The following is a 57,671-nucleotide window of genomic DNA, read 5'->3' as shown; positions in this document are numbered from 1 at the left end:
ATAGTGCGGCAGTGGGATAGTGGGAGAGTGGCAAAGCCGGAGATGTGGAAAATCTTCCTTCTTCCTTCTTCCTTCTTCCTTCTTCCTTCTTCCTTCTTCCTTCTTCCTTCTACTTTTTCATCGAATGAGCTTTGTAGAAAGTTTCTAGACTTTGCTTGTCGCCCACAAACCGCCAGTGCCAAGGCTCGTAACTGACGCCTTGGCGGTTGTTTTTGGGGAACGACATTTCAAAGCTGAAAGCGACGGCGTTGGCTTCTAACCACTTAAATGCTTGGGTATTTTCAAAACTGGGACTGAGGTTGTTTTCCGGGGCGCTGCCGTCGCCGATGTCGATCGCGTAACCGGTGTGGTGTTCGCTGTAACCTGGAGGGGCGCTGACTTCGGCTCGCTTGCTGGCGTTTTGCCTGCGTTCGGCTTTCACGTCAAAAAATACGTGTTGTTGGTCTTCGAGGGAGCGAAAGCCGGATATGGGAGCGAAGTAAATGCCTGAGGCCGCTGCGGCGTTGGCCATTTCCTGATATTTTGCTGCTGCTGAAGTGCGGAGTGTGACGTTACCGTCGGGGGTGACACCTACCAAGTCTTTGGCTGGTGCTTCTGCGTACGGCAAGTGTCCCAGCAGGTTGTCTGGGGTTGCGGTGGCTTTTGGGTTGGTAGCTGGACTCGCGACCGACCCAGACGCGGAACTCACCGGTGCTGGGTTTTGTTGAGTTTGCTCTGCCTGACTGGTGGCTGGGAACAAGTTAAAGTTGAGGTGCAGCCAGATGCTGACCCCACAGGCTAATGCGGCCAACCCTAGCAGTTTCCAAATCAGCCCTTTTTTCTTAGACTGACTCTGCCCTGCTTCTGGGTATGGGTGGTCTCGCACTGCTTCTGGAATTTCGTCGGCGACAAGCTCCGAGGCTTGCGGGGGTTTTCTTGACAGACTAGCGTTATCCAAGCCAGCTCCACTCCTGCACTTCAATAAGGCTCAACGTTAAAAATTGTAGACCGATATGGGCGATCGAACAGCTACAATTGCCGCTGAGAATATATCATCTCTTTCTGACTTCGCCCCTTCCCATCCGCCAACTCTCGCATCTGTTGCTTGGGCCCACAGTCGATCGTCCCTGCGAGGTCGCACTGGTTGGCGCTGGTAGCACTGGTTTATTTTAAGTGTAATTTGTTACTGTTCGACAAAATCCAACAATTCTTCGATCGACACATCAAACGTCCGCACCAATTTTAGCAGAGCACCGATGCCAGCCATTGCCATACCGGGCGCTCGGGCATAACTTTTAACAGTATTGTAGGATAGCCCAGAGCGATCGGCTACTTCCTTTAGCGATCGGCATCCGAGCGCCGTCAAGGTCTAATTAGTAGCTTAAAGCTCGATCGACCCAAATCAAACATTACCAACCTCCACCAACTCAGCACCAGCAACAGAACTTTCCTCTTCCCCTTCATCCTCTTGAGCCACCGCAACTGTTAACTTCAATCCCAGAGCATTCAGCCAATTAGCTAAAGCATAAATTGTAGCCATTCCATTCTGCGACAACAAAATATCTAATTTTTCTCGATGCAATTTAGCATCATCAGCAGACATATTTGGCTCTCTAAGAGCCTCAAATACATTGTTAAATGTGAGTTCGAGCAAACCGGGTTCAGGTTCTTTATCTTCCAAATGCGCCGTTAGATAAGCAGCAGCGTGTATTTTATCCTTGAGGGCTTCAATCAAATAGTCCTGGTAACTATCGCTAGTTGGCATTTTCGCGTTCTCCATATTCTTTCCAATACTCCTTAGCTTTGCGAATATCTTGTTCTTGGCTGCTTTTATCCCCACCGCAGAGAAGAAGAACAATTGTTGACCCCAATTGTCCGAAGTACACGCGATACCCCGGCCCAAAATCAATTTTTAATTCGCAGACTCCTGCCCCAACAGACTTGCTGTTTCCTAAATTCCCCAAGCGAACTCGGTCAAGCCTTTGCTCAATTTTAACTACCGCATTCAAATCTCGCAGGGAACTAAGCCACTCTGCGAAAGGATTTCTACCGTCTGGGGTAATATAACGTCTAATTTCCCACGGTTGTACTTCCATAAGGTCGATCGTACTTGCACCCTCATCTTAATACCGACGATCGCCCTATCAAAGCTTCTTCACTTGGGCCAACTCAAAATCACCCATCGAAAGGAACTCTGCCATCAGGCGTGGTGTAACACTTAATTTCCCTCGGTTGCGCTTTCATAATCTTGATTCTAGCCACGGAGAACTCGAATCTTGCAGCCCGCCCGATCGCCCCTTGACTTAATGCGCTACAATTATTAAGAAATCTTTAGTTAAATCCGTTTAACGTCCCAGACGCATTATGAGTCTTCCCATTCGCAACGTCGCTATCATTGCTCACGTCGATCACGGCAAAACCACCCTTGTGGACGCTCTTCTCAGACAGTCCGGGGTCTTCCGCGAAGGGGAAGAAATCCCAGATTGCGTTATGGACTCCAATGATATCGAGCGCGAGCGTGGCATCACAATTCTTTCCAAAAATACCGCCGTCAGGTACGGAGAAACCCTGATCAACATCGTCGATACCCCCGGACACGCGGACTTCGGCGGTGAAGTCGAACGAGTTCTCGGCATGGTAGACGGTTGTTTGCTGATCGTAGACGCCAACGAAGGCCCGATGCCGCAAACCCGCTTCGTGCTCAAAAAAGCCCTAGAAAAAGGACTGCGCCCGATCGTCTTTGTCAACAAGATCGATCGCGATCGAGCCGACCCCCACAAAGCCGTCGATAAAGTTTTGGATCTGTTCCTAGAACTAGGTGCTGACGACGATCAGTGCGAATTTCCCTACCTCTTCGGTTCCGGCTTAAGCGGTTACGCCAAAAAACACCTCGAAGACGAAGGGGTAGATATGAAGCCCCTCTTTGAAGAAATCCTCGACCACGTACCGCCCCCCGTAGGCGACCCCAACAAGCCGCTGCAACTGCAAGTAACAACCTTAGATTACTCAGAATACGTCGGTCGCATCGTCATCGGCCGCATCCACAACGGTACAATTAGAGTCGGCCAACAAGCAGTCTTAATCACCGAAAGCGGCGCGCTTGTCAAATCAAAAATTAGTAAATTGATGGGCTTTGAAGGCTTGAAGCGGATTGATATCCCAGAATCTTCTGCTGGTAATCTTGTCGCCGTTGCTGGTTTTGCTGATGCGTATATTGGCGAGACAATTACCTGCCCCAACGACCCGCAAGCGCTGCCTTTAATCAAAGTAGACGAACCAACTTTGCAGATGACCTTCTCGGTCAACGATTCGCCGTTCTGCGGTCAAGAAGGTAGTTTGGTAACATCTCGGCAAATTCGCGATCGACTGATGCGAGAACTCCAAACCAACGTCGCCTTGCGCGTCGAAGAAACCGACTCTCCCGACAAATTTCTCGTATCCGGCCGCGGCGAACTCCACCTCGGAATCCTGATCGAAAATATGCGTCGCGAAGGATACGAATTCCAAGTATCCCAGCCGCAAGTAATCTTCCGCGAAGTCGGCGGTCGTCCCTGCGAACCCTTTGAATGTTTGGTCTTAGACGTACCCGAAGAAGCAGTCGGCGGCTGCATCGAACGCCTCGGTCAGCGGAAAGCAGAAATGCAAGATATGCACGTCAGCAGCACCGGCCGCACCCAAATAGAATTTTCAGTCCCCGCTCGCGGTTTGATTGGATTCCGAGGCGAGTTTATGCGCTTGACTCGCGGCGCTGGAATTATGAATCACAGCTTCCTCGACTATCGCCCCCTCGGTGGAGAAATTGTCGCCCGTCGCAACGGAGTATTGATTTCCTTTGAAGAAGGAGTTGCAACTACTTATTCACTGAAAAATGCTGAAGACCGCGGCGTGTTTTTCATTACCCCCGGAACCAAGGTTTACAGAGGGATGATTATCGGAGAAAACAACCGAGATGAAGACATGGAGCTGAATATTTGCAAGTCGAAGCAGTTGACAAACCACCGCGCATCTGGCGGTGAAGAATTGGCACAATTGCAAGCGCCAGTCGATATGAGTTTGGAGCGTGCTTTGGAGTACATCGGCCAGGATGAATTGGTGGAAGTAACGCCAAAATCAATTCGCCTGCGGAAGGTTTCTAAGAAGTTGGTCAAACGCTAAAACAAAGGTAGGGTGCACAATGTGCACCTTACGTTTTATCGGCAGTAACAACCTGCCATAACTTAAAAAATTATATATTAGCCAATTGTGCTTTGGTTATTTTACTTAATTATCTAAGAAATTGATATTTATCAGTAGATGTTTCCCTCAAAGCCTTTAAACAGTATGCAAATAAGGGTCTCCGAAAACAACAAGTATTCCGATTAGATAAAACCTTTTCAAGATTAAGTCGATCGAGAATTTGATCGCCGTTTTCCTTTTCGTTAAATCCAGAATATATTTGTTTTAGTTCACCTTTGGGATGGCTAATAGTTTGATTTTATTATTTATTTCTATATCATAGTCTGCCTTTTCTGTCAATCGACACATCGGGCTTCTCATGGCCGATCGCGCGATCGACTAACCGCCACAATATGTTTTAATTTATATTTGAGCAAAATCCAAGCAAAACCAGCCATGAGTCCTAAATCAATAGCCGTAATCAACTTCAAAGGCGGTGTCGGAAAGACCACCGTCACTTGGAGTCTGGGAAATATTATATCCCAAGGAACCGACTTAGAAGTCTTGATGTTAGACTTAGATCCGCAAATGTCGCTCACAGAGGCGATCGGACTTAACGAAAATACCGGTCATTTAGATGACAAGTTTGGTAAGTGGTACGAACAATCTCTCAAGCACAGACTTACCATTTACGACGCTCTAGAAGTCTTTAAAAAAGCCGGACAAAACTTTAAATTTCCCGTTGGTTTCGACACCATTTATCAGATTGACGAACAGTTGCATTTTGTTCCTTCAGTTGAAGAATTGTATTGGTTGGATATCGATGGTTTTGAGGGAAAAAGTGTTAAAGACTTCATCCGCAGATTCATCGGCAAAATCGCCAACTCTGCCAATCTCCCCAAATACGACTTGATGCTTTTTGACTGTTCGCCTTCCTTCAGTCTCCTCACCTACAGCGTACTCTCTTGCTGCGACTTAATATTGATTCCCGTCAATCCCGATTATTTTGGTTCTAGGGGATTGAGTTTAGTTTTAAACTCGCTTCAGAAACGGATTGAGCCTTATCCGTTTCCTAAGATAGCAGTCTTTATGAATAAAGCTAAAACCTATGGAGGATTGCTGACAAATGAAGTTCAGTTTTACATGAGAGAAGTAAAGAGACTTTGCGATGAGATATCAAAAGATAATAACATAGAAGTTAGATTTTTAGAATCGACGATTCGCGAAAGCGTCGGGCTAAAACGGGCAATTAATGAGGGAGAACTGCCGCGAGAATTAGTTAGAGAATTTGAAAAACTATGGCGCGAGTGTGAGGAGTATCTGAAATGATTAAAAAAGAAATTTTGGCTGCTTCCGAACAAGAAAGCGGGGGGTTAGTTAAGGAAATTGGCGAACTTAAGGAAATCTTGCGGGACGTTTCTAGAAAATTAACTAGGCTTGAAACTCAAGTCAAGCGGGGAGGGCTTTCTGCTGAGTCAAAAACTTCGGATATTTCCACTGGTGCTGATGTTAATAAACCAGCTAATTTATCGGCGAGAAATGTTCTAGAAGTTTATGAAGAACTGCGTTTACAAGCTAAGAATGGTAATGAAGAAGAGGTGAGGCAAAAATTGTTGGCAATGAGTGCAAGTGACTTGAACTTGATGTGTTGCGAGTTAGGGATGCCGCCCAGCAGCAAGAATCCGTCTCGCAAAAAAATGTTTGAGCTAATTATTGGCAGAATTAAACAGAGTTTGAGGCTGTCGAGACATATCGATAGACAAACACTTTAAAAATTAGCAGATGAATCGATAAAATGCGCTTTAACTTGGATTTCCCCCTGGGATATGGAACAGGCAAGATTCCCGTTCTATAAAAGCCTGTTACACAAAAGTTTAAGTGGAGTGTGGGGTGGGGCTCTTGCCCGCGTCTGAAAAGCTTGTGGCAAATTCTGCAACTTTTCAGCTTCAATAAATTATGGTCGATAAGTGCGATCGCCCTTATCTCCCTAACACTCTTAATCAGCTTGTTTTTGAGCCTTCACAGCCCCGGAACACCCGCAGCCCTAAAACCAAGGATACTAGCGTTTACAGCCCTCTAGATGCGCGGCAGCGAGAACAGATCCCCTTTATTTGCGGTCAATGCTACCAGTTCCGCTCGCCACGAACTTACACCTAATATAGATGTTATCGCTCCCCTAATGTGGTCGCCCAACGGCCAGCGACTGGCTTTCGTTGGCGGATACAGCGACATCTATAGAACCCATTTTGGATCTTTTCTTAAAAAATAAGGCGGACAAAGCAGCCGTCTCACATAACTCAATAGCCACAAGACGAGAAATCATGGGGCAATGGCGGCCAAAGATTTGAAATCCCAATGGCACAAGGCTTACGGTTATAACAACAGATCTCAAATGGGTCCTATAGAGGTTCTGCGTCCGAGAACGTCAAATTGGGGTAGAGGCAAGAATTTTTTTATCCTTTAATTCCTGGTGAATTTGCAAATCATTTGACTCAAGTTCCTGGTGTTTTTCATCCTGCACCTGTTTGTCAATTTTGGGCAACTTTAAAATAGCCCCAGCTAAAACCCAATAATACACGGACACTGGATCTACATCCAGCGGATAGTATTGAGTATTGATCGTAATAAATCCAACAAACACCCAAAAACTAGCTCCGTAACTCCGCAAACTTTTGTCCTTGACCGATCGGTAAGCTCGAAACGTTAGAAAAGCTAAGTGTAAAAGCATGACCTGAAAAGCAATCATTCCCGGATAACCGAGTTCGTAGATCAACTTAGGTTGGAAAGTTTCAATTAGCTGCGTGGTACCAAAGATCCGCGTTGAATTAGTTGCTCGTCCCACACCTCTACCGAGAGGTCTGTCAATGATAAAATTGTTGCTCTGCTCGAACTGATTAAAGAGAAACTGCTGGGGCGGTGCAGCATTCCAGCGGCTAACAAAACTCTCCCACCGCTGCTCAATAATTCCCGGGTTAATTGCTGCACCGACAAACAGTAAAATCGCCAGTCCTGCACCGATGGGAATAAATCGTTTTAAATTAACTAATTGACCGGTGAGAACTAGCAGGATTGCCGTAGCAACGGGAACCATAATTAAAGCAGCTCTTTGACCTGAAATCACTGCATTGGCAAATACTAATGCCATGCCAAATAAACCGATAACTCGCCACCAGAATGAAGGGTCGCAAAAGGCCGAGGCAAAAGTTAAAAATGCATTAGAAATTAAAAACCAGGCCCACTGCCAAGGCGCTACAAAAGTTCCCGGCAAGCGGATAAACTTGACTTCTGGACTGAACACCAAAGAACCGCCGACAAAACATCTAGCTTCCAGCGTTGCTTTATATAATTCTTCTCCGGTCATTCCTCGGGTACCCGCACACTTTCCACTTTGCAGCAACAGGTATTGAATCAAACCGAGAAGGCAGCAAACGATCGCCAAAACGATGTGCATTCGACTAAAAAATACTAAATCCTTCTTCGTGCGGAGCAGATAATAGGTACAAGCGATCAGCGGTATGTAACCTATCAATACTTTTAAGCCGAGAATTCCTTGCAGAATTGGTTTGTCGCCCTTCATAGGATTGAGCTGCATCTCCCCGTTGACAAAAATTAAAGTCAGCATTGCCATCATCAACAGGATGCTAAAGGTAGAAAGCATTTGTTTGGGAATGAACAGGCGCAAATGTTTCTTTTTGCAGCTTTGAATTAGCGCGATGAGAGCTGGTATGTAGAAAGCATCTTTGGCTACTTGAAATGCAGCATTCCCGCCGCCAATTGCGTAAGTAATTGTACCGCTGAAAGGCAGGTAAATTAGAAAAGCCCACAAAGCTTGACGGGGGTATTTGTAGGAAAGCAGCAAGATGGCTGCGGCTGCGCCTCCTGAAATAGCAATCTTAGGGCGGGCTACGAACAACAGGGGGATGCTGACAGCAAGGCTGACTAAGCAGCTTATGGCGATCGACTGCACCAATTCATTGCGCTTTTGTGAAGTTTTGCGTTTTTGTGCTGCTACTTCTTTTTTGCTTAGCGCTGTTGTTTTTTCACTGTGCTTGTGTTTGGATTTCTTGGATTTGCGCTTGGTTTTCAACATAACTTCTAGAAGGCACTCAGATGTAGAAGGCACTCAGATGTAGAAGGTAGAAGGCAGAATGAATAGAAGCAAAAATATTGCGGTAGATGTGGTTACTTATTCTTAAAGTCAAGATCGAGAAAAAGTCTCGGTCGAGATTGTGGGTGTGACGCGGGCAAAAATTAGACAGGCGACCTTGTAGAATATAACTGCTGGATCTATAATGTACAAATCTCGAAAAAATAATTTTAATCGAGCGGTAAAAATGAATATGAAATTAACAAAATTTGTATCGATCGGCATTGCCCTTCTTTTAGGAGCAAGCGCGAGCATATTATCTAGCAGCAGTACAGCATTAGCGGCCGAAAAAATTGTCCTCACATTTGGCCCGATCAGACAAACCATCAATATCACTGACTTAGAAGACTTTGCTAAAGATGGCACGACGACCCCAACCCTCCAACAAATTATCCGGTTTTCCAAAATGGACGCGCAAGTATTGCGGGGGTTCATGGGTCTAGAAATCGGTTTAAAGCCTGCTAATCTGGCCAGGGTAGTTTACAGCACCCCGGGAGAGAAAATTACTGACGAAATCGGTCAAGCAATTCGGACTCAGCGCCGCACAGAAAGCGGCAAAGCTCTGCGGGCGGCGATGATGCTGGCGGCCGGGGACGACGGTAAGGTTTCGCTGCTGGAAATCCTGAAAAAGTATCCTCTGACCGAGGTTTACGTAGATGTTGCCAGCATTAGCGCCGCTGTTGGGAAAGTTCAGAGTTTAGCCGGAAATATGCAAAGCCTGCTTCAAGATGTGATGCGATCGACAAGTCGCACAACTGAAACAACTCGCACCGAAAGTCCGATCGAACCTCGCCGCAGCGTGCAGCCAACAACTCCGCCTCCAGCGCCGCGCCGCCCCGCCCCCTTGCCAGCACCAGCACCGCAGCCTGTGACGCCGGTCAGAGGGCTTTGGTAAAAAAATCATAAATGTGTCTTAGGGGCGGGTTTAGCCGGCATTTGTGGCATTCTGCAGACAATTTTGAGACAAAACCCGCCCTACCCCTATCCCAACCGCCAAGAGGGTTAGGACTGTTGTGACAACTCCCGAAGCAATCAATTTTTCTTGAGCAATTTTTTGAGCAACTTCGGAACCTCCGAAGGCCGAGCCGCCACAGGTATGCCCGCCTCTTCAAAAGCCGCCATTTTGTTTGGGGCCGTAACTCCAAAGGCTTTCTGGGCAGCAGCGCGAGAACTGATCAGGATGCCGGCGTGGCCCAAAGACGGCCCCTTGGGAGCGTAGCGGCCGGCCAGATAAGCAACCACGGGTTTGTCGATCGCCGAGGCGATGTAAGAAGCAGCAGCTTGTTCGCTCCACCCGTCAACTTCCCCCACCAAAACCATCGCTTCCGTACTGTCGTCTTCGTCCAAAATTTGCAGCCACTGCATAAAAGAAGAACCGACAATCGCGTCGCAACCAATACAAACCGCCATCGACTGTCCCAACCCAGCCTCAGTCAGTTCTAGGGCAACTTCGTAAGTCAAAGTGCTGCTGCGGCTGATCACCCCCACCGGGCCGGGAGTGTAAAATTCCTTGGGGTGAGTTCCCAGCAGCAGTTTGTCGGGCACAATTATTCCCGGACCGTTAGGCCCGATTACCAAAGTTTCAGTAGCCTCTGCTTTTCTGACTAAGCGCACCATATCCAGAGGAGGCACTCCCCCAGTGACGATCGCGATTTGCCGAATTCCTCCCGCGATCGCTTCTAGAGCCGCATCCAGCACCGAGTAAGCGTCTACAAAAATTACCGCAGTGTCAACGTGACCCACTGCCGCCACTGCTTGTTCTACCAAATCAAAAATTGGAATTCCCTCCATTTCCAGCCCACCCCGACCGGGACTGACACCGGCGACTACATTTGTGCCGTATGCTTTCATCATCAGGGCGGCGCGGGTTGACGCGGGAGATTCTGTAATGCCCTGTACAAGGACTTTGCTTTCAGGAGTTAAATTCATTTTTTCCCACTTGACACTCGATCTGTAAAAAGCAGAAGGCCTTCATCTGTAGAGAAATCTCGTTTTTTGCCGATCGACTGCCGCTACTTGACGGAGGATACAGAAGCGGCTGCGGCCTCATCCAAAGTGCTAGCTAGCTGCACCGGCAACTGTCCCAAACGCTTTTTAACAGCATCAGCATCGATCTCTACCAGCCGCAGCACAACCTGGATGTGGCGGTTAGCGCGAGCTTTCCGTTCCAAATAGCCGGCTACTGCGGCGATTATTTCCTCGCTCTTGGAGGCGCTGCCCAAAATATTTACAAGTATCACCTTAACGCTTTTATCCTGAGCCACTAACTCCAGACCCAAATCTGCGCGATCGCGCAGGGCATTTGCTGCATCGTAGCGCTCTAGGGAACCCATATTCACAAAATTAGCTGGTTTTCCTCCTTGGTGGGTTACAGCATCCAGAGTTGCCATTGTCAGGCCCACTCCGTTGCACAAAATCCCGATATTCCCGTCTAGTTCGATTAATTGCAGGGATTCGGAATTCGAGATTGGGGATTGAGATTTGGGGTCAAACTCCGGCGATTGCTGAGCCTTCGAGTGGGAATGGGAGCGATCGCCAGGGACATGGAAACTTCTCCTTTCCCGTACCAACCCGCCCAAGAGCCTATTCTCCGAGAGTGCTGCCAAATCTGGATGTCGCCCCAAGGCCTCGTTGTTGGCGGTGACTTTACCGTCTAAAGCCATTACCTCTCCCGTCGGACTGATGCCGAGAGGATTGATTTCTACTAGATCTAAATCTTTTTCGACAAACAGCCGGTACATTTTCTCGACAATGGTGCTCACGGATTGAATCAAGTCTCCCTGCAATCCCATTTTCAGCGTGAGACGCCTCGCGTAGAATGGGGAAAATTCCTGGTCTACGGCAACTTGCTGCATTTGCTCGATCGACCCTTCGACATCCATACCTCCTTGTCTCGAACCCAGAAGAACCGGGCGTCGCGCTACGGGGTCTAGGAGTACCGCTAAGTACAATTCTTGGTCGGCGTTGTACTTTGCTTCTGCCAGCAGGACTTGGGGATATTCATTCTCGATCGGCAAATTAAAAATTGTTTGAGCGGCAGCTACTGCATCGATCGTATTTTCCACAAACTTGATACCGCCCGCCCTGCCCCGTCCCCCAGCCCGCACTTGCGATTTGAGTACAACGGGGTAGGGAATTTTTAGTCCTTTGAGGTCGGCGGGATTGTCAATCCGCTGCGACGGCAAAATCGGAATTGCCATCTGGCGAAATAAAGATTTAGCTTGGTACTCTAACAAATCCATTATCAATTACGGGTGACGGGTAGTTGGCAACAAGCAATTCGTCCTAATTGGCAATTCATAATTAATAGATAGTAATTGGTTTTTTGTCAAGTTAAAAGTTAAAAAGTTTCGCTTTTATCTTTTAATTTTAGACTTTTGTATTGCCCATTACTTATTCGCTATTACCGCTCGCCAATTACCTATTACCTAAGCTGTTTCAAAGTGTTTTTTTCTCGGAATTGCCAAATTTTACTCTTAGGCTCTGGTGGGAAAATCTTTGGCGAGTTTTGGTGTTTTTTTTTTCTCCGAAAATCTTCGGACTTTGGGCAATACTGTGCCGAGATATTTCTGCTAATTGTTTACTTGATGCTACTAGCAGCGCCTTGATGGACGGTTTTAACCCATTTGAGCCGCTTGGGCCGCACCGCAATCCGAGCCGTCACAGTCCCTACCAACAGCCAGTGGAACATATACACAGTACCCCGCAGCGTTTGCAGCAAGGTGACAAAAACTCGCCTTACCTCAAATTTGGTCTCTTTGCGAGTGCGGCGCAAACCTACAAACATTCCCACCACCGACAAAGTAAGGGTCATCACAGTTAGGGGACTGGCGATCGGCATCCGGCGCAGCACAATTGACATCAAAAAGTCGGGTAGCGCTACTGTGGGCAAGAAATATTGAGATACCCAAAATCCAAATAAATCCCAAGTTTTCCGAGTTCCCATGCGGTTGCGCACAATTAGCCGCCAGTAGTCAAGATAACGCTGATAGCCGCCTTCTGCCCAGCGATTGCGCTGGTGCCACAGAGCGCGAGCGTTAGTGACTCCTTCTTCTGACACGGCTGGGAAAGCCAGAAATTCAATGTCCCATTGGTCTAGGTGCAGCCTCACCGTCAAATCCAGGTCGTCGGTAATCGTTTCCTCGTTCCAGCCGCCGCAGCGTTCCAAGGCGTTGCGACGCATGAATTGGCCGTTACCGCGCAATTCTCCAATGCCGCCGATCGCAATCCGCTGCTGTTGGAAAAAACTGTCGAGAGCCATTTCTGCTTCTTGGCCGCGAGTCCACAAATTTACCGCAGCATTGGCGATGGCTTTTCTGACTTGCACAGCCCCTACCTGTTCTCGATCGAACACCGGCAGCACGCGGCGCAGCAAATCCGGCGTTACTGTCGCGTCGGCGTCAAATATCCCCACAAATTCTCCGCGAGTCAGCGGCAACACTTGATTCAGGGCTCCCGACTTGCCGCCGCTGGCATTTGCTCCTCTGCGAAATACTTTGAGCTGGGGGTACTTTTTGGTGAGCTGTTCCAATACTAGCGGCGTGGCGTCGCTGCTGTGATCGTCGATCGCCCAAACTTCGTAGCGGTCGATCGGATAGTCTACATTGCAGATAGATTCTACGAATCGGGCAATCACCGCTTCCTCATTTTTCGCCGCCACCAGCAGCGACACGTAGGGCCAATCCTCTCGACTTTCATCGGCAAGAGGCGGCAGTGCGGGCTTGGGCGAAGCAAACAAAACTCGAAATGCGTGCATCCACAGCAGTCCCGTCAACCCCCACACTAACCACGCACCCCAAGAAATCAAGTGCAGGGCGATCGTGCCGCCCCAAATCGCAGTCAGCACCGCAGCGGCTTTTCCCCGGCGTCCCCGGTACAGATTTTGAGGAAAAGAGGGAGTTCCCGGCACAGACACCGCAACCGGGAGCTTTGCTTTTGTTTCCGCGTCAAACACCCTGTCGCCAATGTCTGGTATCGCAAATACTTTGCCGAGCTTCGAGTTCGAGGTCAAACTCTTGAGCTCTTCTTGAGCTAAATCAGAGATGTCCAAGTTAAGCTCGCTGCGAGCGTCGTTTTCTGGCCAAGAACTCTGCTGCATAGGTTACTTGATTCAACCACCAATAGTTTTTGATTTTAGAGATAAGTATTTACTGTACCAGTTTCTGGTCTTTTGTCGAAAGCACACGGGAGGACAAGCAGCGGCCTGGCTGCTTGTCCTCCCGTGTAAACGGGCATTGCAGAGATTATTTGGGATGACTTTTACTTGCGATCGACCAGGAATATCTGCTAGTTTTTTCTGGGGATCTCAACTATCTGTTAGTAATAATTGTCTGAGGTGGAAATATGTCTATTCCTCAACTCAAGCCAGCCGACGACAAAGAAGTGAAAGTCTACGCGCCTTTCTGTCAAGAGCCCAGGCGCAAGTTTTTACCGCACGCTATTGGCCTCTACAAGCTCAAAAGCTTGGAGGGGGCAAGAAAAATTGACGGCGGCGACGATGTGCCGTTTGTCGCTAGTTGGAATATCTCGTCGCTGCCGATCGACTTAACCCGCTGTCGGGTGTTGTTTGACGGCAATGCTGAACTCAGCTACGAAGTGACTATGCAAAGCTCTGAGTTTGTCAGTTGCTTAATTGAGGTACTCCTGACTTTTCAGCGGACTCGTACCGTCGATTTTTCTAAAACGTTTTACCGCAAGCTGATGCGCATGGATGAATAACTTTCACCGCAGCCGCCCTGCCGAAAGTTCGCAATTGACAATCAAGCAATTTAATCCGGGGCCCCCGGATTGATTCGTGGATCGAGAAAAAAGCTCCGAATCCCGATCGCCAGCCCCTGGATTTATCAGTAGGGTCGCTTTCTTCAATCTAAAATCTAAAATCTAAAATCTAAAATCGATTGACGGGCGCCATAACTGGCGTACCAATAGTGTAAGGCCACCGGGACGGCGACATTACATGATTGGTGCGCCAGTCCTATTTGAGAAGCCCAATAGTAACGGAGTTCTTGACATTATTTTCAAGAATCCCTTTGGGCGCGAACACTTATCCTCACCGCTTGCAGCAAATCTACAGCAGTTTTCCGTTGAGCGCGATACAGATTTCGCGTAGTAACTCAGACAAAGCCTGAGTCCCTACCTGTATTTCATTCCATCAAAAACTGCTGTATTTGTTGTGGAACCAGCGCACAAGCCTATTTCGGACATTCATTATTTTTGCAAGCGAGTGCGATCGCGCAATCCGATTTTATTCAAATTTTGCGCCTCAGTAGCTGAGAGGAAAGCGCTGTATATCCGCCCAAGGAAACTCAATCTACAGCCCTTGAACTGCGATCGGGCTGGCATCGCAATCAGCCTTTGGGCTGCTGCCGAAATGCCAGCCCACCCCACCCGACAATTTATGTGTTTAGAAGCTAGAAGCCCGCTCCTAAACAGCTTATCGCTTGCAGTGCAAGATATCAGTTTTAACGAGGGCGATCGCACTAATAATTAATAACTAATAATACATATCCGTTTTCACTTGTATGCAAAACTGACTAGGACACAGACCATGCTCTCTCCCTACCGAATACTTGTATTTTATAGATATAAAACAGCCCTCAATTACCCGGCAAAGGCTTTTGTAGGGCTAAAGTTTCCCACTGATACCGTGCTGTTTTTATTTGATACGGCTCGTACTCACTGTTTAAAAAACGCAATCAAATTTGCTAAATACTGTCATAAAAGAAAGACTTAACAAGGCGATTATTATCTCTAATAGAGTTGTTAAACAATGCGAAAACAATCTGAGAAAAGCTATTTTTACAAAAAAAATAGGTAAAAAAATCCCAAGAGAAGGGGTATCAACAGGTGAATAAAAGTTTCAATCAAAAAAACATTCTGCGCAAAAGCGACAAAATCGAGTATAATAGCATTGCCAAATTGAGTCGCAGTGCAGAAATACTGTTGAATAAATTAAAATTCTTGAAATAGACAGGTGCAAATTGAGGAGTGAAGGCGTACCCAAATTGACTAAATATTTGCTGATCGGTTCCACAAAAGCTTACAGCGGCAAGTCCGCGATCGCCCTGGGGATGGCACTCGGACTCCGGGCAAAAGGACTGGGCGTCGCCTACGGCAAACCTCTGGGAACCAGTTTCAGCTCCGAGGGAGCTGGGATCGAGGACGAAGACGTGCGGTTCGCGGTAGAGACGCTGAAGCTCTCAGAAAGTCAGATGCCGTCCACACTGCTGTATTTGGACGAAGAGACGGTTCACAAGCGTTTGCGGGGAGAAGACGAGACAGATTACCGCCAGTCTTTAGCACAATATTTGCAAGCTCCCAGCGGAGACTTGGTGCTGTTAGAAGGCCCAGCTAATTTGGAGGAAGGCAGTCTGTTTGACTTGTCTTTAGCTCAAGTCGCTGAGGCAGTTGATGCCTCTGTGCTCTTGGTAGCCCGTCCGATCGATCTGTATATAGACGATTTGCTGTCAGCTAAGGGGCGTTTGGGTTCGCGCTTGGCTGGCGTGGTACTCAACGACGTTCCCTCGGACAAACTCGAAGCGGTAACGGCGACTGTGCGGCCTTTTCTGGAGGCACAGGGCATTCCTGTTTTGGGAATGCTGCCGAGAAGCGCTTTGCTGCGAAGTGTCAGCGTCAAAGAATTGGTGCACCAATTGAAAGCTGACGTACTCTGCCGTCGAGACCGTTTGGACTTGATGGTGGAAACCTTGACAATTGGCGCGATGAATGTTAGCTCTGCTCTTAAGTATTTCCGCAAAGCGAGAAATATGGCGGTGGTGACGGGGGGCGATCGCACGGACATTCAGCTAGCGGCTCTGGAAAGCTCGACTCAGTGCTTAATTTTGACAGGCCACTTGCCTCCTTCTCCCCTAGTGATCGGCAGGGCAGAAGAAATGGAAATTCCAGTTTTGTCTGTTGATTTGGATACTTTAACCACGGTAGAAATTATCGACAGCACCTTTGGCAGCGTGCGGCTGCACGAACCGATCAAGGTGGAATGCGTTACTCAGCTAATGGCAGAACATTTTGACTTGGATCGTCTGATGGCATCTTTGAGCCTGGGCGATCGAGTCCATTAATAAGGCTGCCGGATCTCAGGCAAGAAGGTATTCGGCAGTAGGCATTCGGCAGAGAGAATTTTTTGTTTAAATAAATAAAAAGCCAAAATTCTTAAATTCTCAATTTTTCTTGAATTCTACTTTGAGCTCCGGCTGCCGAATGCCTTCAGACATTCTGCCTTCTGGCTTCCTCAAATCTCCCCATCTTCTCGTCAAATCTCGTCAATCAGCAATTCTTAACTTCTTTTTGGCGGCAATGGCTAGTGAGTCTGCTAAAATCCACAACGTAGTTTTATTTAATTTAATAAATTCTTTGAGTCAATCAATTGAGCTACCCAGAGTAGATGATTTTTTACAAGAACTTGCGGCGATCCAGCAAACCAGCTCCAAGCGGATTGCTCTTTTGGGTTCTCGCCACGTTCCTATTACCCACCAGCAGCTAATTGAGATGCTGAGCTACGCCATAGTTCTGGGAGGCAATCAGCTCATCACTTCTGGCGCTACAGGCACCAATTCAGCCGCAATTCGGGGGGCAATGCGAGCAGATCCTAATCTGCTGACGGTGATTTTGCCGCAAAGCATGAGCCGCCAGCCCCGGGAGTCTCGCGACCAACTCGAACAAGTGATACATTTGGTAGAAAATCCCAAAAATGACAGTTTGTCTCTCCCGGAAGCAAGCGCCATGTGCAATCAGGAGATTATTTCTCGCTGTCAGCAACTGATCTGTTTTGCTTTTCACGAAAGCCACACTTTGCTGAAAACTTGCCAGGATGCGGAGGAACAGCGCAAGGTGGTTACTCTGTTCTATTTTGATTGAACTGCGAGGCGGATGATGCTGTTGGGATTGCCTGTGCCTGTTATTCTGCTTGATTGTATTGCTGCTGCTGCTGCGCTGGTTTACGCACCGTTTGTGGTGGTTGCGTTCGCCCGCTTGCAGCTAGGCTACGACCAAGCAGCTCCTCGCGCTATGTTTGAGAAGTTGCCTGCTTACGCTCAGCGGGCAACTTGGGCTCACCAAAATTCGTTTGAGACGTTTATGCTGTTTTCAGCGGCGGCTTTGATGGCTTTTGTGACGGGGGTAGATTCAGAGGCGGCGGGCTGGGCTGCGATCGCTTTTACGATCGCCCGGTTGTTGTTTTCGGTTTTCTATATTCTGAATGTGCCGCTGGGGCGATCGCTCATGTTTGCGATTAGTTCTTCTTGCACAGCTACTTTATTCTATTTCAGTTTAATGGCTGTTAATGGCTAATTGTTATTAGTCACTGGTAATTAGTCATTAGTCATTAGTTAAGAGACACTTAATTAATGACTAATTACCAACTACCAATTACCCATTACCAACTACCAATTACCCATTACCAATTACTAATTTATGGCTGCTAGTTATTCATTTGATATTGTCAGCGATTTCGATCGGCAAGAGTTAGTTAATGCTGTTGACCAAACAGTCCGGGAAATTCAAAGCCGGTACGACTTGAAAGATACCAAAACTACCGTGGAATTGGGCGCTGAAGCAATTACTGTCAATACGGACAGCGAATTTACTCTCGACGCGATTCACACTGTTTTGCAAACTAAAGCCGCCAAGCGCAATTTATCTTTGAAAATTTTTGATTACGGCAAAGCTGAACCTGCTAGCGGCAGTCGGGTGCGTCAAGAAATCAAACTCAAAAAAGGGATTGACCAGGAAATTGCCAAAAAAATCACTAAATTAATTCGCGATGAATTTAAGAAGATTCAAGGTTCGATTCAAGGAGATGCAGTGCGCGTTTCTGCCAAGGATAAAGATGATTTGCAGTTGGTAATTCAACGGTTGAAGCAAGAAGATTATCCGGTGGCTTTGCAGTTTACAAATTACAGGTAAATTTTTGAAAGCTAAGTATGGGATTCCCAGTTGTGCGATCGCCTCTTTGAGTGCGATAGAAATTGCGTTGCGCTTGCTGGAATTCGGAAATCTTGCTTTGTTGCAAGCTGATGCTGATGCTGACTAGATATTTGCACCAAATCAACTTGTATATCGCTTTGGCAATAGACTTCAGTACAATCAGTTTTCTCAACGGTCTGAACAAATCGATTCAGCCAAGCCTGAAGCTACTATGAGAATTTTGATGACAGGAGATTCGGTGTTCAATGGGAATAATACCACTGATCGGATACAAACTATTACAGAATTGTTGGCAGCGCGTTTGTTGGGCATCAAAAAGCAGGTTCAGGTGCTGAATGCTTCTGCGGCCTTTTGGGGAATTGGCAATCAATTGGGATATATTTGCAAGTTTGGCACTTTTGAAAGCGATGCTGTGATCTTGCAAATTGGTACTCACGATTTGCAACAACCTCCAAGTAGCAGCGCGGGGTTGAAAAATAACCCCCTGATGCCGAATCGCCAACCGTTATTGGCAATGCAAGAAGTGTTTGACAGATACGTTATGCTCCGATTTTCCAGTGTTTTTGTGCCGAATTCCCCTGTGGCTGATGTGCCGGTGGCCGAAGCGCAACGGTTTAGGGAAAATATGCAGCGATAGCAAATAGTGGCTTTGATGCGAGATCGGAATATTCCGTTGTTTGTGTTGTATACTTGCGATCGCTCCGATTTGCTGCCGATACCGAATCAGCCAAGGTTTAAATCTGAGCTTGTCGATCGGCTAAAAGCTTTGAAAATTCCAGTCACAGACACTCATGCAGCCTGGTCAAAATTGCCGAAAACCACGGTAGAAAGTTATTTTCGGGATGGCGTACACCCCACAGCCCCAGCCTATGAATCAATCGCAGATTTAGTCTTTCAGCAGTTGCTTACTGAGAAAAAATTAGCTGCTTGCTCGTTAACTAATACCAACTCTGAAAAGTAGTGCGACACATATATTTTACGCGATCGTCTGTAAGGAAACGGTATTGCCCTTTCCCGAGCCGGCTAGGCGAATTTCAATAATTGGTAGAAAATTTAATTGTGTAGCAATATCCGATCGAAATTGATATTAAATATCTCAACTCATGACAAGAATTTCTTGATGGTACCCGCCACGTGATTTATCCGTGGAATCAATCCAAAATCTCAAATCTAAAATCCTCAAGCCCCGAATTTGTCCGTGGGGTCAATCCAAAATCCAAAATCTAAAATCTAAAATCGAATGACTCTTTTAGTCTCAATTTTATCGGCACTTGCTGCAAGTTGGTCACACTTAACCGACGTAAATCCTGCGGCGCTGACTGCCGATGGAAAACCCGGTTTCTGCATCCACGACTATATTTTACATTGTTTTAACTGGATCTATTTAGCTGCCGAAAGATGGGATGGACATCAGGATGTCTGTGATGGATGGCGGCGAAGCCACAAAATACGTCAAATATACCACCAAAGCCAATGCTACAGCTTTAATTGCTTTAACGGCGAGTGTTGTGGAAAAAGAAAGAGCGATTCCTCTTTCAGCAGGTTGTAAAGAACATATAATTTTTGCAACATTAACTAAACATTTAGGGGGAAAATATATTTATGAGGCAATGCAATCCCATAATGGTGATAATCTAACGAAAGCAGAAGCAACATCAGAAACATTTAAAGTAAGTAGGTCGGCGGGATTAAACTGAACTATGTAACTTTATGTAAACAGGGTCTCCTAGTGCTGCTTTCTTGGGATTTTGATACTTGACGCATCGTTTACATAGTTGCGTTTTACAGCGCCGACCTAGTTAAGGCCCCATGAATGGATGATAAACTTATCTAAAGCTGTGTTAGAAGCAAACACACAAAAAGTTATGAAAGTAATTCGGGAAATTCCTGAAACTGAACTATTTTTAATCAAAAGCCTGACTAAATTAGCACGTGAATTTCAATTTGAGCAAATTCTTGATTTAATTGAACCTTTAATGGTTCATCATTGAGATTTGACAGTTTTTGTAAAGCAAGTTGATACCTGAAAAATGATCGCAAACAAACAGTTTTTTAACCTCTTAAATGGTTTCGGATTAGAAATAAAAAATCCCCACTGGTGGCTTCAAGTTCTGATTATTTCCATTGTTTATCCTTTGATTTGTTGGTTTCTCCCGAATCATAAAATGTCCAGTATTACGATTATCCCACCATATATTTCACCCGTTTGGCCCGGAACAGGATGGATGTTCGCCACTTTATTGGAGTGGGGTTATTCTCGTTGGTTAGGTATCTTTATGGGTCAATTTATTGCGACCTTAATCATTACCTGGTCGATATCCCAAACTTTATGGAATATTGTTTTCAATAGTATTAGTGTAACGATTTGGAATTTATTGGCAGTATTTGTGATTCGACGGTCAACTCGCACAAAATTTCCTTTTAATGAAGTCAATCATGTAGTAATTTTTATCGCCGTTAGTTTTTTGGGAGTTAGTTTACCCAACGCTTTGATCGGGGCTTGTGCATTCACTTATCAGAAAATTGTCCCCATGTCTGACTTTCTAAAAACTTTCACGGGTTGGTGGATTGGTGATAGTATAGGTATCTTACTTTTTACCCCTTTCTTGTTAATTTGTTTAAAAAAACAAAAATTTTATGCCCCGCAGTCTTGGCTTAGTGGAGAATTTATGATTATTGCTATTCTTTTGGGAATAGTCATTAAATTTGCCTTATTTGAGAGTCAACCTGTAGAATATTTACTTTTACCCCCTCTCTTATGGTCGGTTTTTCGTTTTAGTCAGAAAGTTACTACTATTCTAGTCACCGCCATTTGTAGTATGGCTTTTATCACTACGGCTTATAAAATTGGTGTTTTTTATAAGGCGGCATTGGCTACTAATTCCCTTTTGTTACTACTTTTATTTGTGGGGGTACTTTCCCTTACGACGATGGTGACATCTGCGATTGTTTCGGAAAATCGTCAAGCGGCTTTGAAATTACAACAAGCTAATGCGGAATTAGAAGAAAGAGTGATTCAGCGTACTATGGCTTTGCAGGAAAGTGAGAATATTTCCCGAGAGTTGGCAGTGAAAGCAGAAACCGCTAATCAAGCCAAAAGTACATTTATTGCCAATATGAGCCACGAATTGCGATCGCCCCTCAATGCTATTCTCGGCTTTTCGCAATTGATGGTACGCGCCACAAATATGCCCCCTGAACAATACGAGAATGCCGGAATTATCTATCGCAGCGGTGATTATTTGTTAACGCTAATTAATAATGTACTCGATTTATCAAAAATCGAAGCAGGTAAAACCACCCTTAATCTTACAGACTTTGACCTACATATCTTGCTGAATGATTTAGAAGATATGTTGCATCTGCGGGCTAATAATGCCGGATTGAATTTGGTATTCCAGCGAACAGAAAATGTGCCGCGCTATATCTGTACAGATCAAGTAAAACTGCGTCAGGTTTTAATTAATTTACTCAGCAATGCCATCAAATTTACTTCCCAGGGTCAAATCACTTTGAATGTCTTTCTGGGAGAACAAGAAACTACAGATGTTTTTAATTTGCATTTCCGTATTCGCGATACTGGGGTGGGTATTGCAGCAGCAGAACTGCCAAAACTATTTGATGCCTTTAGTCAAGCTCAAGCTGGAAAAGATCTGCAGGAAGGAACGGGTTTAGGTTTAGCAATTAGCCGGAAATTTGTGCAATTGATGGGTGGGGATATTTCTGTAGAAAGCGAATTAGGAAAAGGTACAAGTTTCCAATTGTATATTCAGACCAAGTTGGGTCAAAAAACAAACAGCGAGAGTACAGGAGAATATCCAAGAGTTCTGGGACTGGTGCCCGGTCAACTTAGCTACAAAATTCTCACAGTCGATGATAAATCTATTAATCGACAATTACTAATTAAGTTGTTGAGTCCCTTGGGATTTGAGGTGAAAGAAGCTAGTAACGGACAAGAGGCGATCGTCATTTGGGATGAATGGGAACCGCACCTAATCTGGATGGATATGAGGATGCCAGTTATGGATGGCTACGAAGCGACAAAATACATCAAATCTACCACCAAAGGTAATGCTACGGCTGTAATCGCGTTAACGGCGAGTGTGTTGGAAGAAGAAAAGGCGATCGTGCTTTCGGCTGGATGTGATGACTTTGTTCGCAAACCCTTCGTTGAACACACCATTTTTGACGCACTGGCCAAGCATTTGGGAGTCAAATATATCTATGCAGAAACAAGATCTCCTGTCTTGGATGATACAGAAACACGTCCCTTGACATCGGAAGATTTAACCTGTATGACTCAAGAATGGATTACTCAATTATACGAAGCTGCACTTGAGGCAAACACTAACCTCGTGTTACAAGTCGTAGGAGAAATTCCCAAAACAGAAACTCGTTTGATAAAATCATTGACCAAACTTGCACGTGAATTTAAGTTTGAGCAGATTTTTGATTTAGTAGAACCCCGGAGTGGCAATGAATCTTAATTCTAAAATCGAAAATAAAGGTAATATTTTAATTGTAGACGATCTTCTAGAAAATCTACAATTACTAAGCGAGGCGCTCCTCAAACTCGGCTACACTGTTCGCAGCGTTACCAGTGGGCGGATGGCACTGAAAACGGTGAAGGTAAAGCGACCAGATGTGATTCTTTTAGATGTTAAGATGCCGGAAATGGATGGTTATCAAGTCTGTAGAACTCTCAAAGCAGATGCAGATTTTAGCCACATTCCAGTAATTTTCATTAGTGCTTTAGATGATGTCTTCGACAAAGTAACCGCCTTTGATTCAGGGGCTATAGACTACATCACCAAACCATTTCAAATCGAAGAAGTAGTGGCGCGTCTGGAAAATCAGTTAACCATTCAACGCCAGCAACAGCTTCTGGAACAAGAAAACATTAAGCGCCGGGAAGCAGAAGAGGTACTTTATCAATCGAGGGCTTTACTGGCTAGTGTTTTGAATAGTTCCCTTGATGGTATTGCGGCAATGCAGGCTGTTCGTAACACCGAAACAGGGGAGATTGAGGATTTTCGGTGTTTACTCGTCAACCCCGAGATTTCTAGAGCTTTTAACAGTAGGCGTGAAGATATGATTGGCAAATTGGTACTAAAAAATTTTTTGACTAAGATTGAGCCAAAACTATTTAATTGCTTCGTTAATATTGTCGAGACGGGGGAATCTTTAGAACAGGATTTTTACTATGAATCAGGAAAATCTTGCTGGTTTCACTTCGTAGCAGTCAAGCTAGGAGATGGTTTCTCCATTACTATCCGTGATATCACCGCCCGCAAACAAGCCGAATTTGAATTACAACAACAAGCTAAAAATTTAGAACTTACTCTGCGCGAACTAAAGCGCACCCAAGCCCAACTCATCCAGAGTGAGAAAATGTCTTCTATTGGGAATCTGGTTGCAGGGGTAGCCCATGAAATTAACAATCCGGTGAATTTTATTCACGCCAATCTGATTCCTGCTACTGAATATTTCAAAGATTTATTGTATTTGGTAAAACTATATCAACAACACTTTCCCGATCCCCCGATACAAATTAAAGTAGAAATTGAGGCTATTAACCTAGATTTTATGCAAGAAGACTTGCTCAAACTTCTGAATTCTATGCAGCTAGGAACCGATCGCATTCAGCGAATAGTTTTGTCCTTGCGGAATTTCTCCCATCACGATGAGGCTGAATACAAACGAGTGGATATTCATCAAGGTATCGACAGTACGCTGATGCTCCTCCAAAATCGCCTGAAAGGCACAGCAGAACATCCAGAAATTATCGTGATTAAAGATTATGCTCAGTTGCCCAGAATTCAGTGTTATTCTGGTCAACTAAATCAGGTATTTATGAATCTTCTGGATAATGCTATTGATTCTATTTACACCCAATGTATCGGCGCTCAAGGACAAATAAAAATTAAAACTATGTTTGTGAACAAAAATCAAATATTAATTAAAATATCCGATAATGGTATAGGAGTTTCTGAGGAATTACACTCACAATTATTCGATCCGTTTTTTACTACTAAACCCGTGGGAAAAGGTACGGGACTAGGACTGTTTATCTGTCACAAAATTGTGGTAGAGCAACATGGTGGCAATTTATATTGTAACTCGAATTTCGGAAAAGGAGCCGAATTTGTCGTTGAAATTCCCATTGCCAAATAATTGTGAATTGAGGATGCTGAATAAGCACTTACAACTAACCAATTAAAATTGAGAAAGATATGAATAATGATTGTCAAGTTGAAAATAAAGGTAATATTTTAATTGTAGACGATCTTCTAGAAAATTTACAATTACTAAGCGAGGCGCTCCTCAAACTCGGCTACACTGTTCGCAGCGTTACCAGTGGGCGGATGGCACTGAAAACGGTGAAGGTAAAGCGACCAGATGTGATTCTTTTAGATGTTAAGATGCCGGAAATGGATGGTTATCAAGTCTGTAGAACTCTCAAAGCTGATGCAGATTTTAGCCACATTCCAGTAATTTTCATTAGTGCTTTAGATGATCTCTTCGACAAAGTAACCGCCTTTGAGTCTGGGGCTATAGACTACATCACTAAACCATTTCAAATCGAAGAAGTAGTGGCGCGTCTGGAAAATCAGTTAACCATTCAACGCCAGCAACAGCTTCTGGAACAAGAAAACATTAAGCGCCGGGAAGCAGAAGAGGTACTTTATCAATCGAGGGCTTTACTGGCTAGTGTTTTGAATAGTTCCCTTGATGGTATTGCGGCAATGCAGGCTGTTCATAACACCGAAACAGGGGAGATTGAGGATTTTCGGTGTTTAGTCGTCAACCCCGTGATTGCTAGAGCTTTTAAAAGCAGTCGTGAAGAGATGATTGGCAAATTGGTACTAAAAAAGTTGTTGACTAATATTGAGCCAAAACTATTTAATTGCTTCGTTAATATTGTCGAGACGGGGGAATCTTTAGAACAGGATTTTTACTATGAATCAGAAAAATCTTGCTGGTTGCACTTCGCAGCAGTCAAGCTAGGAGATGGTTTTTCCGTTACTATCCGTGATATTACCGCCCGCAAAAAAATAGAATTGGCTCTCCAAGATGCCAATCAAAAATTAAACGAACTGGCAAATCTAGATGGTTTGACTCAGGTGGCTAACCGTCGCTGTTTCAACAATCGCCTTCAAAGTGAATGGCAACGCCTAGCGCCAGAAAAGCAGCCACTTTCTCTAATTTTATTTGATGTTGATAAATTCAAATCCTATAACGACTACTACGGTCATCTGGCTGGGGATAATTGCTTAATTAGAATAGGGCAAACATTACAAAAAGTAGTCCGTCGTCCCACCGATTTAGCAGCGCGTTACGGTGGAGAAGAATTTGTGGTACTTCTGGCGAATACGGATTTAAAAGGAGGGATTAAGGTGGCACAAAACATTCAGCGAGGAATTCACGATCTGGCGATTCCCCATGCAGAGTCTGACGTGAAGGAGATCGTCACAGTCAGTTTGGGTATTGCCTCACTCATACCCACCTTGGAAGTTCAACCAGATACACTGGTAGCCGATGCAGACAAAGCTTTGTACCATGCTAAACAACAGGGGCGCGATCGCTGGAGTACAAATTGTTGAAAAATCGGGGCTTTTTTTTGAGGAAGGGGGAATTATACCGTTAGACAAGACTTTTCGCCAGTTGTAATTCATCCTGGTTTTTTGTTGATAGTCAGATCGTCAAATTTTTGATAAGTAATACCAATTGGAAATAGTCTTGCTACAATTACCAATTTTATACAAATTATCTTTGATTTGCACAACGCCCCGCCGGACACGGCAGTGCCGTTTCCCTACAGATGCTCGTCTCTAATTGATATGTAGCAATATTTTTCATAATTAGTATAAGCTGTAGCTGGCGTTACAGATTAAGAGTGTAAATCCTAATTAAATATCTAAACCGATGACTGTTAAGTCGGGAGGATGTTCGACAACAAACTGGTAATATAACTCTTGCTTTGCTTGCGGTGGCAGAGACATTATCCATTCCAGCAGTCCCATTTCACCTGCTACTATCTTCGGATTAGTGAGAGTCGATCGCACTTTAATTTGTTCATTGCGGCTTACTGGCAATTGCTCTTTTAGTGTCAGGTGTACCTGCACCTGATGCAAGTTTGTCACATTTAAGCGATAAGCGTAACTCATGCGCCGCTGCTGACCGATCAGTTTTTTATCTACTTGTCTTTCCACTAATTCCCTCTCTATTTTTAACCGTTCATCTATTCCTAAATTAACTTTATATTCTTGCCCGGGGGAAACATTTTCTAACTGCACAGTACCGACAAAAGTGTTGTCGCGAAAGATATTTGCTTTACCGGGAAGCAGAGTTGCGCCTGTCAGCGGATTCACAACAACTGCTTGCAAATAGGCAAAACTGACTAATCGCGGGACGGCTATATATTCAGGTTTAAACGGATAATTTTCGCTGAAAATCGTCACTTTGTGCGGTGTACCGTCGCTGGGAATATTAGTATTTCCCCCTACTTGAAATGAGACGGTGCCGCCTTCTTTAGATACTTGTGCGATCGCGGTTTGAGCCGCTATGGATTCGGGTGCGGCAGCAGCACCGTCCCCAGCCATCATTGCAAATTGTGCCTCGCTTTCCATCTCTAATTCCATATAGTCTCTTTCCATTTCTGCTTCCGCAGTCGGTCGGGTGCGTTTCATCAAAATTTGTCGGGTTTGAGCATATTTTGGGTGAACAATATCGATAAACCAGGGTTGTAGTTTTGGTGGCAAAGTTCCCATTCCGGGTTTTGCTGTAGATAAAGTCACCGCTACTCCGGTCCAATCTTCGCCTGTATTTTGATTGACTTCGGCTAGGTAATTGAGATTAATTTGGTTGTTAGTAGTGTTGACTCGCAAGTCGTAAAGAGGAGTCCAACGGGCTCGCATTACTACATAGGAAACTTCTAGTTCAAAATTGCCGCTGCCGCTGGCTTCTATGGCGACAATGATGTTAAAACTTTGCTGGGAATGGGGAGTGTGTACTTGCCACAACTGCTGCTGCAAAGCTTCTATTTGCTTGTCTAATTCGTGCTGTTGTCTTTCGTGATGAGCGATCGCACTTACGTATTTTAGGTAATGGGTTCCTAAAAAGTTGAGCAATTCGCCTGTTTCGTTTAAACCTACCTGCTGTTTGGCGACGCTGCTGGAAAAGAAACCGACGCTTTTTTCGCTCAAACCTTCAACAAATTTGAGCTGAATTTTTCTGGCGGTTATTTTGTCGTTAATTGCCCGTTTTTGAGTTTCTAACTCTTGGATTTGTTGGGTTAATTCGGCAGTGCGATCGCCCACTGGTTCGCTGCTAAACACTGTTTCGCTTCGCACTCCCAAAAGTCGCACAGCAACTGTACCCGCACCCGTAGCCCTGACTGACTCTGTGTCGAGGGTTGCGGGGAGAGAGGCGATCGCCAATTCTCGCTCGTTTCCCGTCAAAGCCACCGTGCCGCGGCGCGTCACCAAAGCGCGATCGGTATAAACAGTAACTTCTGATATGCTACTATCTAGTGTTTTGATGGTATCAGAATTAAGGATTTCTGAGTCAGTCATTGCCAGTTGCTCCTATTTAATAACTGTTTAGTCGATCGAGCATTGTTCAAAGTAGTTTATCGATCAATTTTCCCGATCGCCCATTCCTCTAGAAAACTCCTCAAGCGCATCCAAAGGCGAAGCAAACAAAATGCAGCGTTTGAGCAAAGACAAGTCTAACTCCGGCAGTATTTCACTGCTAGTAATGCGATCGTAACCTTCATCTCGCAGATAGTAAAGCTCTAGAGTGCCATCTTCCCAAAACCAGACTTCCGGGACTCCCATCAGTCGGTATTTCTGAAGCTTAATCGGACTACCGCTAGTGATAACAATCTCAATACATAAATCTGGAACATCTTTAATAGTTCCGGAACAATAAGACAAATCTGTCTGATACTCGACTCTATCTTCGACAATCCGACTATAAGTACCGCTGGGGAAAAATACAATTCTTCTTTGCAAAAAATACTGTCCCATTAGCAAGCCCATCAAACACATAATTGCTTCATGCAACCTTCCAGTACCACAATTTCTAAAACTCCATCGCAATAAAATAAGCGTACATTCGGCACGTCTTCAAAACCAGCTTGAATGGTCTTGAATCGATGCCATGTAAAACCGCGCCAAGTGAAACGTTGTTCGACTGCGGGAGAAGTGGTTGGATTGTCTACAGTTTGAAGCATGATTGTTTTATTGATGTTCAAAAGGGTAGCGCGGGAGTGGGCGGGTTTACGAGTTTACGAAATCCTTAGTTTTAGGAATTGATAATTGGTAAAACCCGCCCCTACGGTTAATTTTAGCTCACTGGCTCGATTCCTGCCAAATCCAAAATTTGAGGAATTAAATCTTCTCGTTTGACGGCCATCATGTGAACTCCTTGACAAATCTGCCGCGCTAGCTTGACTTGTTCGGCAGCAATTTTTATGCCTTCCTGCAATGGTTCTGGAGCTTTAGCCAAACGGTCGATCGTTTCTTGCGGAATATGAACTCCCGGCACGTATTTTTTAATAAATTCAGCATTTTTAGCTGATTTAAATAGAAAGATTCCTGCTAAAATGGGTTTGTTGCATCCAGCAGCAATATTGTGCATAAACTTATCTAAAAGTTCAAAGTCTGTAATTAATTGACTTTGAAAAAACTGTGCTCCTGCTTCTAATTTTTTCTCAAATCGACTTTGCAAACCAGACAAACTGGGGCATTGCGGATCGACGGCAGCACCGACAAATAAATCGGTAACTCCGTCTGTTAAAGGTTTGTCATTCCAGTCTTGGCCGCCGTTCATTTTTTGAATAACTTGCAACAGCCGAACTGATTCCAAATCGAATACACTTTTTGCTTTAGGATGGTCGCCCGCTTTTACGGGATCGCCTGTAAGTGCTAATACATTGCGAATGCCTAAAGCGTGGGCTCCCATGAGATCCGCTTGCAAGCCAATTAGATTGCGATCGCGACAAGCAACTTGACAAATTGGCTCAATTCCGTGCTGCACTAAAATCGCCGAAACTGCTAGGGGACACATTCGCAACACTGCGCGACTCCCGTCTGTGATATTAATTGCATGAACTCTGTTTTTGAGGCGTTCAGCCATTTGAATTGTGTGAGTTATGTCGCCGCCTTTTGGCGGGGCAACTTCGGCAGTAATTATAAATTCTCCGGGGGTGGTGCAGGCTGTGCGCAAACGGTTCATGATTATTTGTCTGTTATTGGTTATTTGTTATTTGAGAGTTGGCAGTTGTTAGTTGACAGTTGAAAGTTGGCAGTTGTTAGTGGGCAGTTGGCAGTTGTCATTCTTAACCAGTAACAAATAACAACTCACAACTAACAACTAAACAGGTAAAGAATAACCGAAAGCTGTCTTAACCTTAGTTAGTGTTTGATTAGCAATAGCTTCTGCTTGTTCTCTTCCGCGACGCAGTACAGACTCTAAATATCCCGGATCGTCCATTATTTCCTTGTATTTATCCTGAATTGGTTTGAGAGCACTAATTGTAGTCTCTGTCAGCAAGGGTTTAAAATCTCCCCAACCCATGTTTTCACACTCTGTTGCTACTTCTTCCTTAGATTTGCCCGAAAGCAGGAGATAAAGTGTCAGCAAATTTCTAGCTTCGGGGCGATCGGGGTCGTCAAAAGTCAAACCCCGCACGGCATCTGTTTTGCAGCGCTTGATTTTTTTGGCGATCGTATCTGGCGAATCCAATAAATTAATTCGACTTTGTTCGGAAGGGTCAGATTTCGACATTTTGCGCGTGCCGTCAGTCAAACTCATCACCCTCGCACCGTCAGTCCGGATTAACGGTTCGGGAAGCTTCAATACTGGCTTTTCGGGTGTGCCAAATTGGTGATTTAATCTGATGACAATATCGCGGGTGAGTTCCAAATGCTGTTTTTGGTCTTCTCCCACTGGCACTTTGTCGGCATCGTAAAGCAAAATGTCTGCTGCCATTAACACGGGATAATTAAGCAAACCGGCGTTGACATTTTCGCCTTGTTTAACTGCTTTTTCTTTAAACTGAATCATATCTTCGAGCCAGTTAATCGGCGTAATACAGTTGAGCAGCCATGCTAGTTCTGTGTGCGCCGAGACGTGGGATTGCACGAAAATAGTAGAATATTCTAAGTCGATGCCGCAAGCTAAATAGAGTGCGGCGATCGTGTAAGTGTCGGAGGCTAGAGTTGCTGGATTGTGCGGGGCGGTAATTGCGTGCAAATCGACTACGCAGAAATAATTTTCGTACTGACTTTGACCTTCTACCCAGTTGCGAATGGCACCGAGATAATTGCCGAGGTGAAGATTGCCGGTTGGCTGAACTCCCGAAAGAACGCGCTGTTTGCCCATGAGGAAAGAATAGAATTGAACTCACATTTCTATATTGACACGTTATTTCAATTTCAGAGCCTCTAATTTTCTGGCGGTTGACTGTTGACTGTTGACTGCTGACTGCTGACAACTGACAACTGACTAATTACCAATCTGTCAGCAACCTTGCTTTGCGCAAAACAAATGTCAGAACAGTTTCTTCGCCGGTAATAATATCGGCTCTGCCCTCCATTCCCGATTGAATCGAATACTGGCGGGGGACGTTGGCTTGGGGGGTTCCGAAGAATTGGCCGCTGGTAGATTTGAGTTTTGTTAAATAAGTTTGTTCTGGCTTAATTGCTACTTCGTAATAAGCTGTACCTAAATTATTAGTGGGATTTTGAGTGGCGATCGCATCTGGGGCGATTTCGCTGACAGTTCCTTTTAATGTACCGTAATCGGGGAAAGGCAAAGCCGAAATCCTGATCTGTACGGGTTGGCCGATTTGGATGCGGGCGATGTCTTGGGATGTCACCTTGGCTTTGACTACCAGGGGTACGTCGCTGGGGACGATTTGGGCGATCGCGCTGCCGGCTTGTACGGTTTGACCCGTATTTCGTACTTCCAATCTGAGAATTGTACCATCCGTAGGCGTGCGGATCACGCTATTTTCGAGTTTTAACTCAATTTGATTGAGTTCTTTTTTAGCTTGAATTAATTGTTGTTGAATGGACGATCGCTTGACGAGCAAAACCCGCCGACTTCTGCCCAGTCTTTCGGCGACATCCGGCAGCGAGGTGGCGAATTTTACTAAAGCTGATTCGATTAATTCCTGTTGGGCGGAACTTTCACTTTGGATGGTTTTAAATTGGGCGCTGGCCAAAATTTGATTTTCTAAGTCGCGCAGTTGCTGGTTGATTTGCTGTGCTGCTGTTTGAGACTGATTAATTATTTCTTGTAACTGCTTTTTTTGAGCGTCCAAACGCGAAGCGTCTACAACTGCGATCGCATCTCCTTGTTTTACTGTCTGATTCTCGCTGACAGCAATGCTTTCGACGCTTCCTTCGGTGGCTGCTTGCACGACGCGCACTTCTCCGGCTGGACGGACGATCGCGTCTGCTTTGACTGTAGCGCTGTATTTGGTGACGCTAGCGAGGGCGATCGCCCCGCCAAAGGTCGCCACCATCAAAATGCCCCCCAAAGTCGTCCAGCGGCTGACAGGGGGCAAAAACTGGTCGTTATCAAAGGTTTCAGCGGGTGTGGCTTCGGGAGTGAGAGACATGGCGGCAAGGGGGAGAGGGGAATACTTTGGAGTTTTGAGTTTTGAGTTAGGGGAGAGGCAGAGATCGATCGCTTATTTCTTTTGTCACCTTTACGATCGGCTTTCCGGAAACCAAGAATAGGTTTAGAAGTCTAAATCAAAATTCACAGGGTCAATGTAAAAATCCGCACAGCTTTGCCGTCTCTACCCACAAACTTCGCCAAACATCAATAGGAGTGAAGCCAGCGGGCAAGACTTATGAAATTATGGCTTTTCAGCAATAAGTTTTGGCGCTGTTACCGGGTTTTTCATATATCCGTAGGTAGTAAGTAAGTACATAGGTACTAATAGGAGTTCTTTATGTCAGAAAATCAACAACATTCACTCTTGACCGAACTCACCGATCGAGAATCTGCTACTGTCAGCGGTGGCAGCATTACCAGCGGTGTCAGCGGCGCTAACAGCAGCAGCCAAACCGATAACAGCCGCAGCAATAGCCTCAATATGCTGTTTTTCCTGCCGCCGCCTAGCCAGCTTTATCTGTACGATCCTCGCCGCGATCGCCCTTTCAAAACCCTTGTGGTTTAGATAGCTGAGTCAGGTTGTGCGATCGGCTAAACTTTGAAAGTTTATCCGTAATATTCCGGAGAACGACCGGCATTTGAGAAATATAGATTAGTAGTTAAACGATACTAGAAAAATTCAATAGTTTCTAGTTTGTATTCACTCAATTTCATCAACCAAACGGAGTCTATCATGCAAAAAACTACAGACACCTCACTGTTTACTGAAGTCACCCCTGAAGAATCTGCCAGCGTCAACGGTGGCTACTATTATTCGACGAGATACAACGACAACTGTTACCGTGGTGCGACACGTCACATTGTGTACCGCCGGAATTGTGATGGTACTTTCAGAGCAGTAGCTCGCTACTGGTAAAGTTCAGTTGTGTAAAATTCGATCGATCTATTGATGTGAATTAATAAAGCACCCATAAACTTATGGGTGCTTTGTTCTGATTGGGTACTCGGTGAGGGGTAATGTTCATTAGGCTCTACTCATTATTCATTTTGCCAAATGTTAAAGAACATTCCTTTTATCCGAGAAATGCCTTTCTCCGGACGAGTAAATAGGTTGATGAAATATCAGGTTGTGATCCAGCAGAGCGAAGAAGATTGTGGCGCGGCTTGTCTGGCTTCGATCGCCAAATTTTACGGACAGAATTTTACAATTAGCCGTTTGCGAGAATTTGTCGGCACTGGGCAACAAGGGACGACTTTACTGGGCTTGAAACAAGGTGCTGAGGCGATCGGCTTTAATGCGCGATCTGTGCGAGCGGCCGCTGCAATTTTAGACAAGCTCGATGATGCCCCTCTACCGATGATTATTCACTGGAACGGCTATCACTGGGTTGTTTTGTACGGCAAACAGGGCAACAAATATGCGATCGGCGATCCGGCTGTCGGTATGCGCTATGTTTCTAAAGCAGAATTAGCAGCAGCTTGGACAGATTGGCTGTGCTTGCTAGTAGAACCCGATCCGCAACGGTTTTTTGCCGCAGCAGACGGTCAACCCCCCGCCAATTCCTTACAAAAATGGATGCGCCGGATTGGGATTTACCGCCAGATTTTAATGGAAGCATTTTTGCTGAATGCAGTGTTGGGTTTGCTGTCGATTTCTTCGCCTTTTCTAGTTCAACTGCTCACCGACGACATCCTGGTGCGGGGCGACAGACAACTCCTGGGGAGTGTGGCGATCGCAGTTATAGTTATGAACCTGTTTAGCAGCAGTTTAGGATTGGTACAGTCCAACTTGATCGCTCAGTTCTCCCAGCGTTTAGAGTTGGGATTAGTGATGGAATTCGCGCGCAAATTCCTGCGATTGCCTTTGAGTTTTTACGAAACCAGACGCAGCGGCGAAATCGTCAGTAGATTACAAGATATCCAAGAAATAAATAAATTAGTTTCTCAAGTCGCTATCAGCTTGCCCAGTCAATTTTTTATAGCTATAGTTTCTTTTATTTTTATGCTGTTTTACAGCAAGGAATTGACGCTGGCAGCTACAGTGATTGCTGTGTTAATGACTGCCTCTACAGTGGTGTTTCTGCCAGTTTTGCAGCACAAAACGCGCAGTTTATTTGTGCTGGAAGCAGAAACTCAAGGCGTTTTAGTAGAAACTTTTAAAGGCGCGCTGACTGTCAAAACTACTAGCAGTACCCAGGAACTTTGGGAAGAATTTCAAAGTCGCTTCGGCCGCTTAGCAAATCTCACTTTCCGCACTACGCAAATCGGCATTCTCAACAATATATTTTCCGGTTTTATTGCCTCGGCGGGCAGCATTACTCTACTGTGGTTGGGCAGCGGTTTGGTGATTGACAAGGTATTGAGTATCGGTCAGTTGCTAGCGTTTATTAGCATGAATCAAAACGTTACTACTTGGGTGACTTCCTTAGTCGGATTTTCGGATGAAATCACTCGCGTCCAGACAGCAACTCAACGGCTTTCTGAAGTCATCGACGCTGAACCGGAAACTAAAAACGATAGTAATAAACCTTTTGTAACCATTCAGGATCGCGACGGTATTGTTTGCAAGGGTGTTAGTTTTCACTACCCCGGCAGACTTGACTTGCTAGAAAATTTTTCCGTCACGTTTCCCGGCGGTCAAGCAATTGCTTTGATCGGCTATTCCGGCTGCGGAAAAAGTACGCTAGCTAAAGTAATTGCTGGTCTGTATCCGCTGCAATCGGGTAATATTAGAATTGGCGGTTACAACTTGCAGGATTTGTCTCTCGACAGTCTGAGACAGCAGGTAGTATTGGTTCCTCAAGAAGCGCATTTTTGGAGCCGTTCGATTCTCGAAAATTTTCGTTTGGGAAGTCCAGATATCAGCTTTGAAGAGATTGTGAAAGCGTGTAAAATTGCGGGTGCGGATGAATTTATCAGCCAATTGCCTGATAAATATCAAACAGTTTTAGGGGAGTTTGGAGCGAATATTTCTGGCGGACAAAGACAGAGATTGGCGATCGCCCGCGCCATTCTCAACAACCCACCCGTATTGATTTTAGACGAATCTACCGCAGGGCTTGACCCCGCAAGCGAAGCGGAAGTCTTAGAAAATTTGTTGATGTACCGGCACGGGAAAACGACGATTTTTATCAGCCACAGACCGCGAGTGATCGATCGCGCCGATTGGATTATCATGTTAGAGCGCGGCAGGTTAAAACTGCAAGGATCGGCTGCAAAATTGCGATCGATTCCCGGAGATCATTTAGAGTTTTTGGAACCTTGAAAACTTGTAGGGTTCGTCAGCAGATAATCTCTCAATTTATAGATTAAATAATCCTAACTCCCTAGGGACACGGCATTGCCGTGTCCCTACAAAGGCTTGGTTAATGTACCCTGCAAACTAGGGCGATCGCCTCTTGATTTTCTAGCACCAAACCGTACTCCAAACCTTCAACAACTGCCTGACAAGAAGCATCCAAAATATTACCAGAAACCCCAACCGTCGTCCAGCGGTCTTGACCGTTACTAAACTCAGCCAAGACGCGAGTTTTAGCAGAAGTTCCCGCAGCGCCGTCGAGAATCCGCACCTTGTAATCTGTCAAGTAAAAATGCGCGATCGCCGGATAAAAATTCACCAAAGCTTTCCGCAAAGCCGCATCCAAAGCTGAAACCGGGCCGTTTCCTTCCGCAGCTTCCAAAATATTTGTACCGTTTACTGACAATTTCACTGTTGCCAAAGCCATACAGTCTTCGCCAACCTTATCGCAGTGGACTTGAAATCCCTTAATTTCAAACCACGGCGGCCGTTGTTCCAAGGCTTCCCGCATTAACAATTCAAAAGACGCCTCAGCACCCTCAAATTGATATCCCTGGCTTTCCAAATCTTTCAATTTTTCCAAAATTTGGCGGCAAGCAGGATTTTTGCGATCGAGTTCAATGCCAAAAGTCCGAGCCTTCGCCAAAACATTGCTCAAACCAGCTTGATCGGAAATCACAATGCGGCGACAGTTGCCGATTTTTTCTGGTTCCAAGTGTTCGTAAGTCAGCGGATTTTTCTCAACAGCAGATACGTGAATTCCGCCCTTGTGAGCAAAAGCGGAAAGGCCGACAAAAGGAGCACGGTCATCGGGAGCAAGATTGACAATTTCGCTGACAGATCGGCTTACTTGAGTTAATCTAACTAATTGCTCGTCTTGAATGCAATCATAACCCAACTTGAGCTGAAAATTAGGAATCAACGAACATAAATTAGCATTGCCGCAGCGTTCGCCGTAACCGTTAATAGTTCCCTGTACCATCGTCACTCCTTCCCGCACAGCAGCCAAAGCATTAGCAACCGCAACTCCTGAGTCGTTGTGAGTGTGAACTCCTAACTGTAAAGATTTTTCGCGATTGCTTCCTAAAGCTTCTAGAACCTCGCGAACAACCTGACTGACTTCGTGAGGCAAAGTACCGCCGTTAGTATCGCAAAGCACCAGCCATTCTGCACCGGCATCCGCCGCCACTTCTAAAGTTTTAATAGCATAATCTCGATTGTGCTTGTAGCCGTCAAACCAGTGTTCGGCATCGTAAATAACGCGCCTTCCCTGACTCCGCAAATATTCAATTGTATCTCGAATCATCGCCAGATTTTCTTCTAGCGTCGTCTTCAAACTTTCAATAACGTGCAAATCCCACGACTTGCCAAACAGCGTCACCCAACGAGTACCGGCGGACAAAATAGCCTGCAACATTTCATCATTAGCTGCCGTAGTTCCCGGCCGCCTTGTCGAACAAAAAGCGACAACTTCGGCTTGAGTTAGCGGCTGTTCTTTGAGCCGCCAAAAAAATTGTACGTCTTTAGGATTCGCCCCCGGCCAGCCGCCTTCAATAAAGGGAATTCCTAAACTGTCTAACTGCCGAGCAATTCGCAGTTTATCTTCGAGAGATAAGCAGAGTCCCTCGCACTGAGCACCGTCTCGCAGCGTGGTATCGTAGATCCAGAGCCGATTTGTCATGGGAAATTGCGATCGAGAAATTGGTAATATATCACTTACTATATTAGATGGATTTATTTGAAATTAATGCGATAATATATATGAAAATTAACATAAATCTAACAGGGGTAAATTACTGTGGTCAAGGTACAAGCGCAAGGAAAAACATTTGAGTGCGATCGCGGAGCCAATCTCCGTGAAGTTTTGCTCAAAAACGACATCGATCTCTACAACGGCAACGCCAAAGTCATCAACTGCCACGGCCTCGGCACTTGCGGCACCTGCGCTGTCACCGTCGAAGGCGAAGTTTCCGAGTCCCAGTGGCGCGAAAAAGCCCGACTTTCGGTTCCTCCCCATTCTTCCGCCTCCAACCGCCGCTTGTCCTGCCAAACCAAGGTTTTAGGCGATATTAAAGTGACAAAATATGACGGTTTCTGGGGCCAGGGTTCTGAAACTGTCTGGAAACCCCAAGCATAGATTTTTTGTTAACGAAGGCTGATAGGACGATCGCCTTCCAAGATAATATGTAAGACTTGCGCAAGAATTCTAACTGTAAGGTGCACACTGGGCACCTTACCATAAAGAAAGCCGAGAGGTCAAAAAAGCCAGAAAGTCCATAGAAAAGTTAATGAATTCATCTAAAGATATTCTGATTATTGGCGGCGGAATAATCGGTCTTTCGCTAGCAGTTGAACTGAAATTGCGAGGGGCATCTGTCGCTGTACTCACCGCCGATTCTAAACAACCGACTGCCCGGGCTGCCGCCGGAATGCTTGCCCCACAAGCCGAACGAATTCCTCCAAGTCCGATGCTGGATTTGTGCTTGCAAAGCCGCGCCCTGTATGCCGCCTGGGTGGAACGGCTAGAAGATATTACCGGATTGAAAACGGGATATTGGCGATCGGGAATTCTCGCGCCCGTGTGTCAAAATGAGCTTCAAGAAAAGCCGCTTTTGTCAAACCTTAATTATCAATGGTTGGACAGAGACTCTGTTCACCAGCACCAGTTTGGATTGGGTCAAGAAGTAATGGGCGGTTGGTGGTATCCTGACGACACTCAAGTTGACAACCGCGCTTTATTTCGGACGCTTCAAGTTGCAAGTAAAGAATTAAAAATTGATATTATTCAAGGCAGTGCCGAGGAATTTATTCGGCAGGGAAACCGAGTTATTGGAGTGGAAACAACGGCAGGAAAATTACAAGCTGACCGTTATATTTTGGCGGCAGGTGCTTGGTCTGAGAAATTATTGAATATTCCTGTTTATCCAATAAAGGGGCAAATGCTGTCAGTATGCGTACCAGAAAATAGTGGAGTGATGCAGCCGCTGCAAACAGTTTTATTCGGGACTGGAATTTATATTGTGCCGCGTCAAGATGGCAGAATTATTATTGGCGCAACTAGCGAAAATGTGGATTTTACGCCTGGAAATACGCCTGCGGGAATGCAAAGTTTGCTAGCAGGAGCTATTAAGTTATATCCAGAATTACAAAATTATCCGATTCTGGAGTTTTGGTGGGGATTTCGGCCGGCTACTCCTGATGAGTTGCCGATTTTGGGTGCTAGTGCTTGGGAGAATTTGACGCTGGCTGCGGGGCATTACCGCAATGGCATTTTGTTGGCTCCGGTGACGGCTAAATTGTTGGCTGATTTAATTTGCGATCGGAAATCAGATCCGTTATTGGCTGCTTTTCATTATTCGAGGTTTCCTGAATCTTGGAAGTTTGAAAATGGTAAATAGTGAGATTTTTTGCTTTTTTAAAGACGAGGCAGAGCCGGGGAACGAGAAACGAAAGTCAACCAAAAGGATATTTTTTGCTATAATCTAATCAACACAATAGGGTTTTGTAAGTTATGACTTTCAGTGATGTGGTCGAGACGATCAAGAATCTTTCTACTGACGAAAAGCAAGAGCTTCAACTGTTGTTGAAGCAATATCTCCGGGAAGAACGTCGCGAAGAAATGTATCAAAACTTTAAGTCAGCGCAGATTGAACAACAAAAAGGTGAACTGAAATTTTTCGCTAACATCAATGAACTCAGACTAATGATAGAGGAATAATCGTGGAAGTCAGTTTCAGCTCTTCATTCAAGCGTGCTTTCAAAAAGCGGATCAAAGGCGATGCTGATTTGGAGGCTAGGTTTTGGCAAAAGCTGGAACAGTTCATCAGAGAGCCGTTTGAACCAAGCTTAAAAACTCATAAATTGTCCGGTAGGCTCAAGGAGTTTTGGAGCTTGAGCGTAGATTACGAAGAAAGGGTACTTTTCTACTTTACAGAAGACGGAAAAGCCGTGTTTGTAGATTTGGGAAGTCATGATGAAGTATATTAATCGACAGAACAGTTGCTACAGTAATCTGTATCTGTAGCGTGCGCAGTGCGCACCTTACCGCTGTAAGTAGCGCGTCCCACCATTTTTTTGCCTTCGTCCTGATTAGTTCTCTTCCTGTTTTTTGGGTTGGTTCAATTCTCTACATTTAGCGGCAGCCAAATCGTAAGCATTTTGGTAATCGCTACCGCCTAACATCAAATCACCGTAATATTCATAAGGTTGATTGCCATAAACTGGCAGCGGGTCGTCTTCAGGATAATCTTCTTTTGATTCTTCTAGGATTGCTTTGAGTTTCTTGACGCTGAAGCGCTGTACAGGGAAGTAATGAATGTCTTGAGCGATTAAACCGAGATGGGGAAAGGTTGGGTCAACAATTCGTTCGTCGAGTTCAATCCAGCTATACTCGATGGGTTTATACGGTGCTCCGGGCACAGCTAAAAATCCTTGGACGTAGATTGCGCCCTCGGTAGCTAATGCTGCTTTACAAGCGTTGTCAAAGCAGTTTTTACGGTTGCTTTTGATGCGCGCCGCTATTTCAATAGAAAGCGTCTCATCTAATAGTTCGGTCATAATCCCTTTTAGTCGCGTGTGCGATTAGATTGTAGCAAGTTAGAGCTCCGAGCACAAAAAACGATCGCCAGCAAGTGCGATTATTTCTCAAATTCCCGTCTTCAGGAGTAGATACAGAATCAAGCAAAAAGTTGTGGATGTTTTGTCAGCTTTGGTTTCCAGGGCGGGCTGTTTGTCGATCGCCCCTATAGCCCGCAAATCACAAGTTTTCGGGAGTAGCCCAACTTTTGAACCTGCGATCGAGTTGGGGGTAGATCCCGCAACGGTAAAGTGTGCCACAGACGATACAAGCAACAATACTGGCTTACATAACCGAACGCCGATCGTGCAACCAACCAATCATATTAATGCCTTCCGGTGCAGCGATTTGTTCGGCTGCTGGCACGCTTCACAGTTTTTTCTGCAAACAAACCAGAGTTGTGATAACCTCATAAATGTGCAAAAATCGGTTCCAACGAAAAAAAACCGTTGGAAGAAACGGCGAAAGTCCGGCGTAGATCCGGCGCTGTCCCGCAAATGTGATGAGATTATACAGTCTCTTAGTCAGAATGCCCGCCGATATCCCAAACCTGTTCTTTTTCGTCTAAGAGGCATAGATGATCGTTAATTCAGCATTCTCAAAATTAATGTATTATGGCGAGCGGTCTATTCACTTAGAAAGATATTGATTAGATTTCACTTATTCCTGATAGCTTTTTAGTCAAGTAATAGTTTATTCATGACTATGAATACTAGGCTATCGTCCCCCAATTGCTAAGCTAATCAGCATTTAAGTTGCACATCAACAAATAATTAAACCATGAGTATGCCATTGCCCCGACGCCGCCCCAAATATGCAATTTAAATGTGCAATATCTGAATTATTTCACTGTAGTTTGGCGCTACTTTTTGCAAATAATACCCTGTAATGATCTCAACTCAGTCTCAGTATATTTTCGCTGTCAATACGGTTCCGCATCACTTGCAATTCCTAACTGAATTATCGCTAACAGATTATCTGTAACGACCGTCAAGAGAGGCATCCGCTATCTCAATTTTGCTTGAAATCATTGCGACCTACAATACCACCCAATAAATTATTATTCTGCTAATAGGTCACGGTTAAATAGAAATCGATTTACTGCAACAATTAGCAATTACTCTTGCCGTTTGTTATGAGCAAGTACGTCAACGTTGGGATGAATTTCAGCTTTGCGACACAACTCAAAGGAGGAGCGAATGAACTAAATATTATCAGCAGGTTGGTCAAGCATGGGCTGAAATTCAACTGCTGCAATTCACCCAATAACCTGCAACAAAACAATGCCCAAAATAGCCATCATATCCTGATGCTAAGCTAAGCACTTATCCACACACCATAGACATACTGAATGAAAAGCGCGATCAAAAAGTCCGATTTTGTGCTAGCTCCTTATATGAAGAGCAACAATTTCAAAGCTACTTGCCAAATACTCAATACAGTGATTCCTTATACATTCTTATGGTTTTTAGCATTTAAAGCGGCTGCCATTTCTGTATTCCTTCTTCCGCCGATAATGGTGTTGATGACACTTTTTTCAGGACGTTGTTTCTCTTTGATGCACGATTGCGGGCATTATTCTCTTTTTAGCTCCAAAAAAGTCAATCGCATTATGGGTTTTATCCTAGGTATCATCAATGCGATTCCTCAGTACCCCTGGTCTAGGGGACACGCTTATCACCACAAACATAATGGTAATTGGGATATGTACCGAGGCCCTTCGGCATTGATATCCACCGAAAAATTTGCGGCGCTAAGTCCATTTAGTCAAAAGATGTATCAGTTACTCAGACACCCATTGATGCTGTTTCCCGGTGGTTTTTTCTATCTAATTATTAAGCCAAGACTCGCGCTTATCTTGGGAACTACGGGTTTTATCCGACATATTTTTGCTTGTCTCAATCAAGATTTTGGCATGGGTTTATCTGCAATCATTGCTTCTTATAAATCCAAACATTGGTATACGACGGCTGAGTTTTGGGATTTACTGTTCAACAATATTTGTGTTGTTGGTAGCTGGATTTATCTGAGCAACTTACTTGGGTTTGGCTTTTTCTGGAGTGTTTACTCAATTGTCATGACCTGTTCTGCAGCGATATTTATCTGTATTTTCTTTGTTCAGCATAATTTTGACGGTTCCTACGCTCATAAAGCTGAGGGTTGGGACTATCTTCTTGGGGCAATTGAAGGCAGTAGTTACCTAAAATTACCAACTATTCTCAATTGGTTTTCGGCTGATATTGCTTACCACAATATTCATCATCTCTCTGAGCGCATACCTAACTATAATCTTCTGGCTTGTCACAATGCTAATATTCACTTGCTGGCTAATTCAAAATTACTGACTATTCGCGATATTCCTGACTGCTTCCAATTCATTCTTTGGGATGCTGCTTCAGATAGTCTGCAATCGATTAAATTATTTCAAGAAGCCGAAGAAATTCCCTTGAGTAATGTAGCTAATTAAAAGCGCTTGGCAATAAATTTGGTTGCTTGTTTATCACCACAATCCTATGATTAGGGATGCAGCTAGTGGGATAAATTTTAACAGTAACTTTCCTAGTTAAGTAGGTAGTTACAAATAAACATTAGATAGGTCTGGCGGGTTTAATCGGGAGCTATGCTAGCAGCCTGTTATTCTGACAAAACCCGCCCTCCTCGTGACCAGTTTATTTGCACCAACAGGACTTACGCAATGACGCTATATATAGCGCATTAAGGATCTGGCGATCACCAACAGTCTGACTCAGGCGATCACTAGATAAAAAGAGAATCAATGTGTGTTTGAATTGAGGAGTCAACTAAATAAATTTCAGCTTAAGAGAGGCATGTTTAAGCTCTTGGCTGAGGTAATCTGCTAACAAACTAGCTTTTAACTGATACCAATTTTCAAAAATCATGCAACAGTAGCTAGGGCTGACAAGTTGTTTTCCACCCATTTCGCAATTTGCTTATAACTCTTGAAGTCACAGGACTCATCACTTAATTTTTTTGACAATCCAGCTATTACGCCCGAGGGAATTACTCGCGGTCTACCCGTTGATTGCCGTATTTCTAACAATCCTGATAGACCGCCAATACTATATTTTTTTAACCATCTATGTACAGTAACTCTATGTACCCCTAAACGTTCAGCTACATCTGTCAGACTTAGACTATAGCCAGCTTTTAAGCAATAAAGTGCTTAAATTTTTTGTCGATTAATTACAGTTCGTTGTTGTGACAAAATTATTTTCAACTCCTTGACTGTTGCATCAATTCTTTCTTGATAGTTGACCTTCCTAAAAACTCCCTTAATTTTCTGACATTGGAGCACTTATTTGGCAAAATGGTATTAATTCACTTGTGTCATGTGAATAGGGCATTGAGCCGAGATATGTGTACAAAAGTGCAACATTAATCGCAATGCCTTATCAGGTAAGGGTTTGAAGTGCTACTTTGCGGTTGATGACAGCTTCGCTATTTTTAGGCCTTCTTGGCTCGCATTTTCAATCACCCAATCTGTACGGTAAGGAATAGCTGCCTCCATGACTTGATGAATGAGCCGAGAATGAAACAGCCCAGTCTCGCCGCCGAGGCTACTTCTGCTTAAGTATCACTAAGGTAATATCATCAAACACTTTTTGTTCGCCGATGTAATAGCGCAAGTCATCAATCGCAGCTTGGCGGATTTCTTCAGCAGTGCGATCGCGATTTCGGCAGATGGATTCTATCAGTGGTTCCACACCGTATAACAAGCCTTGTTCATTTTTCGCTTCTGTAATTCCGTCAGTGTAAAGCACCACCACATCTCCCGGAGTTAAGTGGACTTCAGTTGATAGAATGAAATCGGCAATGTCTGAGTCTAAAGCGATCGGGAAGCCTAAATCCATCGTATCGATTCGTTCCACTTCGCCGCTAGACCGCACTACAATCACCTCTTCGTGCTGTCCGCTCAAGCGCAGAGTCCCCTCCTCATAGTCTAGCAAACAAAGGCTGAGGTTTCTGTCGCAATTCATGCGGTTTACATTGTCATAAAGAGTGCAATTGATGGCATTTAAAAATCGCACGGGGTCAGTTTCATTGTTCACCATTAGCGTTCGCACGGCAGTTTGCGCCATAATCATTAAAACGCCGCTTTCTAATCCGTGTCCCGTTACGTCGCCGATGCCAATTTTGATGCGATCGCCGTATTGTAGTACATCGTAGTAATCGCCACCTACTTCGTCGGCGGGTTCCATAAAACCAGCAATATCAAGTCCGGGAATATTACTGAGTTCGCCCTCTTTCGGCAAAATCATTTGTTGCAGTCGGCGCGTTACGTCTAGCTCAGCACTCATTCGGATATTGTCAGCTTTCAGACGCTCGTTAAGCACCGTAATTTCTTGGTTGGCTGATGCTAATTGGGCAGTGCGTTCATCGACTTTTTGTTCTAGAGTGCGATAGAGAAGGGCGTTTTCAAGGGAGATAGCAGCTTGAGAAGAAAGGATGTTGACAACTTCCAGGCGTTCTGGTGTAAAAGCACCGATCGCAATGTTATTTTCTAAGTAAAGAATGCCGATGAGTTTGCCTTGATTAACGATGGCGCTACACAAGATTGACTTAGGTTGGTGAGCGATAATGTAAGGATCGTTGGTAAAAATCCCTTCCCGCGTGGCTTCGCTTAAAACCACATTTTCTTGAGTGCGAGCGACGTAATTGATTATCGCCAAGGGAAGATTTTCGCTGCTAGAAACTGGAAGAGATTGCAGCACTTGGACTTCGCGCTCGATTTCTCCTTGTGCTTGAATTTTTAAAATTCCGTTGTCGGATAGAATGAGGAAGCCTTTTTGCGCCCCGGCATTTTCGAGGATGAGGTTCGTCAATTTAGCGAGCAATTGATCTAAGACAATTTCCCCTGCAATAGCTTGAGAAGCTTTCACGACTGTGGCTAAATCTAGCCCTTCGCCGGAACTGCTGCCTGTAGTGGAAATGGTTGTTTGGGTGACTTTCGTAGAGCTAGTTGTTGAGGTGAGAAACTGAGGATATCGCGCTTCTAAGTCTTTGACTTTGGCAAGGGCACCCCAAGTCTGGTAAGCGTAGCGAGCATCTTGGAGATAGTGACCAGCAACGTGGCTTTGGTTGCGGGAGAGGTAAAATCGTCCCGCGAGTTCGTAGGCGAGAGCTTCTTCGTTGAGATATTCATTTTCGCGGGCGCAGGAGATAGCAGAGTCATAATATTCTCTGGCATCTTTATAGTTGCCCAGAACTCGGGCGCGTTCCGCTTCGACGAGGTAATATTTGTGCAGGTAATTCATAGGAGCGTAACTCGCCCACATTTTCATTTTTTCCTGGTTGGCAGCAACCTTTTCAAGAAAAGCCTCTTTTTCGGACTCTGGAGTATCAGCAAATACTGCCAGCAGTGCTAGAGAATAATAGAAATGGAAAATAGCGACAGATGACGTAGCTAACATAGCATCTAAATAATTTTCTGCAATTGCCGCATTTTCCAGGGCTTCGCCGTAGTTTCCAAATAAATAACAGAGGATAAGTTTGTGTAAATGCAAGTCACCAATTCCGTATCTGTCTTGGTTTTCCTGCATCCTTGGCAACATCTTTACTTCGTCATAACTTTCGCCAATTAATCGACAGGTGTTTTCTGATTTTCCACTCAAATTTAAGACGACTTGCCAATATCTGTTGAGATAAGTCAGAGTTAGATTCTGATTGATATTGGATATTGCCTGACTGTATTTGCCCATTTCCCGTTCGACCTCGACCAGTTCCTTGCCAATCCAGTATAAATGACAAGAATAGCCGTAAGCATTAAAGGCAGCCAGTAGCAAGTCTCCAGTTTCTAAGCCACTTTGGTATCCTTCTAAAAAAGGTTTAAGTATTTCTCTGAAGTGTTCTTTCCAAATTACCGAAAAATAATAAACTAAGAATATCACCGCCGATTTGATTTTTTTGCTATTGAATTTCTCTACCAGCTTCAATGCAAGTTTCGCAAATTGATAGCCAGACTCTATATCGAAGACGACACCACACAGAACTATTCCGTAAGATCCATAACCTTGAGCTGATAGAGGCGTATTGCCATATTTGACCGATAAAGTGACCATTTGGAGGGCGCACAGTGTGAAGAGTCCGGGGTTGCCGTCATAGGCTGGATGTATGACATCAAACAGGAGATCCATTGCTGCCAGCTTTTCAGGAGCGGTCATCTCTGGCAGGTCAATGAGATCCTCAATTTGCTTGCCTAGCCAAGCCGCTTTTGTTTCTTCTATAGCTTGTCCGATGTCTGCTAAACTTGGGTTTTCCGGTAGCGCGATCCCCAACTGAGCTAAAATTTCGAGTCCGCTACGCATTGCTTCTGGTAGTTGATGCTGGTTTGCATAACCCAGTACGGTTACTCTGTAGATTCTTACTTTGTCGAGTACAGTTTTGGCGCGATTTTTCACTACAGAAGCTAATCGTTCCATCTGCTGGAAGTTGTCGCTGAGATAAGCTGCTTCTGCGGCTTCTACGTGCAGCGCTAGAATCAATTCATACTGGCATTCCCAGCTATTTTCTTCTAATAAGCTCAAGCCAACTTGCAAGTAATTGAAGGCGGGTTGATAGGCTGCTGATGCCTTGGCTTTTTTGCCTGCTGTCAGGTTAAGCTGAGCTAGCTCGTCTTGCTCGGCTTGACAGGAAATGCGATCGCCCCCTTGATTTAGTTGGTTGACGATATCAAATATTTTTTGCTCTCGCTTCTCTAGCGGTGTATTCCGTAGCAGCAGTTGCCCTACTTGCCAATGCACAACTTTTTTGTCTGCTTCGGGAATGAGGGAATAGGTGGCTTGCTGAATGCGATCGTGGGCAAATTTATACTCAACTTCTATCTCTTCTGCTAACCCCTGCACGTCAAGTTCTATCAACTTGTAGGCATCGCTGAGAGGTAAGATCAGACCTTCTGCGATCGCTTCCCACAAATCAATCGCTATTTCTCGCGGCGATTTTTCAGAGACAATTGCCAACGTTTGGAGATCGAACTGGTTGCCAATACAGGCAGCTAGCTTCAAAGCTTGCTGCGTTGAAAGCGGTAACTTCTGCACCTTGCCCGCCATCAACTCTACGACATTATCGGTGATGTTCTGCGCTTGAATCTGCTGCAAGTCCCACTGCCAGCCACCAAGCTGAAAATCAAACTTCAGCAGTCCTTCGCTGTACAGAGATTTCAAAAACTCATTAATGAAGAAGGGATTGCCATTGGTTTTGGTCTGCACCAATTCTGCCAAAGGCAGAATTGGTGCTAAGTCATAGTTGAAAGAGTCGGCAATCAACTGACTGACATGAGATAACTCCAATGGTTTTAAGGTTATTTGACTAACAATTCCCTCAGCTTGACGAATCTCATCCAGTGTCAGCATTAGGGGATGAGCATCGCTCACTTCGTTATCCCGATACGCGCCAATAATAAACAAATATTGACTTTCTGAGCCTGTCATCAGCCGTTGAATTAATTTTAAAGAACCGCCATCACTCCATTGCAAATCGTCCAGAAACATCACCATTGGATGTTCCGGCTGAGTAAACACCCGAATGAAGTTTTGAAACACTAAATTAAAGCGATTTTGGGCTTCTGCTGGAGCCAGTTCGGGGACGGCTGGTTGAGTGCCAATAATCAATTCCAATTCGGGAATGACCGCAACGATTAACTGACCGTTCTCACCAATAGCTGCTAACAATTTTTCGCGCCACGCTACTATCTGAGATTCGCTTTCGGTCAGCAATTGCGCCACTAAAGAGCGAAAGGCTTGTACCAGCGAGGCATAGGGAATATCTTTCTGATATTGGTCGAATTTTCCAGAGATAAAATACCCGGTTTGCCGCGTAATTGGCTTGTAAACTTCCTGTACCAAAGCCGACTTGCCGATACCAGAATATCCCGCTACCAGCATCATTTCAATTGGGGATTTGCGTTTGGGGATTTGCGATTGGGGATTTTCATTTTTTTGTATGCCTGCGACTCGATCGAAGGCGGCGAGTAGCATTTCGACTTCTCGCTCTCGTCCGTATAACCTTTGCGAAAGTTGGAATTTGCTGGAAAAATCCTGCTGACCTAGAGGGAAAGGCTCGATGCGCTGCGATCGCTTCCATTGCCTATAACATTCCTCTAAATCTGCCTTAACGCCATAAGCCGATTGATAGCGGTCTTCGGCATTTTTAGCCATCAGCTTGATGACAATTTCTGACAGAGGTTGGGGAATATCTGCGTTGAGTTGGTGAGGTGGGGTAGGGTGTTTAGCAATGTGCGAATGCACCAACTCCATCGCATCGTCAATCTGGAAAGGCAATTGCCCTGTTAGCAACTCGTAGAAAGTTGCTCCGAGCGAATAAAAATCTGTACGATAATCGAGCGCTCGGTTCATTCGCCCTGTTTGTTCAGGCGAGATATAGGCGAGCGTTCCTTCTAAAACATTCGGGTTTCGCAGCGTTGGATTTTCTCGCGAGAGAACTGTAGAAATACCAAAATCAATAATTTTTAATTGTCCAGTTTTGGGATTAAAGACAATGTTAGAAGGGTTAATATCTTTGTGTATAACTTGCTGCTGATGCACTTGAGCAAGGATGTCTGCAATCTGAAGGGCAAGAGACAAAAACTCGCTCAGCGTGAAGGGCTGACTCTTTATTAACTGCTGGAGGGATTCGCCGCCAAAATCTTCCAGTACGATTACCCAGCGATTTTGGTAGCTTTCCAGGTTTAAGGGATTTACGACTCCCGCCAAATTCAATTTTTGGAGGATTTCATATTCCCGCTTGAACCAGGCTATTTTTTCCGGCGGCGCATAGGCTTGTTTGAGCACTTTGAGGATAACGGGCTGGTTATCTGTTGGGCTGCATCCGCGATAGATTAGTGAGTTGGCAGTTTCGTAAATTTCTTGGGTAATTTGGTAGCCGGAAATTGTGAGCGTCATTAATTTGTTCCTTACTTCATTATCCGTATAGAGACATCTGTTTCATTCTCAGGAAAATGAGGATTTTGTATGGTTGTGCCCCCGTGCCGACTCCGCTTGACTAACGGAGGAAATAGGCGTTTTCGGCATTGGGGCAACTACGGGCGGTTTGGCCCTACAAATTTTGACCATCAAGTCCGTAAAAGCGAAAGGGGTTGTCCCAGAGGATTTTTTTTACGGTTTTTTCGGATAGGCGATCGCTCAACGCTACAACTTCCCCGATAATGTCTGGGTGGTGATCGATGTGAGGAAAATCAGAACCGAAGATCAGATTATCCGTGCCGATGTAGTCAATTGTCTCAGCTAAATAAGGCTCAGAAGGTTCAAATGAGATGAAGCACTGACGGCGAAAATATTCTGAGGGTTTCATTTTAACATTGTCTTTGACTTCCCAGCCTAAGTCGCAATACTCGCGATCGAGCCGCCACAACCAGTAGGGTAGCCAGCCGCAACCCGACTCTAGAAAGCCTACTCTGAGTTGGGGATGGCGTTCCAACACTCCTCCTTCGATGAGGGCCAACAGGGCCATCATCTGTTCCATTGGATGCGAACAGGCGTGCATGGCAAATCGGGTGTTAAACCGATCCGATCCGGTGGTTGGCAGGTGGGAATGAGTCCCTTCGTGGAGGCTGACGGCAATCCCCAACTGCTCACATTCGCTCCAAAATGGCTCGTAAGCGGGGTCAGAAAGCAGCCGTCCCTTGACTGGGTTGGGGCGCAAAAACACGGCTTTCCATCCAAATTCTGCGATGCGACGCAGTTCTGGCACCATTTCTTCGGGAGCGTGGAGATTAATCGCACCGACTCCTCTAAGAATCTGGGGGTCATAGCTGCAAAAGTCTCGCAGCCAATTGTTGTAGGCGCGGGTAAATGCGCCTGCTAGTTGTGCATCCATTGTATCGACGGCAAGCAGCCACAGTCCCATTGTGGGATACAAAAATGCGATATCAGCTCCCATTTTCGCGATCGCCTTTACCTGAGAACAGGCATCGTAGCGATCGATTCCGTAGCTGGTGAAATCCCGGATTGCCACTTTCAGCCCTTCCTCTTGGTGTTGGCGGGTTATCTTCTGATAAATCGGTTGACCATCAACTTTTAGATCGAGCGATGGTGCCCGGTTTTTAAAGGCTGGTTCGAGGTAGTTTTTCCACAGGTCAATTGGCTCTAAAACGTGGCAATCTGCATCGATGATTTGATAGGGCTTCAACATAAGATTATTGAGATTTTTTAAATTTGACAAACTTTCAGAAAAAAGCTGGTAGGTGATTCAATTGTTCCTCAGTCAAAGGCTCAGCTAGCCAACCCATTTTAACGGGTACATCGTAGAGCCTACCAGGGGCAAATCTCGGCCAAAAATGCCGCAGTCCGGGTACAATTACTTTAACAACGGACAAGCCTAAATCAGGGCGGCATAGGTCTAAAACAATTGTTTCTAATCCGTTTGTTCGGGCAATTTCTACGCAGTTCATTACGTCTGTATAAAGATCGTCGCTCCACTGTTTGAGATAGTCTGCGGGTGTTTTTGAGGGGGCTGTTTTGTCTGGCAATAAATAGGGGTGTTGAGCGACTGTTGCGCTCTTCCACCATTCGATCGCTTCTCTGTCGCGATCGCGATCGGCACTCTTTGGATCGAGTATGCCAAAAAACGCAGCAGGCAGGGATTGATTCAGTTCGGTTAAGGCCCGTAGCAGGGCTATTTGCGGGTCAAAATGTGCCCCGAAACCCATAATAATATTCTCTTCTTCACGGTCATTGCGGCGCGAAATAGCGGCAAATACGGGAATGTTTAAATCGCTGGTAAGGTCGAGTACCCAGAGGTCGCGCTGAAACGTTTTGTAATGCGCCTCTATTTCCTGAAAATACGGCTCGTCAAAGCTGGAAATATCTACTATTGGTTTTTTTAATTGATTATACCACCACAGGGCAATACTGTCTCGTTCTACTAATTCCATGAAGCCTTGCATGATTGCTTCTTCTAAGTAGTTTCCGGCGGCGCATCCATTGGAGTTGGCAACAGCAAAGGGGGCATAATATTTTTGGGAATAACCGCTGTAACAGTAGGCAGTGGGGATGTATCGAGGCGCGTTGTGAGTTAACGACCAAGCTGGACTCCACTCGATTTCCACCTCTTCGTTGAATGGTTCTGGAATCCAGTTAAATCTGATGCGATCGCTATTCAATTGCTCGCGATTTGAAAACTGCTTTTCGCTATAAAGCATACAAGTATTTGGGTGAATTGCGACACTCCCCAAGTCTTTTAACTTCCCTCGGATTCTGGCTTCATCTCCTTGAAATGCGATGGAGTAGCGCTCGATTGCTTCGCTCAAGGCGCTGACTTTTGCCTGAGTGTCGCTTTTTCCCTTACCGTAAGATTCGCTACGCAGGCTTTCTTGCAATTCATTTAAGTCTGCGATCGCGCCGACTAAACTGTAACCGGCACGGTAGGAAGTTGTCAGTCCATTTTCTTCCTCCCAGGTAGAAATTCGCTGAAGAATGCTGATAATACCAGTAATGGGGCTGACGTGATGCTCTAAGTTTTTCAAGGTTTTTTCTGGCGAGATGCAGCGGTGTCCGCCATCGCGAGTAAAAGATTTCTTACGACTAGAAAGAGCGATGGGTGCTGATTGTTTAGCTGCGAAATCTTGCGGGTTTCCGCAGCACGGACATTGGGGACGCTGCACGAGAAAGTGATGGCGTTTTTCCAGAGAAAGCGCGTTTAAGGTGATGATATTGCTTTCGAGAGATTCGCTGCGATCGCAGGCAATCCATTTAGCAAGTTCGGTGGCGGCGATGCCGTAGGCTGTAGCTAGGGTTGATGGCAATGCAGATAAAGAAGTGGGGAAGGATGCGGTGTTTTTTTGGTTTTGCAGGTAATTTTCTACTTTGCGGTGCGATCGTAGTCGGTGCGCTAGGCATTCCCAGCAGCCAGTTTTGCCGGGGATAAAAATAGGGCCGATCCAAATTTCTGTTCCTAATGGTTTGACGAGCATCCAGGGGCGATCGCACCGCAAGGCTTTTTGATTAATTTCTTCTAAATCTTCTTGCAGATAATCGTCAGTTAGCACCACCGAGCGATCGCCCTTTTCGCCGAGTTTAACTCCAACTGATGCGAGCATTGCTTTGAATGGTTCGGTGTCGATTTCACCCAAGGAAACTACAGAAACAGTCGTTTCCTCGAGGTGTTTTTCAGCTATCTCTGGCTCGACCTTTAGCATTTCCCAAAAAGCGGCTTTTTCGGCTGGCAGGGAGGGATGGGCATCTGTAATATAGCCTTGACTTTGCAGGCGATCGAGCAGATAGAATATTTCTACAAAAGAGAGTCTATCTTGCAGAGTATCTATAATTTCTTCTAAGGTGTGTTTACCGTCTAGAAGCGGTGCAAGCTGAATGTAGGCATCTCCCCGTAACATAAAATGGTCTTTTTCGGCAAGTAAAAATACGCCTTCAGAAGGGACAATTTCGCAGCGAAAACATGGTTTAAACCTCGGCTGACGCATCATTGTTTAAATAACTATTGTTTAAATATAGCAACCGCCAAGAGTGTTAGGACGTTTTTGATTGCTGAAACCCTTGCTATTCTTCCCTCATCCTTCTTCCTTCTTCCGACGGACATCGGACTGACATCCGTTACATCCGTTACATCCGTCCTTGCGAATCCGTTGCCGAACTTCCTTCTTCCTTCTGCTATAACTCATGTCAGAGATTAGCGCCAATTTTTTATATTTTATTGCCGCCAAAAGACTATCTCTTCTTTTCGTGATTTAGGCTCTAGGGGCGCATAGCTATGCGCCCCTATGGAGAAGGTATATCTGGTAGGAGTAAGTCAAGGCTAATTTTACGCGCGATCGCTAATTCAAAAAATATGTCTTGAGAATTAGCGTTTTAAAACACCAGATCCGATCTTCAACATATTCTGAGAAGTCCGTACAATCCGTCTTGCTTGGCATAGCTATAGAGCTGTTCCTCGCTTAAATCCCCCGGGAAACTTTCTGGCAGGTCAGGAAGGGCCAAAAAACCCTCTTCCGAGTCAGGGGCATCTACATAGTTGAGGATAGTATTGCAAGCTTCTGCTAGCTTTTCAGGTTGGCGAGAGTTGGCGATTTGACTAATTGTTCCTCTCGGATCTTTGTTCAGTGTTCGCAGAAAGTCTTTATTGTCTGGTTTCCAAGCATGAGCAAAAACCCGTGCCCAGGCATCTCGCAACTCTGGCGGACAAGGAGTGTTAATCATTATTTTTCTCTTTTCATACTTAGGTAGTGCAAAATTTTTAGGCCATTCAAGTATGTCTCATAATTCCGTACAACTCGCTTTGATTGGCATAAGCATAGAGTTGTTCTTCGCTCAATCCTTCTAATCCCTCTGGTAGAGTCGGCAGCGATATGAAACCATACTCGCAGTAGTCGTCATTTACATATTCTAGAATCGTCGCACATGACCCTAATATACTTTCAGGTTTACCAGAGTTTACAACCTCACCAATTGTTTGCCTTGGATCTTTCCTCAGTTGGTGCAGAAATTCCTTATTATCCTTATGCCAAGCATGACCAAAAAGACGGTTCCATGCTTCAGCTAAGTCTGGAGGATACAGGGGTTTGTCCATAATTTACCTCTCAGCTAATGGTCAAATAGAGCACTTGTCGATAAAACCTATCGGCTGATGACAGCCTAGTACGGAAATATCTTTAAGTCAAGATACAATTTACATAAATTTACGCCAACTGCACGTTATGAACCCGGAAATAAATTTCCGGGCTGGCTATAGAGCAGATCGAGAATTCTACAAGATATCCGATTTAAGTGAATCTCATAAGCCCAAATAATCCACCTTGATTGGCATATCCATAGAGTTGGTCATCGCTTAAAGTATCTAGCTCCTCCGGTAGATTGGGAAGCGGGAGAAAACTCTCTTCTGAGTCTGGCAAATTTAATAGCTTGACAGGACACTTACAACCTGGTAATTTTGATAAATCAAAGCCAAAATCCGCTAAGCAACAAAGCTGTTAACTATCTTACAGTTTGCAAAACTGAGAAACGGCCAAAGCCAAAACCTCAAAAATAGAGTGCTGCAAAAAAGCTGTGACCATAGACTTAAACCAAACCCATATCGATCCTAACAATCCACAGTATCAAAATATGTTAGAGGATTTGCAGGGAAATATCCTCAAAAGTCACGAACGAGACTATTCAACCCATATTTTGATTAAATTCAAGTCAGACCCCGACGCAGTTAAAAAATGGATCGGCTACTTTACCGAAAAGTTTGTTATGTCCGCTAAGAAACAGTGGGACGATCATGCTAAGTTTAGAAGCAACTGTCAAGAAGTCGAAGGTTTGTTTGCCAACTTTTTTCTATCTTATAACGGTTATAAAGTGCTCGACTTCGAGTTAGATGCCGGGGGAAGCGGCAAATTTCCAAGTCCAGCTTTCAAAGTCGGACTTCGGCAATTCAGGACGATTCTGTTCGACCCTCCAGTTGAAGAATGGGAAAAAAGTTTCCAAAATGAAATTCATGCTTTCATTCTCCTGGCTGATAACGATCGCGACAACCTGGAAAAACAGGCAAAACAGGTCATAGAAGAAGTTGGGCTCGTCGCAGAGATTGTTCATACAGAAGTAGGCATTGTCCTCAAAAATAAAAAAGGGCAGACTATTGAACATTTTGGGTTCCGAGATGGTGTCAGCCAGCCTCTATTTTTAAAAGAAGATATTGAGCTAGCAAAAGAACAAGGTACTGATTTGTGGGATGCTTCTGCACCTTTAGAATTAGTGCTTGTAAAAGATCCTTTCGGTGAGGGAGAGCATAGCTTTGGCAGCTATTGCGTCTACCGAAAGCTCGAACAAGATGTGCGAGGGTTCAGAGAAGCAGAGAGAGAACTGGCTAAAAAGCTGCGATTGTCAGATCGAGATGTAGAAAGGGCAGGTGCTTTAGTTGTGGGGCGGTTCAGAGACGGAACGCCAGTGACCCTTTCTCCATCAAAACAAAATTCCGATACAGTTCCTAATAATTTCAATTATGATGGCGATCGCGACGGAATGAAATGTCCCTTTCACGCACACATCCGCAAAGCAAATCCGCGCGGCGACAAAAACGACAAATACCGAACCTTAGAAGAACACCGCCAGCATCGAATTGTTCGTCGAGCAGTTAGCTATGGCGAGATGCCGAATGCACGGGATAACTCCCTGTCAAAACTCTCGCGATTTGAAAATCAACTGGAACATTTAAAAGAGCTGAAGGTTCAGCCAGCGTCAGGCGAAAAAGTAGGATTGCTGTTTCTATGTTTTCAGCGCGACATTTTCAACCAGTTTATGTTTATGCAAAAAAACTGGGCGAATAATCAGCATTTTGTCAACTATACAACAGGCTTGGACGGCATTGCAGGTCAAGGAAAAAAACAAATTGAAGGGCAAGCGTGGCCGAAAGAGTGGGGGAAGGACGAGAAAGTACCGTTCGATTTTTATAATTTTGTCACGATGAAAGGAGGCGAATTCTTTTTTGCTCCTAGCATTAGTTTTCTGAAAAATATTTCAGCGATCGCCGTGAAATAAAACACGCGATTATACCAAATCCGGCTTAAATATCCCCTTTAGGGGTAAAGCCGGGATACGGACAAAATAGGACAGGATGTAAAGAAATGTAACGAAACCGCCACTCCCAGGCAGATTTATTGAAGCAAGCAGAACAAGTAAAAAGCTTGCATAACATACAATAGAAGGTAATCATGAATACGAGCTGTCCCAAACCCAAATGTAAAGAGATGTAACAATCCCGTCATCCCCGAAATCACTCCGACTCCCACAGGACTTACCCAAGCACGCTATATGTCAATACGGTTCAGTTAACGCTGTCCGACGAATTTAACCTCACGATTTTATGGGAAATACAGGCATCTTTTAGAAGTCAGATTGCTCTTAACTGAACCGTATTGCGCTATATGTAGCGTGCTAACAAAGAGCAGCGGTCGCTTAATAAATCTAATAAAGCGATCGCGACAAGCACGCCCTTGTCAGATACTCTGTATTTTCGACCCTGACGGGTTTCGATTCGTAGTGTTTGTTTTTGAGATGCACGCTATATATAGCGTACTTGCATAAGTCCTGACCAATCTACTTATTTAGGGTCTAACTCTAGATGACTCAAAGTATCTGTCACTGGTCAATGCAGCAATTCCTCTAATTTTTGCTGGTTCCACAAATACTGATAAAGCCCTGTTTGCCCTACCAATTCAGCGTGAGTCCCGCTCTGAACTATTTCTCCTCTCTCCATCACAAAAATGCGATCGGCAGTGGCCGCCGCTGACATTTGATGCGAGATAAAAATTACTGTTTTGCGATCGGTTCCCGTTGCCAAGTTTTGCAAAATATCGGTAGCAGTTTGATTGTCAACGCTGGAAAGAGCGTCATCCAAAATTAACACCGGAGCGTCAACTAACAAAGCGCGAGCAAGTGCCGTCCGCTGCCGCTGTCCGCCGGATAAAGTAATGCCGCGCTCGCCGACAACTGTTTTGTACTGCTGCGGAAAATTGAGGATTTCGGGGTGAATTTGCGCTTGTTTCGCCGCCGCTTCAATCTCCGGCTGTTCCGCTAAAGGGTTTCCGTAGCGGATGTTATTTTTGATGGTAGTGCCGAACAGAAAACTTTCTTGCGGAACGTAGGCGATCGCCCCGCGCAATTGGGTCAATTTTACCTTGGTAATATCCTGTCCGTCTACAAATAACTGACCCGGATCGATATCGAGTAAGCGTGGCAGCGCATTAGCTAAAGTTGATTTTCCCGAGCCGATCGCGCCAACAATTGCGACAGTTTCTCCCGGTTTTATGGTAAAATCAACATCTTTTAGCGCGGGTATCTTAGCACCCGGATAAATATAATTTAGATGGCGAGCCGCAATTTCGCCTTTGACTGGAGTCGGCAGTTCAACTGCACCGGCTGCATCCTTAATTTGCGGTTCCACAGTCAGAATTGATTCGATGCGATCGACACTCACTTCTCCCCGCTGGTAAGCAGTAATCGTGAAACCCAACAGCGCCGTGGGAAACACCAAACGCTCGACATAAATCAGCAACGCCACAAAATCGCCAATGCTAATTTGACCCTTAGCAATTGACCCGCCACCAGCCGAAAGCAGCACCAACAAACTGATGCTTGCCAAACCGCCCAGCAGCGGAAAAAGAAAGTTTCGAGTTTTTGCTAATTCCAAATTAGCTGATAGCAACTGCGCGTTGCAATCGCGAAAAGCTCGGCGTTCGTTTTCTTCTTGAGCGTAGATTTTAATTACGGAAATCCCGCTCATATCCTCCTGAATTAAATCGCTCATCGCCGACAGTTCTTCCTGTACACTTAACTGCTGGATACGAAGTTTGTCGCTAAATAACTGTACCAAAACCAGCATTAAAGGATAAACTGCGATCGCCAACAGCGTCAGCCGTACATTAATCCCCAGCATCACCGGCAAACTCAAAGCATAAGCAAAAGCTGTATTCGCCAAACTGAGCACCGCAAACCCCACCAAGCGCCGAATATTGTCCAAATCGGAAGTAGCGCGGTTAATTAAATCCCCAACCGTATTGGCGGCAAAATAAGACGGTTCTAATGTTAATAAATGGTTAAAAATTTGCTGTTTGAGGTCAAATTCGACTTGACGCCCCACGCCAAACAGCAAAATCCGCGATGCCATCCGAATCAGCCACATAATTGAGGCGAGGAGCAGAATTAGTGCCACGTAGTTGAAAACTTGGTCAAATTTAGTCGCAACTTGGAGAGTGTCAACTGCATTCCGAATTAGCAGGGGAATGTAAACGCCCACAGCATTGACAATTAACAGCGAAAAAACGCCCCAGAATGTTGGTTTCCAGTGCGGGCGCATATAAGAGCCGAGTTTTTGCAGTCGAGAATAACGAGCCATAGGAAGAAGGAAGAAGGAAGAAGGAAGAAGGAAGAAGGAAGAAGGAAGAAGGAAGAAGGAAGAAGGAAGAAGGAAGA

Annotated in this window: 52 protein-coding genes, 1 pseudogene and 1 riboswitch; of the genes and pseudogenes, 28 read left to right on the top strand and 25 right to left on the bottom strand. The window is 45.0% G+C overall.

Features of this window, described 5'->3' with window-relative positions; translation table 11 throughout:
• Positions 1–109: 109 nt before the first annotated feature.
• Positions 110–937 carry a M15 family metallopeptidase gene (locus tag QUA54_RS15305; RefSeq protein ID WP_333415290.1) on the bottom strand — a complete coding sequence of 276 codons (828 nt, stop codon included), beginning with the start codon at positions 935–937 and terminating at the stop codon, positions 110–112.
• 55 nt (positions 938–992) lie between these two features.
• On the opposite strand from QUA54_RS15305, the gene QUA54_RS15300 reads away from it, so the two are divergent.
• Positions 993–1,136: a hypothetical protein gene (locus QUA54_RS15300; protein WP_333067808.1), complete on the top strand. Its 144-nt coding sequence runs from the start codon at positions 993–995 to the stop codon at positions 1,134–1,136.
• Between the two features lie 26 nt (positions 1,137–1,162).
• Here the strand turns inward: QUA54_RS15300 and QUA54_RS15295 are convergent, their stop codons facing one another.
• The 3 genes from QUA54_RS15295 to QUA54_RS15285 are packed head-to-tail and all read right to left on the bottom strand — an operon-like array spanning position 1,163 to position 2,075.
• Positions 1,163–1,345, bottom strand: a complete 183-nt coding sequence (locus QUA54_RS15295; RefSeq protein ID WP_333415289.1) for a helix-turn-helix transcriptional regulator — start codon at positions 1,343–1,345, stop codon at positions 1,163–1,165.
• A gap of 36 nt (positions 1,346–1,381) precedes the next feature.
• Positions 1,382–1,744 (bottom strand): transcriptional regulator, encoded by a 363-nt coding sequence (locus QUA54_RS15290; RefSeq protein ID WP_333189648.1) that lies wholly within the window; start codon positions 1,742–1,744, stop codon positions 1,382–1,384.
• A complete protein-coding gene (locus QUA54_RS15285; RefSeq protein ID WP_333415288.1) occupies positions 1,734–2,075 on the bottom strand; it encodes a type II toxin-antitoxin system RelE/ParE family toxin in 342 nt (113 codons plus the stop codon). The genes QUA54_RS15290 and QUA54_RS15285 overlap by 11 nt, the downstream gene beginning before the upstream one ends.
• Positions 2,076–2,343: 268 nt before the next feature.
• Between QUA54_RS15285 and typA the strand changes: the two genes are divergently transcribed.
• From typA to QUA54_RS15270, 3 genes are all read left to right on the top strand, one after another.
• Complete coding sequence (gene typA / locus QUA54_RS15280) at positions 2,344–4,134, top strand: translational GTPase TypA (protein ID WP_333415287.1); 1,791 nt, start codon at positions 2,344–2,346, stop codon at positions 4,132–4,134.
• A gap of 456 nt (positions 4,135–4,590) precedes the next feature.
• Positions 4,591–5,463, top strand: coding sequence for a ParA family protein (locus QUA54_RS15275; RefSeq protein ID WP_172192852.1), 873 nt, complete (start codon positions 4,591–4,593; stop codon positions 5,461–5,463).
• The gene (locus QUA54_RS15270; RefSeq protein WP_172192850.1) at positions 5,460–5,906 is read left to right on the top strand and encodes a hypothetical protein; all 447 of its coding nucleotides are present in this window, start codon (positions 5,460–5,462) and stop codon (positions 5,904–5,906) included. The genes QUA54_RS15275 and QUA54_RS15270 overlap by 4 nt, the downstream gene beginning before the upstream one ends.
• Positions 5,907–6,559: 653 nt before the next feature.
• Here the strand turns inward: QUA54_RS15270 and hpsL are convergent.
• Complete coding sequence (gene hpsL, locus QUA54_RS15265; RefSeq protein ID WP_333415329.1) at positions 6,560–8,224, bottom strand: hormogonium polysaccharide biosynthesis protein HpsL; 1,665 nt, start codon at positions 8,222–8,224, stop codon at positions 6,560–6,562.
• Between the two features lie 250 nt (positions 8,225–8,474).
• Here hpsL and QUA54_RS15260 point away from each other — a divergent pair, with 250 nt between their 5' ends.
• Complete coding sequence (locus tag QUA54_RS15260) at positions 8,475–9,176, top strand: alpha/beta hydrolase (RefSeq protein WP_333415286.1); 702 nt, start codon at positions 8,475–8,477, stop codon at positions 9,174–9,176.
• Positions 9,177–9,313: 137 nt separating this feature from the next.
• On the opposite strand, the gene QUA54_RS15255 is transcribed toward QUA54_RS15260, so the two are convergent.
• From QUA54_RS15255 to QUA54_RS15245, 3 genes are all read right to left on the bottom strand, one after another.
• Positions 9,314–10,210: a succinate--CoA ligase subunit alpha gene (locus tag QUA54_RS15255; RefSeq protein ID WP_172192250.1), complete on the bottom strand. Its 897-nt coding sequence runs from the start codon at positions 10,208–10,210 to the stop codon at positions 9,314–9,316.
• Between the two features lie 83 nt (positions 10,211–10,293).
• Complete coding sequence (locus QUA54_RS15250) at positions 10,294–11,523, bottom strand: succinate--CoA ligase subunit beta (RefSeq protein WP_333189653.1); 1,230 nt, start codon at positions 11,521–11,523, stop codon at positions 10,294–10,296.
• Positions 11,524–11,861: 338 nt separating this feature from the next.
• A complete protein-coding gene (locus tag QUA54_RS15245) occupies positions 11,862–13,379 on the bottom strand; it encodes a glycosyltransferase family 2 protein (protein ID WP_333189654.1) in 1,518 nt (505 codons plus the stop codon).
• Positions 13,380–13,624: 245 nt separating this feature from the next.
• Here QUA54_RS15245 and ebsA point away from each other — a divergent pair, with 245 nt between their 5' ends.
• The 14 genes from ebsA (at position 13,625) to QUA54_RS15175 (ending at position 25,827) form a co-directional block, all read left to right on the top strand.
• The gene (gene ebsA, locus QUA54_RS15240) at positions 13,625–13,999 is read left to right on the top strand and encodes a type IV pilus biogenesis protein EbsA (RefSeq protein ID WP_172192244.1); all 375 of its coding nucleotides are present in this window, start codon (positions 13,625–13,627) and stop codon (positions 13,997–13,999) included.
• Positions 14,000–14,453: 454 nt separating this feature from the next.
• Complete coding sequence (locus QUA54_RS15235; protein ID WP_333415285.1) at positions 14,454–14,771, top strand: hypothetical protein; 318 nt, start codon at positions 14,454–14,456, stop codon at positions 14,769–14,771.
• 490 nt (positions 14,772–15,261) lie between these two features.
• Positions 15,262–16,359 (top strand): phosphotransacetylase family protein, encoded by a 1,098-nt coding sequence (locus QUA54_RS15230; protein WP_333415284.1) that lies wholly within the window; start codon positions 15,262–15,264, stop codon positions 16,357–16,359.
• A 292-nt stretch (positions 16,360–16,651) separates the two neighbouring features.
• The gene (locus QUA54_RS15225) at positions 16,652–17,155 is read left to right on the top strand and encodes a hypothetical protein (RefSeq protein ID WP_039887610.1); all 504 of its coding nucleotides are present in this window, start codon (positions 16,652–16,654) and stop codon (positions 17,153–17,155) included.
• A 15-nt stretch (positions 17,156–17,170) separates the two neighbouring features.
• The gene (locus QUA54_RS15220; protein WP_333415328.1) at positions 17,171–17,587 is read left to right on the top strand and encodes an MAPEG family protein; all 417 of its coding nucleotides are present in this window, start codon (positions 17,171–17,173) and stop codon (positions 17,585–17,587) included.
• A 123-nt stretch (positions 17,588–17,710) separates the two neighbouring features.
• Positions 17,711–18,202: a YajQ family cyclic di-GMP-binding protein gene (locus tag QUA54_RS15215; RefSeq protein ID WP_333189657.1), complete on the top strand. Its 492-nt coding sequence runs from the start codon at positions 17,711–17,713 to the stop codon at positions 18,200–18,202.
• Between the two features lie 4 nt (positions 18,203–18,206).
• Positions 18,207–18,329, top strand: coding sequence for a hypothetical protein (locus tag QUA54_RS15210; protein ID WP_333415283.1), 123 nt, complete (start codon positions 18,207–18,209; stop codon positions 18,327–18,329).
• 117 nt (positions 18,330–18,446) lie between these two features.
• Positions 18,447–18,860, top strand: coding sequence for a hypothetical protein (locus tag QUA54_RS15205; RefSeq protein ID WP_333415282.1), 414 nt, complete (start codon positions 18,447–18,449; stop codon positions 18,858–18,860).
• 6 nt (positions 18,861–18,866) lie between these two features.
• The gene (locus tag QUA54_RS15200; RefSeq protein ID WP_333415281.1) at positions 18,867–19,184 is read left to right on the top strand and encodes a hypothetical protein; all 318 of its coding nucleotides are present in this window, start codon (positions 18,867–18,869) and stop codon (positions 19,182–19,184) included.
• Positions 19,185–19,638: 454 nt separating this feature from the next.
• Positions 19,639–19,920, top strand: a complete 282-nt coding sequence (locus QUA54_RS15195; protein WP_333415280.1) for a hypothetical protein — start codon at positions 19,639–19,641, stop codon at positions 19,918–19,920.
• Positions 19,921–20,061: 141 nt separating this feature from the next.
• Positions 20,062–20,214: a hypothetical protein gene (locus QUA54_RS15190; protein ID WP_333415279.1), complete on the top strand. Its 153-nt coding sequence runs from the start codon at positions 20,062–20,064 to the stop codon at positions 20,212–20,214.
• Between the two features lie 174 nt (positions 20,215–20,388).
• Positions 20,389–22,710, top strand: coding sequence for an ATP-binding protein (locus tag QUA54_RS15185; RefSeq protein WP_333415278.1), 2,322 nt, complete (start codon positions 20,389–20,391; stop codon positions 22,708–22,710).
• A complete protein-coding gene (locus QUA54_RS15180) occupies positions 22,700–24,397 on the top strand; it encodes a response regulator (RefSeq protein ID WP_333415277.1) in 1,698 nt (565 codons plus the stop codon). The genes QUA54_RS15185 and QUA54_RS15180 overlap by 11 nt, the downstream gene beginning before the upstream one ends.
• 59 nt (positions 24,398–24,456) lie before the next feature.
• A complete protein-coding gene (locus QUA54_RS15175; protein WP_333415276.1) occupies positions 24,457–25,827 on the top strand; it encodes a diguanylate cyclase domain-containing protein in 1,371 nt (456 codons plus the stop codon).
• 306 nt (positions 25,828–26,133) lie between these two features.
• Here QUA54_RS15175 and QUA54_RS15170 read toward each other — a convergent pair whose 3' ends face one another.
• From QUA54_RS15170 to QUA54_RS15145, 6 genes are all read right to left on the bottom strand, one after another.
• Complete coding sequence (locus QUA54_RS15170) at positions 26,134–27,798, bottom strand: mucoidy inhibitor MuiA family protein (RefSeq protein WP_333415275.1); 1,665 nt, start codon at positions 27,796–27,798, stop codon at positions 26,134–26,136.
• 63 nt (positions 27,799–27,861) lie between these two features.
• Positions 27,862–28,266 carry a Uma2 family endonuclease gene (locus QUA54_RS15165; protein ID WP_333415327.1) on the bottom strand — a complete coding sequence of 135 codons (405 nt, stop codon included), beginning with the start codon at positions 28,264–28,266 and terminating at the stop codon, positions 27,862–27,864.
• Complete coding sequence (locus tag QUA54_RS15160; RefSeq protein ID WP_333415274.1) at positions 28,266–28,460, bottom strand: hypothetical protein; 195 nt, start codon at positions 28,458–28,460, stop codon at positions 28,266–28,268. The genes QUA54_RS15165 and QUA54_RS15160 overlap by 1 nt, the downstream gene beginning before the upstream one ends.
• 113 nt (positions 28,461–28,573) lie before the next feature.
• Entirely contained in the window at positions 28,574–29,464 is an 891-nt protein-coding gene (locus QUA54_RS15155; protein ID WP_333415273.1) for a methylenetetrahydrofolate reductase, read from the bottom strand.
• 138 nt (positions 29,465–29,602) lie between these two features.
• Positions 29,603–30,613 (bottom strand): tryptophan--tRNA ligase, encoded by a 1,011-nt coding sequence (gene trpS, locus QUA54_RS15150; protein ID WP_333415272.1) that lies wholly within the window; start codon positions 30,611–30,613, stop codon positions 29,603–29,605.
• Positions 30,614–30,740: 127 nt separating this feature from the next.
• A complete protein-coding gene (locus QUA54_RS15145; protein ID WP_333415271.1) occupies positions 30,741–31,856 on the bottom strand; it encodes an HlyD family efflux transporter periplasmic adaptor subunit in 1,116 nt (371 codons plus the stop codon).
• 339 nt (positions 31,857–32,195) lie between these two features.
• Here QUA54_RS15145 and QUA54_RS15140 point away from each other — a divergent pair, with 339 nt between their 5' ends.
• Both QUA54_RS15140 and QUA54_RS15135 read left to right on the top strand, forming a co-directional pair.
• Complete coding sequence (locus QUA54_RS15140; RefSeq protein WP_333200457.1) at positions 32,196–32,423, top strand: secretion protein HlyD; 228 nt, start codon at positions 32,196–32,198, stop codon at positions 32,421–32,423.
• A 489-nt stretch (positions 32,424–32,912) separates the two neighbouring features.
• Positions 32,913–35,123: a peptidase domain-containing ABC transporter gene (locus QUA54_RS15135; RefSeq protein ID WP_333415270.1), complete on the top strand. Its 2,211-nt coding sequence runs from the start codon at positions 32,913–32,915 to the stop codon at positions 35,121–35,123.
• 100 nt (positions 35,124–35,223) lie between these two features.
• Here the strand turns inward: QUA54_RS15135 and cimA are convergent, their stop codons facing one another.
• Entirely contained in the window at positions 35,224–36,837 is a 1,614-nt protein-coding gene (gene cimA, locus QUA54_RS15130; RefSeq protein ID WP_333415269.1) for a citramalate synthase, read from the bottom strand.
• A 117-nt stretch (positions 36,838–36,954) separates the two neighbouring features.
• On the opposite strand from cimA, the gene QUA54_RS15125 reads away from it, so the two are divergent.
• From QUA54_RS15125 to QUA54_RS15110, 4 genes are all read left to right on the top strand, one after another.
• On the top strand, positions 36,955–37,293 hold the full coding sequence (locus QUA54_RS15125) for a 2Fe-2S iron-sulfur cluster-binding protein (protein WP_172192212.1): 339 nt from the start codon (positions 36,955–36,957) through the stop codon (positions 37,291–37,293).
• A 151-nt stretch (positions 37,294–37,444) separates the two neighbouring features.
• A complete protein-coding gene (gene thiO, locus QUA54_RS15120) occupies positions 37,445–38,554 on the top strand; it encodes a glycine oxidase ThiO (protein WP_333415268.1) in 1,110 nt (369 codons plus the stop codon).
• A gap of 113 nt (positions 38,555–38,667) precedes the next feature.
• Positions 38,668–38,874, top strand: a complete 207-nt coding sequence (locus QUA54_RS15115) for a hypothetical protein (protein ID WP_333189676.1) — start codon at positions 38,668–38,670, stop codon at positions 38,872–38,874.
• A 2-nt stretch (positions 38,875–38,876) separates the two neighbouring features.
• Positions 38,877–39,143, top strand: a complete 267-nt coding sequence (locus QUA54_RS15110; protein ID WP_333415267.1) for a type II toxin-antitoxin system YafQ family toxin — start codon at positions 38,877–38,879, stop codon at positions 39,141–39,143.
• 102 nt (positions 39,144–39,245) lie between these two features.
• Here the strand turns inward: QUA54_RS15110 and QUA54_RS15105 are convergent, their stop codons facing one another.
• Both QUA54_RS15105 and QUA54_RS15100 read right to left on the bottom strand, forming a co-directional pair.
• On the bottom strand, positions 39,246–39,713 hold the full coding sequence (locus tag QUA54_RS15105; RefSeq protein WP_333415266.1) for a hypothetical protein: 468 nt from the start codon (positions 39,711–39,713) through the stop codon (positions 39,246–39,248).
• A gap of 87 nt (positions 39,714–39,800) precedes the next feature.
• Positions 39,801–39,992 carry a hypothetical protein gene (locus tag QUA54_RS15100; RefSeq protein ID WP_172192218.1) on the bottom strand — a complete coding sequence of 64 codons (192 nt, stop codon included), beginning with the start codon at positions 39,990–39,992 and terminating at the stop codon, positions 39,801–39,803.
• Positions 39,993–40,142: 150 nt separating this feature from the next.
• A riboswitch (cobalamin riboswitch) is annotated at positions 40,143–40,287 on the top strand.
• Positions 40,288–40,867: 580 nt separating this feature from the next.
• Here QUA54_RS15100 and QUA54_RS15095 point away from each other — a divergent pair.
• Both QUA54_RS15095 and QUA54_RS15090 read left to right on the top strand, forming a co-directional pair.
• Complete coding sequence (locus QUA54_RS15095) at positions 40,868–41,053, top strand: hypothetical protein (RefSeq protein WP_333415265.1); 186 nt, start codon at positions 40,868–40,870, stop codon at positions 41,051–41,053.
• A 30-nt stretch (positions 41,054–41,083) separates the two neighbouring features.
• Complete coding sequence (locus tag QUA54_RS15090) at positions 41,084–42,199, top strand: fatty acid desaturase (protein ID WP_333415264.1); 1,116 nt, start codon at positions 41,084–41,086, stop codon at positions 42,197–42,199.
• A gap of 429 nt (positions 42,200–42,628) precedes the next feature.
• On the opposite strand, the pseudogene QUA54_RS15085 reads toward QUA54_RS15090, so the two are convergent.
• The 7 genes and pseudogenes from QUA54_RS15085 to QUA54_RS15055 all read right to left on the bottom strand — a co-directional run.
• Positions 42,629–42,901 (bottom strand): annotated as a pseudogene (locus tag QUA54_RS15085) (helix-turn-helix domain-containing protein); the annotation flags it as partial.
• A 409-nt stretch (positions 42,902–43,310) separates the two neighbouring features.
• Complete coding sequence (locus QUA54_RS15080) at positions 43,311–48,650, bottom strand: AAA family ATPase (protein WP_333415263.1); 5,340 nt, start codon at positions 48,648–48,650, stop codon at positions 43,311–43,313.
• Positions 48,651–48,804: 154 nt separating this feature from the next.
• Positions 48,805–49,899, bottom strand: a complete 1,095-nt coding sequence (locus QUA54_RS15075; RefSeq protein ID WP_333200472.1) for an amidohydrolase family protein — start codon at positions 49,897–49,899, stop codon at positions 48,805–48,807.
• Between the two features lie 34 nt (positions 49,900–49,933).
• On the bottom strand, positions 49,934–52,189 hold the full coding sequence (locus tag QUA54_RS15070; protein ID WP_333415262.1) for a TOMM precursor leader peptide-binding protein: 2,256 nt from the start codon (positions 52,187–52,189) through the stop codon (positions 49,934–49,936).
• A gap of 84 nt (positions 52,190–52,273) precedes the next feature.
• Complete coding sequence (locus tag QUA54_RS15065) at positions 52,274–52,402, bottom strand: hypothetical protein (RefSeq protein ID WP_333415261.1); 129 nt, start codon at positions 52,400–52,402, stop codon at positions 52,274–52,276.
• Between the two features lie 190 nt (positions 52,403–52,592).
• Positions 52,593–52,919 carry a hypothetical protein gene (locus QUA54_RS15060; protein ID WP_333415260.1) on the bottom strand — a complete coding sequence of 109 codons (327 nt, stop codon included), beginning with the start codon at positions 52,917–52,919 and terminating at the stop codon, positions 52,593–52,595.
• 46 nt (positions 52,920–52,965) lie between these two features.
• Complete coding sequence (locus QUA54_RS15055; RefSeq protein ID WP_333107349.1) at positions 52,966–53,289, bottom strand: hypothetical protein; 324 nt, start codon at positions 53,287–53,289, stop codon at positions 52,966–52,968.
• A gap of 476 nt (positions 53,290–53,765) precedes the next feature.
• Between QUA54_RS15055 and QUA54_RS15050 the strand changes: the two genes are divergently transcribed.
• The gene (locus QUA54_RS15050; RefSeq protein ID WP_333415259.1) at positions 53,766–55,238 is read left to right on the top strand and encodes a Dyp-type peroxidase; all 1,473 of its coding nucleotides are present in this window, start codon (positions 53,766–53,768) and stop codon (positions 55,236–55,238) included.
• Between the two features lie 607 nt (positions 55,239–55,845).
• On the opposite strand, the gene QUA54_RS15045 is transcribed toward QUA54_RS15050, so the two are convergent.
• Positions 55,846–57,594, bottom strand: coding sequence for an ABC transporter ATP-binding protein (locus QUA54_RS15045; RefSeq protein WP_333415258.1), 1,749 nt, complete (start codon positions 57,592–57,594; stop codon positions 55,846–55,848).
• Positions 57,595–57,671 lie beyond the last annotated feature (77 nt).

The sequence above is a fragment of the Microcoleus sp. MOSTC5 genome (assembly GCF_036701825.1).
In the GTDB taxonomy this organism is placed as follows: domain Bacteria; phylum Cyanobacteriota; class Cyanobacteriia; order Cyanobacteriales; family Microcoleaceae; genus Microcoleus; species Microcoleus asticus.
The sequence above is the reverse complement of the archived record's forward strand: the minus strand, read 5'-3'. Positions and strand labels throughout refer to the sequence as shown.

Coding starts and splice junctions, on each gene's coding strand:
- QUA54_RS15055 (WP_333107349.1), bottom strand. CDS start 53,289: ATGGACAAACCCCTGTATCCTCCAGACTTAGCTGAAGCATGGAACCGT.
- QUA54_RS15250 (WP_333189653.1), bottom strand. CDS start 11,523: ATGGATTTGTTAGAGTACCAAGCTAAATCTTTATTTCGCCAGATGGCA.
- QUA54_RS15185 (WP_333415278.1), top strand. CDS start 20,389: ATGTCCAGTATTACGATTATCCCACCATATATTTCACCCGTTTGGCCC.
- QUA54_RS15205 (WP_333415282.1), top strand. CDS start 18,447: ATGACAGGAGATTCGGTGTTCAATGGGAATAATACCACTGATCGGATA.
- QUA54_RS15145 (WP_333415271.1), bottom strand. CDS start 31,856: ATGTCTCTCACTCCCGAAGCCACACCCGCTGAAACCTTTGATAACGAC.
- QUA54_RS15075 (WP_333200472.1), bottom strand. CDS start 49,899: ATGTTGAAGCCCTATCAAATCATCGATGCAGATTGCCACGTTTTAGAG.
- QUA54_RS15245 (WP_333189654.1), bottom strand. CDS start 13,379: ATGCAGCAGAGTTCTTGGCCAGAAAACGACGCTCGCAGCGAGCTTAAC.
- QUA54_RS15045 (WP_333415258.1), bottom strand. CDS start 57,594: ATGGCTCGTTATTCTCGACTGCAAAAACTCGGCTCTTATATGCGCCCG.
- QUA54_RS15105 (WP_333415266.1), bottom strand. CDS start 39,713: ATGACCGAACTATTAGATGAGACGCTTTCTATTGAAATAGCGGCGCGC.
- QUA54_RS15160 (WP_333415274.1), bottom strand. CDS start 28,460: ATGCTTCAAACTGTAGACAATCCAACCACTTCTCCCGCAGTCGAACAA.
- hpsL (WP_333415329.1), bottom strand. CDS start 8,224: ATGTTGAAAACCAAGCGCAAATCCAAGAAATCCAAACACAAGCACAGT.
- QUA54_RS15080 (WP_333415263.1), bottom strand. CDS start 48,650: ATGACGCTCACAATTTCCGGCTACCAAATTACCCAAGAAATTTACGAA.
- QUA54_RS15165 (WP_333415327.1), bottom strand. CDS start 28,266: ATGGGCTTGCTAATGGGACAGTATTTTTTGCAAAGAAGAATTGTATTT.
- QUA54_RS15260 (WP_333415286.1), top strand. CDS start 8,475: ATGAAATTAACAAAATTTGTATCGATCGGCATTGCCCTTCTTTTAGGA.
- ebsA (WP_172192244.1), top strand. CDS start 13,625: ATGTCTATTCCTCAACTCAAGCCAGCCGACGACAAAGAAGTGAAAGTC.
- QUA54_RS15155 (WP_333415273.1), bottom strand. CDS start 29,464: ATGAACCGTTTGCGCACAGCCTGCACCACCCCCGGAGAATTTATAATT.
- QUA54_RS15175 (WP_333415276.1), top strand. CDS start 24,457: ATGAATAATGATTGTCAAGTTGAAAATAAAGGTAATATTTTAATTGTA.
- QUA54_RS15215 (WP_333189657.1), top strand. CDS start 17,711: ATGGCTGCTAGTTATTCATTTGATATTGTCAGCGATTTCGATCGGCAA.
- thiO (WP_333415268.1), top strand. CDS start 37,445: ATGAATTCATCTAAAGATATTCTGATTATTGGCGGCGGAATAATCGGT.
- QUA54_RS15070 (WP_333415262.1), bottom strand. CDS start 52,189: ATGATGCGTCAGCCGAGGTTTAAACCATGTTTTCGCTGCGAAATTGTC.
- QUA54_RS15275 (WP_172192852.1), top strand. CDS start 4,591: ATGAGTCCTAAATCAATAGCCGTAATCAACTTCAAAGGCGGTGTCGGA.
- QUA54_RS15270 (WP_172192850.1), top strand. CDS start 5,460: ATGATTAAAAAAGAAATTTTGGCTGCTTCCGAACAAGAAAGCGGGGGG.
- QUA54_RS15060 (WP_333415260.1), bottom strand. CDS start 52,919: ATGATTAACACTCCTTGTCCGCCAGAGTTGCGAGATGCCTGGGCACGG.
- QUA54_RS15090 (WP_333415264.1), top strand. CDS start 41,084: ATGAAAAGCGCGATCAAAAAGTCCGATTTTGTGCTAGCTCCTTATATG.
- QUA54_RS15135 (WP_333415270.1), top strand. CDS start 32,913: ATGTTAAAGAACATTCCTTTTATCCGAGAAATGCCTTTCTCCGGACGA.
- typA (WP_333415287.1), top strand. CDS start 2,344: ATGAGTCTTCCCATTCGCAACGTCGCTATCATTGCTCACGTCGATCAC.
- QUA54_RS15195 (WP_333415280.1), top strand. CDS start 19,639: ATGTCTGTGATGGATGGCGGCGAAGCCACAAAATACGTCAAATATACC.
- QUA54_RS15170 (WP_333415275.1), bottom strand. CDS start 27,798: ATGACTGACTCAGAAATCCTTAATTCTGATACCATCAAAACACTAGAT.
- QUA54_RS15290 (WP_333189648.1), bottom strand. CDS start 1,744: ATGCCAACTAGCGATAGTTACCAGGACTATTTGATTGAAGCCCTCAAG.
- QUA54_RS15095 (WP_333415265.1), top strand. CDS start 40,868: ATGAGCAAGTACGTCAACGTTGGGATGAATTTCAGCTTTGCGACACAA.
- trpS (WP_333415272.1), bottom strand. CDS start 30,613: ATGGGCAAACAGCGCGTTCTTTCGGGAGTTCAGCCAACCGGCAATCTT.
- QUA54_RS15285 (WP_333415288.1), bottom strand. CDS start 2,075: ATGGAAGTACAACCGTGGGAAATTAGACGTTATATTACCCCAGACGGT.
- QUA54_RS15180 (WP_333415277.1), top strand. CDS start 22,700: ATGAATCTTAATTCTAAAATCGAAAATAAAGGTAATATTTTAATTGTA.
- QUA54_RS15115 (WP_333189676.1), top strand. CDS start 38,668: ATGACTTTCAGTGATGTGGTCGAGACGATCAAGAATCTTTCTACTGAC.
- QUA54_RS15255 (WP_172192250.1), bottom strand. CDS start 10,210: ATGAATTTAACTCCTGAAAGCAAAGTCCTTGTACAGGGCATTACAGAA.
- QUA54_RS15140 (WP_333200457.1), top strand. CDS start 32,196: ATGTCAGAAAATCAACAACATTCACTCTTGACCGAACTCACCGATCGA.
- cimA (WP_333415269.1), bottom strand. CDS start 36,837: ATGACAAATCGGCTCTGGATCTACGATACCACGCTGCGAGACGGTGCT.
- QUA54_RS15220 (WP_333415328.1), top strand. CDS start 17,171: ATGCTGTTGGGATTGCCTGTGCCTGTTATTCTGCTTGATTGTATTGCT.
- QUA54_RS15300 (WP_333067808.1), top strand. CDS start 993: ATGGGCGATCGAACAGCTACAATTGCCGCTGAGAATATATCATCTCTT.